The 54,729-nt window shown below is 66.3% G+C and carries 58 protein-coding genes and 1 tRNA gene (1 of these 59 running past the window's edge); 32 read left to right on the top strand and 27 right to left on the bottom strand.

Features of this window, described 5'->3' with window-relative positions; genetic code table 11:
* Positions 1 to 71 precede the first annotated feature (71 nt).
* The 3 genes from EJI00_RS03445 to EJI00_RS03435 all read right to left on the bottom strand — a co-directional run bounded on the left by EJI00_RS03445 (position 72) and on the right by EJI00_RS03435 (position 1,304).
* Complete coding sequence (locus EJI00_RS03445; RefSeq protein ID WP_126746060.1) at positions 72 to 530, bottom strand: DUF192 domain-containing protein; 459 nt, start codon at positions 528 to 530, stop codon at positions 72 to 74.
* Between the two features lie 94 nt (positions 531 to 624).
* Positions 625 to 828, bottom strand: coding sequence for a hypothetical protein (locus EJI00_RS03440; RefSeq protein ID WP_126746059.1), 204 nt, complete (start codon positions 826 to 828; stop codon positions 625 to 627).
* A 152-nt stretch (positions 829 to 980) separates the two neighbouring features.
* On the bottom strand, positions 981 to 1,304 hold the full coding sequence (locus tag EJI00_RS03435) for a cell envelope biogenesis protein TolA (RefSeq protein WP_126746058.1): 324 nt from the start codon (positions 1,302 to 1,304) through the stop codon (positions 981 to 983).
* 220 nt (positions 1,305 to 1,524) lie between these two features.
* On the opposite strand from EJI00_RS03435, the gene icd reads away from it, so the two are divergent.
* The 7 genes from icd (at position 1,525) to EJI00_RS03400 (ending at position 9,856) form a co-directional block, all read left to right on the top strand.
* Positions 1,525 to 2,784: an NADP-dependent isocitrate dehydrogenase gene (icd, locus tag EJI00_RS03430; RefSeq protein WP_126746057.1), complete on the top strand. Its 1,260-nt coding sequence runs from the start codon at positions 1,525 to 1,527 to the stop codon at positions 2,782 to 2,784.
* Between the two features lie 318 nt (positions 2,785 to 3,102).
* Positions 3,103 to 3,462 (top strand): ATP-dependent Clp protease adapter ClpS, encoded by a 360-nt coding sequence (gene clpS / locus EJI00_RS03425; RefSeq protein WP_126746056.1) that lies wholly within the window; start codon positions 3,103 to 3,105, stop codon positions 3,460 to 3,462.
* A 67-nt stretch (positions 3,463 to 3,529) separates the two neighbouring features.
* Complete coding sequence (gene clpA, locus EJI00_RS03420; protein WP_126746055.1) at positions 3,530 to 5,851, top strand: ATP-dependent Clp protease ATP-binding subunit ClpA; 2,322 nt, start codon at positions 3,530 to 3,532, stop codon at positions 5,849 to 5,851.
* 115 nt (positions 5,852 to 5,966) lie between these two features.
* Complete coding sequence (cls, locus tag EJI00_RS03415; protein ID WP_126746054.1) at positions 5,967 to 7,412, top strand: cardiolipin synthase; 1,446 nt, start codon at positions 5,967 to 5,969, stop codon at positions 7,410 to 7,412.
* Complete coding sequence (gene sbcB, locus EJI00_RS03410) at positions 7,413 to 8,852, top strand: exodeoxyribonuclease I (RefSeq protein WP_126746053.1); 1,440 nt, start codon at positions 7,413 to 7,415, stop codon at positions 8,850 to 8,852.
* 25 nt (positions 8,853 to 8,877) lie between these two features.
* Positions 8,878 to 9,318 carry a DUF3574 domain-containing protein gene (locus EJI00_RS03405; protein ID WP_126746052.1) on the top strand — a complete coding sequence of 147 codons (441 nt, stop codon included), beginning with the start codon at positions 8,878 to 8,880 and terminating at the stop codon, positions 9,316 to 9,318.
* Complete coding sequence (locus EJI00_RS03400) at positions 9,305 to 9,856, top strand: GNAT family N-acetyltransferase (RefSeq protein WP_260590438.1); 552 nt, start codon at positions 9,305 to 9,307, stop codon at positions 9,854 to 9,856. Before EJI00_RS03405 ends, EJI00_RS03400 begins: the two co-directional genes overlap by 14 nt.
* A 27-nt stretch (positions 9,857 to 9,883) precedes the next feature.
* On the opposite strand, the gene EJI00_RS03395 is transcribed toward EJI00_RS03400, so the two are convergent.
* The 12 genes from EJI00_RS03395 to EJI00_RS03340 all read right to left on the bottom strand — a co-directional run bounded on the left by EJI00_RS03395 (position 9,884) and on the right by EJI00_RS03340 (position 21,917).
* The gene (locus tag EJI00_RS03395) at positions 9,884 to 11,164 is read right to left on the bottom strand and encodes an amidohydrolase family protein (protein WP_126746050.1); all 1,281 of its coding nucleotides are present in this window, start codon (positions 11,162 to 11,164) and stop codon (positions 9,884 to 9,886) included.
* A 35-nt stretch (positions 11,165 to 11,199) separates the two neighbouring features.
* Entirely contained in the window at positions 11,200 to 11,658 is a 459-nt protein-coding gene (locus EJI00_RS03390) for a hypothetical protein (protein ID WP_126746049.1), read from the bottom strand.
* Positions 11,658 to 12,581 carry an ABC transporter permease gene (locus EJI00_RS03385; protein ID WP_126746048.1) on the bottom strand — a complete coding sequence of 308 codons (924 nt, stop codon included), beginning with the start codon at positions 12,579 to 12,581 and terminating at the stop codon, positions 11,658 to 11,660. The genes EJI00_RS03390 and EJI00_RS03385 overlap by 1 nt, the downstream gene beginning before the upstream one ends.
* A 130-nt stretch (positions 12,582 to 12,711) precedes the next feature.
* Positions 12,712 to 13,773 (bottom strand): ABC transporter permease, encoded by a 1,062-nt coding sequence (locus EJI00_RS03380; protein ID WP_185868055.1) that lies wholly within the window; start codon positions 13,771 to 13,773, stop codon positions 12,712 to 12,714.
* Positions 13,773 to 15,377 carry an ABC transporter ATP-binding protein gene (locus tag EJI00_RS03375; RefSeq protein ID WP_126746046.1) on the bottom strand — a complete coding sequence of 535 codons (1,605 nt, stop codon included), beginning with the start codon at positions 15,375 to 15,377 and terminating at the stop codon, positions 13,773 to 13,775. The genes EJI00_RS03380 and EJI00_RS03375 overlap by 1 nt, the downstream gene beginning before the upstream one ends.
* Positions 15,368 to 16,306 carry a 5'-methylthioadenosine/S-adenosylhomocysteine nucleosidase gene (locus tag EJI00_RS03370; protein WP_185868050.1) on the bottom strand — a complete coding sequence of 313 codons (939 nt, stop codon included), beginning with the start codon at positions 16,304 to 16,306 and terminating at the stop codon, positions 15,368 to 15,370. The genes EJI00_RS03375 and EJI00_RS03370 overlap by 10 nt, the downstream gene beginning before the upstream one ends.
* A 14-nt stretch (positions 16,307 to 16,320) precedes the next feature.
* The gene (locus EJI00_RS03365) at positions 16,321 to 17,337 is read right to left on the bottom strand and encodes a BMP family protein (protein ID WP_185868049.1); all 1,017 of its coding nucleotides are present in this window, start codon (positions 17,335 to 17,337) and stop codon (positions 16,321 to 16,323) included.
* A gap of 132 nt (positions 17,338 to 17,469) precedes the next feature.
* Entirely contained in the window at positions 17,470 to 18,099 is a 630-nt protein-coding gene (gene upp / locus EJI00_RS03360) for a uracil phosphoribosyltransferase (RefSeq protein WP_126746044.1), read from the bottom strand.
* Between the two features lie 32 nt (positions 18,100 to 18,131).
* Positions 18,132 to 19,544 carry a URC4/urg3 family protein gene (locus EJI00_RS03355; protein ID WP_126746043.1) on the bottom strand — a complete coding sequence of 471 codons (1,413 nt, stop codon included), beginning with the start codon at positions 19,542 to 19,544 and terminating at the stop codon, positions 18,132 to 18,134.
* Positions 19,541 to 20,893, bottom strand: a complete 1,353-nt coding sequence (locus EJI00_RS03350; protein ID WP_126746042.1) for a GTP cyclohydrolase II — start codon at positions 20,891 to 20,893, stop codon at positions 19,541 to 19,543. Before EJI00_RS03350 ends, EJI00_RS03355 begins: the two co-directional genes overlap by 4 nt.
* Before the next feature lie 117 nt (positions 20,894 to 21,010).
* Positions 21,011 to 21,478: a DUF6152 family protein gene (locus EJI00_RS03345; RefSeq protein WP_126746041.1), complete on the bottom strand. Its 468-nt coding sequence runs from the start codon at positions 21,476 to 21,478 to the stop codon at positions 21,011 to 21,013.
* A 19-nt stretch (positions 21,479 to 21,497) separates the two neighbouring features.
* Positions 21,498 to 21,917, bottom strand: coding sequence for a hypothetical protein (locus tag EJI00_RS03340; protein WP_126746040.1), 420 nt, complete (start codon positions 21,915 to 21,917; stop codon positions 21,498 to 21,500).
* A gap of 192 nt (positions 21,918 to 22,109) precedes the next feature.
* On the opposite strand from EJI00_RS03340, the gene EJI00_RS03335 reads away from it, so the two are divergent.
* A complete protein-coding gene (locus EJI00_RS03335; RefSeq protein ID WP_409514003.1) occupies positions 22,110 to 22,691 on the top strand; it encodes a sigma-70 family RNA polymerase sigma factor in 582 nt (193 codons plus the stop codon).
* Positions 22,688 to 23,329: an NrsF family protein gene (locus tag EJI00_RS03330; protein ID WP_126746039.1), complete on the top strand. Its 642-nt coding sequence runs from the start codon at positions 22,688 to 22,690 to the stop codon at positions 23,327 to 23,329. The genes EJI00_RS03335 and EJI00_RS03330 overlap by 4 nt, the downstream gene beginning before the upstream one ends.
* Before the next feature lie 54 nt (positions 23,330 to 23,383).
* Here EJI00_RS03330 and EJI00_RS03325 read toward each other — a convergent pair whose 3' ends face one another.
* Entirely contained in the window at positions 23,384 to 24,895 is a 1,512-nt protein-coding gene (locus tag EJI00_RS03325) for a helicase HerA-like domain-containing protein (protein ID WP_126746038.1), read from the bottom strand.
* A gap of 101 nt (positions 24,896 to 24,996) precedes the next feature.
* Here EJI00_RS03325 and EJI00_RS03320 point away from each other — a divergent pair, with 101 nt between their 5' ends.
* Genes EJI00_RS03320 through fabG form a run of 10 tightly spaced genes read left to right on the top strand, consistent with a single transcriptional unit; the run spans position 24,997 to position 34,499 of the window.
* Positions 24,997 to 25,308: a phosphopantetheine-binding protein gene (locus EJI00_RS03320; RefSeq protein ID WP_055796895.1), complete on the top strand. Its 312-nt coding sequence runs from the start codon at positions 24,997 to 24,999 to the stop codon at positions 25,306 to 25,308.
* A 3-nt stretch (positions 25,309 to 25,311) separates the two neighbouring features.
* Entirely contained in the window at positions 25,312 to 25,956 is a 645-nt protein-coding gene (locus EJI00_RS03315) for a hypothetical protein (protein WP_126746037.1), read from the top strand.
* Positions 25,957 to 25,969: 13 nt separating this feature from the next.
* Positions 25,970 to 27,679: an AMP-binding protein gene (locus tag EJI00_RS03310; protein ID WP_126746036.1), complete on the top strand. Its 1,710-nt coding sequence runs from the start codon at positions 25,970 to 25,972 to the stop codon at positions 27,677 to 27,679.
* A complete protein-coding gene (locus tag EJI00_RS03305; RefSeq protein WP_126746035.1) occupies positions 27,679 to 28,677 on the top strand; it encodes an acyl-CoA synthetase in 999 nt (332 codons plus the stop codon). Before EJI00_RS03310 ends, EJI00_RS03305 begins: the two co-directional genes overlap by 1 nt.
* A complete protein-coding gene (locus tag EJI00_RS03300; protein WP_126746034.1) occupies positions 28,649 to 29,296 on the top strand; it encodes a LolA-related protein in 648 nt (215 codons plus the stop codon). The genes EJI00_RS03305 and EJI00_RS03300 overlap by 29 nt, the downstream gene beginning before the upstream one ends.
* Positions 29,293 to 31,689, top strand: coding sequence for an MMPL family transporter (locus tag EJI00_RS03295; RefSeq protein WP_126746033.1), 2,397 nt, complete (start codon positions 29,293 to 29,295; stop codon positions 31,687 to 31,689). Before EJI00_RS03300 ends, EJI00_RS03295 begins: the two co-directional genes overlap by 4 nt.
* Positions 31,689 to 32,531 carry a polysaccharide deacetylase family protein gene (locus EJI00_RS03290; RefSeq protein ID WP_126746032.1) on the top strand — a complete coding sequence of 281 codons (843 nt, stop codon included), beginning with the start codon at positions 31,689 to 31,691 and terminating at the stop codon, positions 32,529 to 32,531. The genes EJI00_RS03295 and EJI00_RS03290 overlap by 1 nt, the downstream gene beginning before the upstream one ends.
* Positions 32,528 to 33,301, top strand: a complete 774-nt coding sequence (locus tag EJI00_RS03285; protein ID WP_126746031.1) for a class I SAM-dependent methyltransferase — start codon at positions 32,528 to 32,530, stop codon at positions 33,299 to 33,301. Before EJI00_RS03290 ends, EJI00_RS03285 begins: the two co-directional genes overlap by 4 nt.
* On the top strand, positions 33,298 to 33,771 hold the full coding sequence (locus tag EJI00_RS03280; RefSeq protein ID WP_126746030.1) for a hydroxymyristoyl-ACP dehydratase: 474 nt from the start codon (positions 33,298 to 33,300) through the stop codon (positions 33,769 to 33,771). The genes EJI00_RS03285 and EJI00_RS03280 overlap by 4 nt, the downstream gene beginning before the upstream one ends.
* Positions 33,768 to 34,499 (top strand): 3-oxoacyl-ACP reductase FabG, encoded by a 732-nt coding sequence (gene fabG, locus EJI00_RS03275; protein WP_126746029.1) that lies wholly within the window; start codon positions 33,768 to 33,770, stop codon positions 34,497 to 34,499. Before EJI00_RS03280 ends, fabG begins: the two co-directional genes overlap by 4 nt.
* A 13-nt stretch (positions 34,500 to 34,512) precedes the next feature.
* On the opposite strand, the gene EJI00_RS03270 is transcribed toward fabG, so the two are convergent.
* Genes EJI00_RS03270 through EJI00_RS03255 form a run of 4 tightly spaced genes read right to left on the bottom strand, consistent with a single transcriptional unit; the run spans position 34,513 to position 37,909 of the window.
* Positions 34,513 to 35,289, bottom strand: a complete 777-nt coding sequence (locus EJI00_RS03270) for a glycosyltransferase family 2 protein (RefSeq protein WP_126746028.1) — start codon at positions 35,287 to 35,289, stop codon at positions 34,513 to 34,515.
* Positions 35,256 to 36,059, bottom strand: coding sequence for a 1-acyl-sn-glycerol-3-phosphate acyltransferase (locus EJI00_RS03265; RefSeq protein ID WP_260590437.1), 804 nt, complete (start codon positions 36,057 to 36,059; stop codon positions 35,256 to 35,258). The genes EJI00_RS03270 and EJI00_RS03265 overlap by 34 nt, the downstream gene beginning before the upstream one ends.
* Before the next feature lie 31 nt (positions 36,060 to 36,090).
* The gene (locus EJI00_RS03260; RefSeq protein WP_126746027.1) at positions 36,091 to 37,119 is read right to left on the bottom strand and encodes a Rid family hydrolase; all 1,029 of its coding nucleotides are present in this window, start codon (positions 37,117 to 37,119) and stop codon (positions 36,091 to 36,093) included.
* Between the two features lies 1 nt (position 37,120).
* Entirely contained in the window at positions 37,121 to 37,909 is a 789-nt protein-coding gene (locus tag EJI00_RS03255) for a class I SAM-dependent methyltransferase (protein WP_126746026.1), read from the bottom strand.
* A 116-nt stretch (positions 37,910 to 38,025) separates the two neighbouring features.
* On the opposite strand from EJI00_RS03255, the gene EJI00_RS03250 reads away from it, so the two are divergent.
* From EJI00_RS03250 to rng, 8 genes are read left to right on the top strand one after another with little or no spacing between them, the layout of a single operon-like run.
* A complete protein-coding gene (locus EJI00_RS03250; RefSeq protein ID WP_126746025.1) occupies positions 38,026 to 38,751 on the top strand; it encodes a YebC/PmpR family DNA-binding transcriptional regulator in 726 nt (241 codons plus the stop codon).
* A gap of 28 nt (positions 38,752 to 38,779) precedes the next feature.
* Complete coding sequence (gene purD, locus EJI00_RS03245; RefSeq protein WP_126746024.1) at positions 38,780 to 40,078, top strand: phosphoribosylamine--glycine ligase; 1,299 nt, start codon at positions 38,780 to 38,782, stop codon at positions 40,076 to 40,078.
* On the top strand, positions 40,078 to 40,995 hold the full coding sequence (gene hemF / locus EJI00_RS03240) for an oxygen-dependent coproporphyrinogen oxidase (RefSeq protein ID WP_126746023.1): 918 nt from the start codon (positions 40,078 to 40,080) through the stop codon (positions 40,993 to 40,995). Before purD ends, hemF begins: the two co-directional genes overlap by 1 nt.
* Positions 40,992 to 41,618 carry a nicotinate (nicotinamide) nucleotide adenylyltransferase gene (gene nadD, locus EJI00_RS03235; RefSeq protein WP_126746022.1) on the top strand — a complete coding sequence of 209 codons (627 nt, stop codon included), beginning with the start codon at positions 40,992 to 40,994 and terminating at the stop codon, positions 41,616 to 41,618. Before hemF ends, nadD begins: the two co-directional genes overlap by 4 nt.
* Positions 41,618 to 42,283: a ribosome silencing factor gene (gene rsfS, locus EJI00_RS03230; protein WP_126746021.1), complete on the top strand. Its 666-nt coding sequence runs from the start codon at positions 41,618 to 41,620 to the stop codon at positions 42,281 to 42,283. Before nadD ends, rsfS begins: the two co-directional genes overlap by 1 nt.
* Complete coding sequence (gene rlmH, locus EJI00_RS03225) at positions 42,280 to 42,747, top strand: 23S rRNA (pseudouridine(1915)-N(3))-methyltransferase RlmH (protein WP_081270496.1); 468 nt, start codon at positions 42,280 to 42,282, stop codon at positions 42,745 to 42,747. The genes rsfS and rlmH overlap by 4 nt, the downstream gene beginning before the upstream one ends.
* On the top strand, positions 42,744 to 43,349 hold the full coding sequence (locus tag EJI00_RS03220; protein ID WP_126746020.1) for a Maf family protein: 606 nt from the start codon (positions 42,744 to 42,746) through the stop codon (positions 43,347 to 43,349). Before rlmH ends, EJI00_RS03220 begins: the two co-directional genes overlap by 4 nt.
* A 7-nt stretch (positions 43,350 to 43,356) precedes the next feature.
* Positions 43,357 to 44,883, top strand: coding sequence for a ribonuclease G (gene rng / locus EJI00_RS03215; RefSeq protein ID WP_126746019.1), 1,527 nt, complete (start codon positions 43,357 to 43,359; stop codon positions 44,881 to 44,883).
* 15 nt (positions 44,884 to 44,898) lie between these two features.
* Here the strand turns inward: rng and msbA are convergent, their stop codons facing one another.
* Positions 44,899 to 46,683 (bottom strand): lipid A export permease/ATP-binding protein MsbA, encoded by a 1,785-nt coding sequence (gene msbA, locus EJI00_RS03210; protein ID WP_126746018.1) that lies wholly within the window; start codon positions 46,681 to 46,683, stop codon positions 44,899 to 44,901.
* A gap of 251 nt (positions 46,684 to 46,934) precedes the next feature.
* Between msbA and tolB the strand changes: the two genes are divergently transcribed.
* The 5 genes from tolB (at position 46,935) to EJI00_RS03185 (ending at position 50,441) form a co-directional block, all read left to right on the top strand.
* Entirely contained in the window at positions 46,935 to 48,161 is a 1,227-nt protein-coding gene (gene tolB, locus EJI00_RS03205; RefSeq protein WP_221885022.1) for a Tol-Pal system beta propeller repeat protein TolB, read from the top strand.
* A gap of 25 nt (positions 48,162 to 48,186) precedes the next feature.
* Entirely contained in the window at positions 48,187 to 48,705 is a 519-nt protein-coding gene (gene pal, locus EJI00_RS03200; RefSeq protein ID WP_126746016.1) for a peptidoglycan-associated lipoprotein Pal, read from the top strand.
* Positions 48,705 to 49,454 (top strand): tol-pal system protein YbgF, encoded by a 750-nt coding sequence (gene ybgF / locus EJI00_RS03195; protein WP_126746015.1) that lies wholly within the window; start codon positions 48,705 to 48,707, stop codon positions 49,452 to 49,454. Before pal ends, ybgF begins: the two co-directional genes overlap by 1 nt.
* A gap of 19 nt (positions 49,455 to 49,473) precedes the next feature.
* Positions 49,474 to 50,310 carry a ThiF family adenylyltransferase gene (locus EJI00_RS03190; protein WP_126746014.1) on the top strand — a complete coding sequence of 279 codons (837 nt, stop codon included), beginning with the start codon at positions 49,474 to 49,476 and terminating at the stop codon, positions 50,308 to 50,310.
* A 55-nt stretch (positions 50,311 to 50,365) separates the two neighbouring features.
* Positions 50,366 to 50,441, top strand: a tRNA-Lys gene (locus EJI00_RS03185).
* 104 nt (positions 50,442 to 50,545) lie between these two features.
* On the opposite strand, the gene EJI00_RS03180 is transcribed toward EJI00_RS03185, so the two are convergent.
* From EJI00_RS03180 to EJI00_RS03155, 6 genes are all read right to left on the bottom strand, one after another.
* Positions 50,546 to 51,691: a tyrosine-type recombinase/integrase gene (locus EJI00_RS03180; RefSeq protein WP_126746013.1), complete on the bottom strand. Its 1,146-nt coding sequence runs from the start codon at positions 51,689 to 51,691 to the stop codon at positions 50,546 to 50,548.
* Between the two features lie 2 nt (positions 51,692 to 51,693).
* The gene (locus EJI00_RS03175) at positions 51,694 to 51,912 is read right to left on the bottom strand and encodes a DUF4224 domain-containing protein (protein ID WP_126746012.1); all 219 of its coding nucleotides are present in this window, start codon (positions 51,910 to 51,912) and stop codon (positions 51,694 to 51,696) included.
* A 226-nt stretch (positions 51,913 to 52,138) separates the two neighbouring features.
* Complete coding sequence (locus tag EJI00_RS03170; RefSeq protein ID WP_126746011.1) at positions 52,139 to 52,435, bottom strand: hypothetical protein; 297 nt, start codon at positions 52,433 to 52,435, stop codon at positions 52,139 to 52,141.
* Entirely contained in the window at positions 52,432 to 52,710 is a 279-nt protein-coding gene (locus tag EJI00_RS03165; protein WP_126746010.1) for a hypothetical protein, read from the bottom strand. Before EJI00_RS03165 ends, EJI00_RS03170 begins: the two co-directional genes overlap by 4 nt.
* The gene (locus tag EJI00_RS03160) at positions 52,707 to 53,126 is read right to left on the bottom strand and encodes a hypothetical protein (RefSeq protein ID WP_126746009.1); all 420 of its coding nucleotides are present in this window, start codon (positions 53,124 to 53,126) and stop codon (positions 52,707 to 52,709) included. The genes EJI00_RS03165 and EJI00_RS03160 overlap by 4 nt, the downstream gene beginning before the upstream one ends.
* A protein-coding gene (locus EJI00_RS03155) for a hypothetical protein (protein ID WP_126746008.1) crosses the window boundary here: on the bottom strand, positions 53,127 to 54,729 show its 3' portion. 98 nt of this gene lie beyond the right edge of the window; the window shows 1,603 of its 1,701 coding nt (coding positions 99-1,701); the start codon falls outside the window, past its right edge; the stop codon is at positions 53,127 to 53,129.

Genomic DNA, 54,729 nt, shown 5'->3' with positions numbered 1-54,729 from the left:
GCCGGGCTTCCCAATGAAAAAAGCCGACCCTCGGGTCGGCTTTTTTCATTGGCGGCGCAGGCGGCCCGGGGTCAGCGCCTGGAGGCGGCAAACAACTCGCCACCCAGCTTGGCGCCTTTCTTGATGTTCTTCTTGGCGAACCAGCCCTGGTTCATTTCGAGCACGTAGCGCACCGGCTCTTGGGAGCAGTGCGAGTTTTCGGTCATGGGCTGCATGTCGACCAGGTTGACGATGCGGCCATCGTCGGCCACGAAGGCGGCGGTCAAAGGCAGCAAGGTGTTTCTCATCCAGAAGCACTGGGTGGCCGGCTGTTCGAAGACGAAGATCATGCCTTCGGACTGCGGCATTTCCTTGCGGAACATCAGGCCGATTTCCCGCTGCCGGGGTGTTTGCGCCACTTGCGCATCGATCTTGTACAAGCCGACGGACAGCTTGGTGCGTGCAAGGTCGGTCTGGGGTTGCTGTTGTGCCTGCGCCGGGCCGATCAAGGAGGCGGCGAACAGGAGCAGGGCGGCGAAACGCTGGAACATCGGAGCTTCTTTCAAGGCGGATTCAAGGGCGTGGGGCCAAGAAAAATGCCCGCTGATGCGGGCATTGGCAGGCAGTGCCGGTGAGCTGGGCAGCTTACACCTTCTTGGCTGCAGCCGCGTGCGCCTTGGCCGCGTGGTGGCGCGCCTTGTGCTTCTTCACGGCGTGTTTGGCCGATTGCTTGGCCTTGTGCGCGGCAGCCGCCACAGGCGCGTCCACCTTGGGCGCTGGTTCGGCTTGTTGGGCGAAAGCACCGGCTGCGAAGAGACCGGCGACGAGGGCTGCGAGCAGCTTGTTCATGAAGACATCCTTTGAGATTGTTGATATGGATCACCTTCCTGCGAAGGCCAAGCTTCAACGCGTCAGCCGTTCGCCCCGGTTGACAGCGGCGGCGCCAGGGCAGGCGAAAAAAAAGCGCTCCGGAGAGCGCTTTTCTTGTGCGGCCGGCCGAATTACTTCGGGGTGCTGCCTTGGGTCGACTTGCGCTTGACGCTGCCGTCCTTGTTGCGACGACGCTGGTCGCGCGTTTCAGCGCGCTTTTCGCCGGATGCAGCGGCCTTGTCGGTGCCGATGGCGCCGCCTTCGGGCGTCTTGGCGATGTCGCCAGCGGGAGCGGCGACTTGGCCAGCGGGCTTGGCTTCCTTCTTCGCTTCAGCGCGGGCTTGCGGCTTGCTGTTGGTAGCGTTGCCTTGCTCGGGCGTGGTGCCGGTGGGGTTCTGGGCGTAGGCGCCAGCGGCAAACAAGCCAGCGATCATGACTGCGAGAATTTTGCTCATTGATGATTCCTCTATTCGAGAATTGGTTGGAAACGCCTCCCGGCGAGCAGAAGGTCAGCCACTAACGAGACCATTGGCCTCGAGGTTGACAAACGCTCGCTGATGGGTTGCGTCTAAAATGTACAGCGATTTGTTCGCGGGCTGTACAGCGATTCCCCGTCGCTGTCTGAATTCGCAGACAGTCGTCCGAATTACGTCACTCCCGGAGTCATCCCCCCTCATGTCCAGCTACCAGCACATCAAAGTCCCGGCCGAAGGCCAGAAGATCACGGTCAACGCCGACAACTCGCTCAATGTGCCTGATCAGCCGATCATTCCCTTCATCGAAGGCGACGGCACGGGTCTGGACATCACCCCCGTGATGCTGAAGGTGGTGGATGCTGCGGTTGCCAAGGCCTACGGCGGCAAGAAGAAGATCCACTGGATGGAAGTCTATGCCGGCGAAAAGTCGACCAAGGTCTACGGCCCCGACGTCTGGCTGCCCGAAGAAACGCTGCACGCCGTGCGAGACTACGTGGTTTCGATCAAGGGCCCGCTGACCACGCCCGTGGGCGGCGGCATCCGCTCGCTGAACGTTGCGCTGCGCCAGGAACTCGACCTGTACGTGTGCCTGCGCCCCATCCAGTACTTCGAAGGCGTGCCCAGTCCCGTGCGCGAGCCGCACAAGACCAACATGGTCATCTTCCGCGAGAACTCGGAAGACATCTATGCCGGCATCGAATTCGAAGCCGAGAGCGACAAGGCCAAGAAGCTCATCAAGTTCCTGCAGGACGAACTGGGCGTCAAGAAGATCCGCTTCCCCAACACCTCCGGCATCGGCGTGAAGCCTGTGTCGAAGGAAGGCACCGAGCGCCTCGTGCGCAAGGCGCTGCAGTACGCGGTCGACAACGACAAGCCCAGCGTGACCATCGTGCACAAGGGCAACATCATGAAGTTCACCGAAGGTGGCTTCCGCGACTGGGCCTACTCCCTGGCTGCCAAGGAATTCGGCGCCGAGCTGATCGACGGCGGCCCGTGGATGAAGTTCAAGAACCCCAAGACGGGCAAGGAAATCACCGTCAAGGACAGCATTGCCGACGCCTTCCTGCAGCAGATTCTCCTGCGCCCCGCCGAGTACAGCGTGATTGCCACGCTCAACCTCAACGGTGACTACGTGTCGGACGCGCTGGCCGCGCAAGTCGGCGGTATCGGCATTGCCCCTGGCGCCAACTTGAGCGACACCGTCGCCATGTTCGAAGCCACCCACGGCACCGCTCCCAAGTACGCCGGCAAGGACTACGTGAACCCCGGTTCCGAAATCCTCTCGGCCGAAATGATGCTGCGCCACATGGGCTGGGCCGAAGCCGCCGACCTGATCATCAGTTCGATGGAAAAGTCCATTGCCAGCAAGAAGGTCACCTATGACTTCGCCCGCCTGATGGACGGCGCCACGCAGGTGAGCTGCTCGGGCTTCGGCCAGGTCATGATCGACCACATGTAAATTGCGCGAGCAATAGCGCTTTGGCGCCCCGGGCGCCGTGAGCCAAGGCCCTCGAGATCTTTACGGTCTCGAGGGCTTTTCTTCTTTTGGCACGCCGCAGCCGCACCAGTTGGAGAAATGGCACACCCTGCTCCAAATACCCATTTTTTTCAAAGTGCGCGACGCGTAGTATTTACGCGTGCAGCATGCGCAAACGCCAGAGTTTTTTTACGTCGTTTGTGGTGTCGCACACGACGCAAGCCCCTTGATTTGTCGATTACGCGCCACCAAGTCTTCTTGCGCCGGCACGGTGCTTGCACGCTCTATAGAATCTTTTTTATGGCAACGAGAATTCCCAAGACTCCCAGCACTCCGCCGACCCAGAAACCGGCAGGGGATGACGGAGATTCGGTCGTTCTGGAGCGGCGGCCGCAAAAAACCGCGCCGCCCCAGATGTACCAAGTGGTCATGCTGAACGACGACTACACCCCCATGGAGTTCGTCATCGTCGTCCTGCAAGAATATTTCAACAAGGATCGCGAAACCGCGACCCAGATCATGCTAAAGATTCATCTCGATGGCCGCGGCGTTTGTGGGGTTTATTCCCGCGACCTGGCGGCCACCAAGGTCAACCAGGTGATGGAGGCGGCGCACCAGGCCGGACATCCGCTGCAGTGCGTGAGCGAGCCTGTTGCGTGAACCAGTTGAATTGCGCAAGCTCCAACCCATCTGAGAACTTATTTACAGCAAGGCAAAAGGAAATCACATGATTGCCCAGGAACTGGAAGTCAGCTTGCACATGGCCTTCGTCGAGGCCAGGCAGCAGCGCCACGAGTTCATCACCGTGGAGCATCTGTTGCTCGCTTTGCTGGACAACCCGAGCGCCGCAGAGGTTCTGCGCGCCTGCTCGGCCAACGTCGACGACCTGCGGGCGTCGCTCACCAACTTCATCAAGGACAACACGCCGCAAGTGGCGGGTACCGACGATGTCGACACCCAGCCCACGCTGGGTTTCCAGCGCGTGATCCAGCGCGCCATCATGCATGTGCAGTCCACCGGCAACGGCAAGAAGGAAGTCACCGGCGCCAACGTGCTCGTCGCGATCTTCGGCGAGAAGGATTCGCATGCGGTGTACTACCTCCACCAGCAGGGCGTAACCCGCCTCGACGTGGTGAACTTCATTGCCCACGGCATCAAGAAGAGCGATCCGCCTGAGGCCGTCAAAGGCAGCAGCGAATCGTCTTCTGGCGAGGGCGAAGAGGGCGGCGGCGAAAAGAACGAGAAGGCCTCGCCTCTCGAGCAGTTCACGCAAAACCTCAACCAGCTCGCCAAGGACGGCAAGATCGATCCGCTGATCGGCCGCGAATACGAGGTCGAGCGCGTCATCCAGATTCTCTGCCGCCGGCGCAAGAATAACCCGCTCCTGGTGGGTGAGGCCGGCGTGGGCAAGACCGCCATTGCAGAAGGCCTGGCATGGCGCATCACGCAGACCGACGTGCCTGAAATCCTGGCCGAGGCGCAGGTGTACTCGCTCGACATGGGCGCATTGCTTGCCGGCACCAAGTACCGCGGCGATTTCGAGCAGCGCCTCAAGGGCGTGCTCAAGTCGCTCAAGGACAAGCCGAACGCCATCCTGTTCATCGACGAGATCCACACGCTCATCGGTGCAGGCGCGGCCTCGGGCGGCACGCTCGATGCATCGAACCTGCTCAAGCCGGCGCTCTCGAGCGGCCAACTCAAGTGCATCGGCGCCACCACGTTCAGCGAATACCGCGGCATCTTCGAAAAGGATGCGGCCCTGTCGCGTCGATTCCAGAAGGTCGACGTGGTCGAGCCGACGGTGCAGGAAACCGTCGACATCCTGAAGGGCCTGAAGTCGCGTTTCGAAGAGCACCATGGCGTCAAGTACGCGGTGGCGGCCCTGCAGGCTGCGGCAGAGCTGAGCGCCAAGTACATCAACGACCGCCACCTGCCCGACAAGGCCATCGACGTGATCGACGAGGCCGGTGCCGCGCAGCGCATCCTGCCCGCGAGCAAGCGCAAGAAGACCATCAGCAAGTCCGAGGTCGAGGACATCGTCGCGAAGATCGCGCGCATTCCCCCGGCCAACGTCAGCAACGACGACCGCGGCAAGCTGCAGACGATCGAGCGCGACCTGAAGAGCGTAGTGTTCGGCCAGGACAAGGCGCTCGAGGTGCTCGCGTCCGCCGTGAAGATGGCGCGCTCGGGCCTCGGCCGCGAAGACAAGCCGATCGGTTCGTTCCTGTTCAGCGGCCCCACGGGCGTCGGCAAGACCGAAGCGGCCAAGCAGCTCGCCTACATCATGGGCATCGAGCTGATCCGCTTCGACATGTCGGAGTACATGGAACGCCATGCGGTGAGCCGGTTGATCGGCGCGCCTCCGGGATACGTCGGGTTCGACCAGGGTGGTCTCCTGACCGAAGCCATCACGAAGAAGCCGCACGCGGTGCTGCTGCTCGACGAAATCGAGAAGGCGCACCCGGACATCTTCAACGTGCTGCTGCAGGTCATGGACCACGGCACCCTGACGGACAACAACGGACGCAAGGCCGACTTCCGCAACGTGATCATCGTGATGACCACCAACGCGGGTGCCGAGACCATGAACAAGGCGACCATCGGCTTTACCAACCCGCGTCAGGCGGGCGACGAAATGGCCGACATCAAGCGCCTGTTCACGCCGGAGTTCCGCAACCGCCTGGACGCGACCGTGAGCTTCAAGGCGCTGGACGAGCAGATCATCCTGCGCGTGGTGGACAAGTTCCTGCTGCAGCTCGAAACGCAGTTGGCCGAGAAGAAGGTCGACGTCACGTTCAGCGACGGCTTGCGCAAGCACCTGGCGAAGAAGGGCTTCGATCCGCTCATGGGCGCGCGCCCGATGCAGCGCCTGATCCAGGACACGATCCGTCGTGCACTGGCCGACGAGCTGCTGTTCGGTCGACTCATCGATGGCGGCCGCCTGTCGGTCGACATCGACGACAAGGGCGAGGTGCAGTTGGACATCCAGCCGCTGCCCAAGAAGGAAGGCAAGTCCAAGCCTGAAGCCGAAGAGGCTGCCGCAGGATAAAGCGGGGCCGGCAAAGCCGGTTCCGCGGTATTCCTGGCAACACTGAAAAGGCCGGTAGCATTCGCTGCCGGCCTTTTCTTTTGGAGCCGGAACCTACCCCGTACGCAGTTTTACTTTGATCCTCCCCGAGCTCAGTCAGGAATGGAAAACCGGCCTCTCTTTGGCCTGGAGCGGCTATATCGCCGTGCTGTCGGTCTGGATCGTGATGCAGAAGCGCGCGCCGGTGTCCACCATGAGCTGGATCCTGTCGCTGGCGCTGTTGCCCTTCGCGGGCTTCGTCATCTATTACTTCCTTGGGCCGCAGCGCTTGCGCAAGCAGCGCGTCAAGCGCCTGCGCAGCCGTGCCAAGGCCCATACGCAGGGCGAGCTGGCCAGGCTGCGTGACGCGGCAGAGAATGCGCCGCCGGCGCTGCAGCAGATGGCGCGGCTCGGCACCGCCGCTTGCGGGCTGCCGGTTTCCAGCGCCACCGGCGTCGAGCTGCTCTCGGGCGGCGCGCGCACCTTCGATGCCATCTTCGATTCGGTGCGCGCCGCGCGCGACCACATCCACCTCGAGTACTACATCTTCGAGCCTGACAAGATCGGCACTGCGCTGCGCGACCTCTTGGTAGAACGCGCCCGGCAGGGCGTGGCGGTGCGCCTTCTGCTGGACGCGCTGGGTTCCAAGCGCATCGGCCGCAAATTCATGGCGCCGCTTGTTGCGGCGGGCGTGGAGGTTGCGCTTTTCCATGACACGCGCATCGGCCGGCGCCTTCGGCCGGTGACCAACTACCGCACCCACCGCAAGATCGTGGTGTGCGACGGCCGCGTGGGCTTTACCGGCGGCGTCAACATCACCGACGAGGAAGACAAGCGCACGCGGCCCGACGCCTATCACGACGTGCACCTGCGCATCGAGGGCAGCGTGGTGCGCTGGCTCCAGACCACCTTTCTCGAAGACTGGGCCTACGCCACTGGCGAAGACCTTCGCAACATGGACCACTTGATGGAGGCCATGCTGCCGCAGGTAGAGGCGGGCGACATTCCTGTGCAAATTGTGACCAGCGGCCCCGACAACATGCTCGAGCCCATCCACCGCATGCACGTGGAGGCCATTCACTCGGCCAGCGAACGCGCCTGGCTCACGACCCCTTACTTCGTGCCCGGCGAGCCCGCGATGATGGCACTCACCAGCGCGGCGCTGCGCGGCGTCGACGTGCGCCTGCTGGTGCCGCGCCGCAGCGATTCGGCCATTGTGAGCGCCGCTGCGCGCTCCTATTTCGACGAACTGATTGCGGCCGGCGTGAAGGTGTGGGAGTACAAGGCGCGCATGCTGCACTCCAAGACCTTGGTGGTCGACGACCATTGCGCGATGATCGGTACCGCAAATTTCGACAACCGCAGCTTCCGGCTCAATTTCGAGGTGAGCGCAGTGGTCTACGGGCCCGAGCTGGCGCGCCCCCTGGCGGCGCAGTTCGAGACCGATCTCCACAGCTCCGGCGCGGTGCGCGCCAACCGCCCGCAGAGTTTCTGGCGCCGCCTCGGCGACGCGATTGCACGATTGTTTTCTCCCTTGCTCTGAATGAACCACACCTTTCTCTGGCACGACTACGAAACCTTCGGCGCCGTGCCGCGCCGCGACCGGCCTTCGCAGTTTGCCGCCATCCGCACCGACGCAGAGCTGAACGAAGTCGGCGAGCCGCTGATGATCTATTGCAAGCCGGCGCCCGATTACCTGCCCAGCCCTGAGGCCTGCCTGATCACGGGCATCACGCCGCAGGTTTGCCTGGAGCGCGGCGTTCCCGAGCACGCCTTCGCCGCGCAGATCGAGAAGGCCTTCTCTCAGCCCGGCACCATCGGCGTGGGCTACAACACCATCCGCTTCGACGACGAGGTCACGCGCTTTTTGTTCTGGCGCAACCTCATCGACCCCTATGCGCGCGAATGGCAGAACGACTGCGGCCGGTGGGACCTGCTCGACGTGGTGCGCCTGACCTACGCGCTGCGGCCCGACGGCATCGAGTGGCCGAAGAAGGAAGACGGCAAGCCCAGCTTCAAGCTCGAAGACCTGGCGCGCGCCAACGGATTGCTGCACGAATCGGCGCACGACGCGCTTTCCGATGTGCGCGCCACCATCGCGCTGGCCCGGCTGATTCGCGACCGCCAGCCCAAGCTCTTCGAATTCGCCTTCGGCCTGCACAAGAAAGACCGCGTGGCCAGCGAGCTCGGCCTGCCAGCCATGCGGGAAACGGCCAAGCCTTTCCTGCACGTCTCGGGCATGTTCCCGGTCGAGCGCGGGTGCCTGAGCGTGATGTGGCCGCTTGCGAGCCATCCGACCAACAAGAACGAGCTGCTCGCGTGGGACCTGGCCCACGACCCGAGCGAGCTGCGCGACATCGATGTCGATACCCTGCGCCTGCGCCTCTTCACCCGCACCGCGGAGCTGCCCGAAGGCGTGGTCCGCCTGCCGGTGAAAGGCATTCACCTCAACAAGTCGCCGATGGTCGTCGGCAATCTGCGTACGCTGGCGCCCGCCATGGCCGAGCGCTGGAACGTCGATCTCGACGCGGCCATGCGGCACGCGGCCATCGCACGCGACCTGCCTGACATGAGCGCCATCTGGTCGCAGGTGTACGCCCGCCCCAAGGAGGCCACGCCCGACGTGGACGAAGACCTGTACGGCGGCTTCGTCGGCAATGCGGACAGGCGCCGCCTGAACCAGCTGCGCGCGCTCTCGCCCGAGGAACTCGCAAAGGACCGTACCGGTTTCGACGACGGACGCCTCGAGGAAATACTCTTCCGCTACCGGGCGCGCAATTGGCCGGAGCTTCTCAGCCCCGAGGAAACCGAGCGCTGGGAGGCGCTGCGCGTGGCCCGGCTCTTCAAAGGCGAGGGTGGGGCGCGCACCATCGAAATGCTGTTCAGCGAAGTCGATGCGCTGTCCGAAACCGCGGACGAGCGGGGCGAAGAAATTCTGGGCGCGCTCTACGAGTACGCCGAGGCCATCGCGCCGGAAGCCTGAGGCACCGACCCCGGCGAACCGCACCATGCGTCCGATCGGCACCCGCCTGCGCCTTGCAGCTTCGGCCGCAACGCTTGCCATGCTCGCCGGTTGCAGCACCCTGCCAACTGCGCCCGGTTCCTCCACGGCCTGCGCAGCCGGCTTCGATGCTTTCGAACGCGATACCCTGTACTTCGGCCGCGCCATTCCCGCCGGCGGGCAGGTGTCGAACGCGCAGTGGGCCGCTTTCCTCGATGCGGTCGTCACGCCGGCCTTTCCGAAAGGCCTCACCGTGATCGGTGCCGCGGGGCAATGGCGCGGCACATCGGGCAACGTTGTGCGCGAGCCCTCCAAGCTTGTGGTGCTGCTGCACCCGCGCAGCGCCGACGACGATGCCGCCATCGCCCGCATCATCGACATCTACAGGCAGCGCTTCGGCCAGGAGGCCGTGCTGCAGGAAAGGCAGGCCGTCTGTGTCCGCTTCTGAAGAAAACGACCACCACGCCGTTCGCCGCCTGGCGGCAGCCGATGCCGCGGCCTACCGCGCCTTGATGCTCGACGCCTATGCCACGCATCCCAGCGCCTTCACCACCACGGTGGAGGAACGCTCCGGCCTGCCGCTTCGCTGGTGGGAAGAGCGGCTGGGTTCGGATGCAAGCGGGGCCAGCGTGGTCTATGGCGCTTTCGACGAGGTGGGCGTGCTGGTGGGCGCGGCGGGCTTGAGCTTCGAAGCGCGGCAGCGTGCCCGCCACAAGGCCACGCTCTTCGGCATGGCCGTGGCGGCTTCCGCGCGCCGCGCCGGCTTCGGTCGGCGGCTGGTGCTTGCGGTGCTGGCGCATGCGCGCTCCATCGAACGGCTGCGGCTGGTGCAGCTCACCGTCACCGAAGGCAACAGCACCGCGCAAGCCCTCTACGAGCGCTGCGGGTTCCAGGTTTTCGGCGTGGAGCCGCTGGCCATTGCGGTCGATGGCGCCTTGCTGGCCAAGGTGCACATGTGGTGCGACCTCAGGGCCTCGCCTGCGTAGAGTGGCTGCGCGGCGGCAAGCGCAAAGCTAGGGCTTGCGAATCATCCAGCTGGTGGCCTGCTCGCGGCCCGGAAGGTGCAGCGCAGCGGTGGCGGCCGGCGTTTCCGCCAGCAGCCTTCCCTTGCGGAACACCTTGAGCCTGGAGGCCCGCAGCCGGATCGCTTCGACCGGGTCGCGCGCCTGCAGCAGCACAAAGCTCGCGTCGCAGCCCGCTTCGATGCCGTAGCCTTCGAGGTGCATCACGCGCGCGGCATTCGCGGTGACGGCCTCGAAGCATTGGCGTATGCCGGCCTGGCTCGTCATCTGTGCCACATGCAGCCCCATGTGCGCCACCTCGAGCATGTCGCCCGAGCCCATGCCGTACCACGGGTCCATCACGCAGTCGTGGCCGAAGGCGACGTTCACGCCCGCGGCCATCAGCTCGGGCACGCGCGTCATGCCGCGGCGCTTGGGGTAGGTGTCGTGGCGGCCTTGCAGCGTAATGTTGATCAGCGGGTTCGAAACGACGCTGACGCCGCTCTGCGCGATGAGCGGCAGCAGCTTGCTCACATAGTAGTTGTCCATCGAATGCATCGACGTGCAATGCGAGCCCGTCACGCGGCCCTGCATGCCCAGCCGCCAGGTTTCGGCGGACAGCGTTTCGATGTGGCGCGACAGCGGGTCGTCCGACTCGTCGCAATGCATGTCGACCAGCTTGCCGCGCTCGGCCGCGAGCTCCATCAGCAGTGTGACGCTGGCCGCGCCATCGGCCATGGTCCGCTCGAAATGCGGAATGCCGCCGACCACGTCCACGCCCTTGTCTAGCGCGCGCTTCAGGTTGTCGACACCGCCGGCCGAGCGCAGCACGCCGTCCTGCGGAAAGGCGACGAGCTGCAGATCGAGGTACGGCGCAACCTGGCGCTTGACCTCGAGCAGCGCGTCGACCGCGAGCAGGCTCGGGTCGCTCGTGTCCACATGCGATCGCACGGCCAGCAGGCCCTTGGCCACCGCCCAGTCGCAATACGCCAGCGCACGTTCGATCAGCGCATCGGCCTTGAGCAGCGGCTTGAGCTCGCCCCACAGCGCAATGCCTTCGAGCAGCGTGCCGCTTTCGTTGACGCGCGGCAGGCCGTAGCTCAGCGTGGCATCCATGTGGAAATGTGGATCGACGAAGTGGGGCGCAAGCAGAAGGCCTTGCGCATCCAGCTTTTCATGCGCCGGTGCATCGAGGCCCGCCGTGACTTCGGCGATGCGGCCGCCTTGCACGGCAATCGACATGCCGGTGCGGCCATCGGGGAGGGTGGCATTGGTGATGAGGAGGTCGAGCATCGTGGGAGGTCTTCTTGTGTGTCGGCTGCGTGCGTTCAGCGCGTGCGCTGAGCACGGTAGCGGTACTGCCCCGGCGCCGGGCCGACCTCGATGGTCACGCGACGCAGTTTGTCGTCGTGGCCGGATGCGGCCTTGGCCGTGACCACGATGCCGCGCGGCGTCGCGCGGCAGGCGAGGTCGGTGAGGGCAATCTCGGAATGGTCGTTGTCGAGCTCGGCAATGGCCAGTGTGTGGTCGGCATGCAGGCTGCCATTGGCATCGCGCGCCATCCGCTGGACGTAGAGGAAAGACTGGGCGTACTGGTCGGCGTGGACCACGCGGTAGGTGCCCTCGTGGTTCTTGCCCCAGGTGCCGCACAGCTGCACCCAGGTGACCGAATCGGGCGTCTTGAAAGTGCCGTAGCCCTGGTCGCTGCCCAACGCATGGGCGCCGGCGCCGCACAAGGCGGCCAGCGCGGCGGCCAGTGTCTTGCGCACTGCGGCTGCGCGCGGCATCAGCGCTCCCCCTTGCGATACGGCTTCATCAGCGCCTGCGGATAGCTGGCCTTGCGCGCCACCAGCACCAGCGCGAGGATCGACAGCAAGTAGGGCAGCATCAGGTAAATCTGGTAGGGCAGCACGGCATCGCCCGATTGTTGCAGCCGAAGCTGCAGCGCGTCGAAGAACGCGAACAGCAGCGCGCCCAGCAGGGCCTTGCCGGGCCGCCATGAGGCAAACACCACCAGTGCCACGCAGATCCAGCCGCGGCCGTTCACCATGTTGAAGAAAAAAGCGTTGAACGCGGAGAGCGTGAGAAACGAGCCGGCCATGCCCATCAGCGCCGACCCCGCGACGATGGCCCCGGTGCGCGTGCCCGCGACCGATACGCCCTGGCTCTCGGCCGCCTGCGGGTTCTCGCCGACCATGCGCAGCGCGAGGCCGAGCGGCGTGCGGTACAGCACCCAGGCAATCGCCGGCACGAGCAGCAGCGCGAACAGGGTGAGCGATGTCTGCGCATTCAGGATGGGCAGCGGCAGCCAGTCCATGGGCGCGAAGGGCGTGATGGTCGGCGGCGTGTTCACTTTTGGAAAGCTCACGCGGTAGCCGAAGTAGCTGAGCGCAGTCGCCAACAGCGTGATGCCCAAGCCCGAGACATGCTGCGACAGAGCGAGTCCGACGGTGAGAAAGGCATGCAACAGCCCGAACACCATGCCGGTGAGCGCAGCCACGGCCACGCCGGTCCACAGCGGAGCGCCGGCATACACCGCGAGCCATCCTGTGAAGGCGCCCGCCACCATGATTCCCTCGATGCCCAGGTTGAGCACGCCCGCGCGCTCGCACAACAGCACGCCCAGCGTGCCGAGGATGAGCGGCGTGGCAATGCGAAGTACCGCAACCCAGAAGGCGGGGTTGGCGAGGATGTCGAGCAGGTCGGTCATCGCGTATTTCTCCCTCCCCTTTCGGGGGAGGGGCGGGGTGGGGGCACGCGGCGCTCGCAGTGGGCGCTGATGCCCCCATCCCAGCCTTCCCCCGGCGGGGGAAGGAGCAAGACCGAAGAGGACAGCGCTGTCATTTCATCCGTACCCGGTACTGCGTCAGCAGCGTCGCCACCAGCACCGCGATCAACGAGGCCGCGACGATCACGTCGGCGATGTAAGTCGGCACGCCCACTGCGCGGCTCATGGTGTCGGCGCCGACCAGCACGCCCGCCACGAACACGCCCGCGGCGATTACGCCCAGCGAGTGCAGCCCAGCCAGCATTGCGATCACGATGCCGGTGTAGCCGTAGCCCGGCGACATGTCGAGCGTGACATAGCTGGTGCGGCCCGCCACCTCGATGGCGCCGGCCAGCCCGGCCAGCGCGCCGGAAAGCAGCGCCACCATGACCACGGTGCGCGTCACCGGCACGCCGGCGAATTCGGCTGCACGCGCATTGGCGCCGACTGCGCGAATGTCGAAGCCCAGCACCGTGTACTTGAAGATCGCCCAGACAATCACCGCAAGCGACACCGCCCAGAGCAGCCCGGTGTGCACACGCGTCTGCGCAACCAGCTTGCCGAGCTCCAGGTCAGGCTGCAGCGACACGCTCTGCGGCCAGCCCATGGCAGTCGGATCTTTCATCGGCCCGTCGAGCAGCGCTGAAACGCCGAGCAGCACGATGAAGTTGATCAGCAACGTGGTCACCACCTCGTCGACGCCGAGCTTGTTCTTCATCAGCGCCGGGCCGAGCAGCAGCAGGGCGCCCGCCACGGCGGCGGCCAGCATCATCAGCGGGAACAGCAGCCATGGCTGCAACTCGAGGCCCGTGCCGCCGTGCATGCCGCCCACGGCCACGGCGGCAAGCGCGCCGGCGAACAGCTGGCCCTCGGCGCCGATGTTGAAGAGCCGCGCCTTGAACGCGACCGTCGCGGCCAGGCCGGTGAGGATGAGCGGGATCGCGCGCGTGAGCGTCTCGCTCCAGGCGAACACCGAGCCGAAGCCGCCCTGCAGCAGCAGCGCATAGGTGCGGCCGACTGGTGCGCCGGCCCAAAGCACAAGCAGCGCGCTCACCAGCATGGTGAACAGCACCGCGCCGATGGGAGCCAGCACCAGTGCGGCACGCGATGTTTCGTGGCGTCTTTCGAGCCGCATCATGGCCGGGCCCTCCCACGCGACGCGTCGGTCCCGCCGGCCATTGCCAGGCCGATGGCTTCGCGTGTCCAGGCCGAAGCGGGGCGCGCCTCGCCCAGGTGGCCGCCGTGCATCACGGCCACGCGGTCGCCGAGCGCCAGCACTTCGTCGAGGTCGTCCGAAATCACCAGCACCGCCGCGCCGGCATTGCGCGCGGCAATGAGCTGCTGCTGCACATAGGCCACGGCGCCGAAGTCCAGGCCCCAGGTCGGCTGGTGCGCGACGATGAGGCGCGGTGCGCGGGTCGGATATTTCTTATTGTCGGCGTCTTCCACCTGCTCGGGTGCGAGCAATGCGCGCCCCAGGATCAACTTCTGCATATTCCCGCCGGAGAGCGAACGCGCCGGGGACATCAGGCCGGCGCCGCGCACGTCGAATGCCTGTTCGATACGCCGCGCATGCAGCCGCGCGGCCGCACGCCGAACGAACATGGACCAGCGCGAGAAAACCGGGCTGCGCAGCCGCTCGGACACCGCGTTCTCCCAAACCGGCAGGTCGCCGACCACGCCGACTGCATGCCGGTCTTCAGGAATGCGAGCGACGCCGCGCTGCACAAGCCGGGCGGGCGAGGGCGGCAGCGCGCGGCCCATCAGCAGGGCGGTGCCGGAAGTAGCGCGGCGTGTGCCGCACAGCAGTTCGGCCAGCGCGACCTGTCCGTTGCCCGAAACGCCCGCAATGGCGGTGATTTCCCCGCCGCGCAGCGTGAGCGACACCTCCTGAAGCGGGCTTGAATGGTCTTGCGCGCCGCTCTTGGCGGATGCGGTGCTCACACGGTCGAGCACGCAGACCGTATCGCCGACAGACCCGGCTGGCCGCCGCTGCGGCGCTTCGACCGCATGCCCAACCATCCACAGCGCGAGTTGCGCCTGCGTGGTGTCGGCCGTGCGCGCTTCGGCCACCAGCTTACCGCCGCGCAGCACGGCAATGCGCCGCGATACCCGCAGCACCTCGCCCAGCTTGTGGCTGATGAAGATCACCGAGAGCCCCTGCGCCACCATCTGCGCAAGCGTGGCAAACAAGGCTTCGCTTTCCTGCGGCGTCAGCACGGCGGTGGGTTCGTCCAGGATGAGGATGCGCGCGCCGCGGTACAGCGCCTTCAATATCTCGACGCGCTGCCGCTCGCCGACCGAGAGGCTGCCGATCTTCGCGTCAGGCTGAACCGGCAGGCCGAAGCGCTGCGCCACTTCGAGCAGCCGGGTGCGCGCCGCGGCGCGGCGCGAGAACACGCGCCACAGCGGCTCCGTGCCCATCATCACGTTGTCGAGCACGCTCAGGTTGTCGGCCAGCGTGAAGTGCTGGTGCACCATGCCCACGCCCGCCGCCAGTGCCGCCTTGGGGTTGCCCGGAGGCAAGGGCGCGCCGAAGGCCTCGATGCTGCCTTCGTCGGCAACGTAGTGCCCGAACAGGATGGACATCAGCGTTGACTTGCCCGCGCCGTTCTCGCCGAGCAGCGCGAGCACCTCGCCCGCTTGCAGGTCGAGAGAAATGTCGTCGTTGGCGACGAGGGAGCCGAAGCGCTTGGTGATGCCCTTGAGGCGCAGGACAGGAGCGCCGGTCACTTCCATGCAGCCAGGAACGCCAGCATGACCTTGGCCGAGTTGTCGGCCGCGATGCCCATGAAAGTACCCATCTCGTTCTCGCCGTCGCCGCCGCCCGCGAGGTCGCTGAGCGAGCGGAAGGCGATGTAGGGCACGCCGTTGCTGTAGGCCACCATGCCCACGGCCGCGGTTTCCATGTCGAGCACGTTGGCCTGGAAGGTCTTGAAGGTGTATTCGCGATACGCCTTGTTGTCCATGAAGGCCTGGCCCGAGACACCATTGCCGCCGACGACGAGCTGGGGCTTGCGCGCCAGGCACTTGCCGGCGCTGCAGTTCGCCAGGTCGACATTGCGGATGCTGCGCGCCACTTCGAGCATTTTCGGATCGGCCTCGAACCAGAACTTGCGTTCGATGCCCGGCTTTGCGGCAGAGCGCACCTCCACCGGGCGCGGATGCATCATGCCGAAGTTGGGCAGCGTGGCATCGGTGATGAACGGCGGCGCGGTGAACTTGCCCGGCGCGGTCTCGCGCGCCATCAGCACCTCGAGGTACTGGCCCCATTGGGCGGGCACCGCGACGTCGCCGACATGCAGCGATGGGTTCACCCCACCCGCGATGCCGCTGAACACGATGCTGGTCACGCGAAAGCGGTCGAGCACCAGCTGCGTGTTCATCGTCGCGTTGGTCATGCTGATGCCCGAGAGGAACAGCACCACGGGTTTGCCTTCGAGCGTGCCGGTGGTGAACTCGACGCCGTTGACGCTGTGCCTGGCCGGCGCCTGCAGGCGGCTCAACAACAGCTTGAGCTCGGGCTCGAAGGCTGAGATCACCGCAATGCGCGGCGTGTCGTCCAGCCGGATGCCGCTGGCGGTGGTGCCGGCAGGCTTGTAGACGCCGGCGCAGCCCGCGAGACCGAAGGCCAGCACGCCGGCCGCAAGAAGAGAACGCCAGCGCATCGTCAACAACTCCTTCACTTGGCGGTCGACTTGGGCTGGGAGTCGTCGACCTTTACGGTGAACTTGCCGGCCAGGATGTCCGCCTGCTTGGCCTTGACCTTGGCGACGATATCGGCCGGAACCTTCTTCTCGAAAGTGCCGAGCGGCGCGAGCTCGGAGCCCTTGTGCTTCATGGTCGAGTAAACGCCGTAGTCCTCGGCGGCAAACTTGCCTTCCTTCACGAGCTTGATCGCGCGGTCGGCCGAGGGCTCGAAGTTCCACAGCGCAGAAGCCACCACCGTATCGGGGTACTGCGCCTGCGTGTCGATGACGTTGCCGATGGCGAGCTTGCCCTTTTCCTTGGCCGCGTCCGAGACGCCGAAGCGCTCGGCGTACATCACGTCGGCACCCTTGTCGATCATCGCGAAAGCCGCTTCCTTGGCCTTCGGCGGATCGAACCAGCTGTTGATGAAGCTCACGCTGAACTCGACCTTGGGATTGGTTTCCTTCGCACCCGCCATGAACGCGTTCATGAGCCGGTTCACTTCGGGGATCGGAAAGCCGCCGACCATGCCGATGCGATTGGTCTTGGTCATGCCGCCGGCCACCATGCCGCTCAGGTACGCCGGCTCCTGGATGTAGTTGTCGAACACGCTGAAGTTGGGCGCCTGCGGCTTGAGCGACGAGCCCATCAAGAAGGCGACCTTGGGAAAGTCCTTGGCCACCTTGCGCGCCGCCGCTTCCACGCCGAACACTTCGCCCAGGATCAGTTGGTTGCCGCCCGTGGCGTACTCGCGCATCACGCGTTCGTAGTCGGCATTGCTGACGTTCTCGGTCGCCTTGTATTCGATCTCGCCGCGCGCCTCGGCGGCCTTCAGCGCCTTGTGGATGCGGCCCACCCATTGCTGCTCGAAGGGCACGGTGTACACCGCCGCCACCTTCAGCTTGGCCTGCGCCAGCGCCAGCCCGGGTGCGCCCGCCGCAAGGGCCGCGGCAATGGCAGCGGAACGAATGATCAACTGACGGCGTGCTGTCACGATGCTTCTCCTCATATAAAAAATTCTCGACTGCGCTCACCGTGCCCATTCCAGAAACACCGCGGAACCGGCTTTGCCGGGCCGCTGGTGTTGCCCCCTTGAGGGGGGAGTCGAGCTACACGAAGTGAGCGAGGGACGGGGGTGGGTTCATTTCGTGCCGAAGATGCGGTCGCCCGCGTCGCCCAGGCCCGGCAGGATGTAGCCGTGGCTGTTCAGCTCGCGGTCGATCGCGGCGGTGTAGATCGGCACGTCGGGGTGGGCCTTCTGCAGGGTCGCCACGCCTTCGGGGCAGGTCAGCAGGCAGACGAACTTGATCGACTTGGGGTTGAGTTCTTTCAGGCGCTCCACCGCCGCCACGGCCGAGTTGCCGGTAGCCAGCATCGGGTCGACCACGATCACGTCGCGGTTCTCCATTTCGCCCGGCATCTTGAAGTAGTACTCGACGGCGGTGAGCGTCTTGGGGTCACGGTACAGGCCGATGTGGCCGACGCGCGCGCCCGGCACCACCGTGAGCATGCCGTCCAGAATGCCCGTGCCCGCACGGAGGATGGACACCAGCACCAGCTTCTTGCCATCGATGACCTTGGCCTGCATGGTCTCGAGCGGCGTTTCCACTTCGATGTCCTGCATCGGCATATCGCGCGTGACCTCGTAGGCCATGAGCATGCTGATTTCGTTCAGGAGCCGGCGGAAGCTGTTGGTGGAGGCGTCCTTGCGGCGCATCAGCGTGAGCTTGTGCTGGACGAGGGGATGGTCGACGAGATGGACGTTGCTCATTTGATTTTTCTGCCGTTGCTGGACCCGCGAGTCTAAAAGACGGTGCCGTCGCTTTCGATCAGGAGCGGTGGCGCTCCGTCACGCAAGCGCTGTGCCAGCACACGGCCCGCTGCCCAGGTGCCGCCTTCGAGCACGCAGGCCAACGGCAATTCTTCTTCGGTGCGGTCGAGCATCTTGCGCACGCGCGGCGCCAGTTCGTCGAGCAGCGCCACGGTGAGCGCGCGCCATTCGACGATGAACTCGTCCCCTGCCTTCCACACGCGCGAAAGAGACGCCGGGTCTTTCGGCACGATCACGCCGCTGTCGATCAGGAGGCCGCCGTTGCGGTACTCGGGCAACGCGGTGAGTGCATCGAGCTGGCGCACCTTCACGCCCGCCCACTCGAAGGGTTCGAGCAGCGAATAGGTGAGCCATTGCGAGAGTTTGTGGAACGGCATCCATCCGTTGGTGAGGCCGGGCCCGCGCACCGCGCTGTGGCGCCAGCAGTCGCCAAGCGCAAGGGCAGGGTCGCTTGAACCGATGCCGCCCGTGGTGTCGCTGCCGTCGACGGCAATGCTGTCGATGGCGTTGGCCGAGGGCCAGATGCGCGAGAGCGTTTCGAGCAGCAGCGAAAGGATCTGGTGCGCGGTGATTTCGGCGGTGGGCGGTGCGGCAGCGCCGAAAGGAGCGACCAGCGCGTCGAACATGCCGGCCGGCCGTCCGTCGTCGCCGAAGGTTTCGGGCTGTTCGCTCATTGCTTCGCCCAGCCGGCGCAGCAGCACGGTGCGGCCGGCAAGGCCCACCAGCGGGTTGACGTCGCTCACCTGGAAGGCATCGCCGAGCCGGTCGGTGACCAGTCCGCGCAATCCCGCCGCATCGGCTTGCAGCGGATGGTCGGGGTCGGACGAAAAAAGCCCGCTCGTGAAGGCATGGAAGCTCGCCACGCCCAGCCCTTCGGAGCGCGTGAAGCGCTGGCCCGTGGCCGGCTCGGTGTAGTGCCAATCGGGGCCGGCGCCGGCATCGAGCAGCACGCTCACCAGCACCAGGTCGATGTGCGCGCGGGCACGCTGCCGGGCGTCGATGCGGTCGCCGAGCAGTGCGTCGAGCTGCTTCAGCCGGTCGACGCCGCCGGCCTCGAAGTGGCGCCAGCGGCTGTGATATGGGATGGTGTCCCATGGGTAGCGCTCGCGTGTGACCTCGGCCACGGCGCGGGCCGCGTCATCCACCGCATCGTCGCCGCCGATGCGAAACCATCGCGACTCGCCACTGCGTGCGCGAGCGAGCAGTGCGGCCGCGCGCTCGCGAATGGCGCCGGTGGTGCGCAAGAGGGTGGCGGCGCCCGCGGGGCGGCTGGTGTCGGGCGCGAATTCGGTCGCTGGATCGATGTCGCCCGCGCTGCCGGCCGGCAGGTTGCCCGATCCGTCCGCGGGCAGGTAGTTGTTGCTGTGTTCCTTGTTGTCGCTCATTCGCTCAATCCCCGGCCCTTGGCCTTCTTGAGTTCTTCGGCGGTCGGCACCGGGCCGGGCGTGAAATAGCCGGCGGCCATCTTCGCGTCCATCTCGACCCGGGCGTCGGCCGGAATCAGTTCGTCCGGAATGTTCACGCGCTCGCCGATCTCGATGCCCGAGCCGGTGATCGCATCGAACTTCATGTTGCTCATCGACACGAGCCGATGGATTTTCTTGATGCCGAGCCAGTGGAATACGTCGGGCATCAGTTCCTGGAAGCGCATGTCCTGCACCCCGGCCACGCATTCGGTGCGCGCGAAATACTGGTCGGCCGTGTCGCCGCCCACCTGGCGCTTGCGCGCGTTGTAGACCAGGAACTTGGTCACCTCGCCGAGCGCGCGGCCCTCTTTGCGCGAATAGGCGATCAGGCCGACGCCGCCGCGCTGCGCGCCCTGGATGCATTCTTCGATGGCGTGCGTGAGATACGGGCGGCATGTGCAGATGTCGGAGCCGAACACGTCGGAGCCGTTGCACTCGTCGTGGATGCGCGCGGTGAGCTCCACATCCGGGTTGGCCAGGTCGCGCGGGTTGCCGAAGATGTAGAGCGTCTGTCCGCCGATGGGCGGCAGGAATACCTCCAGGTCGGAGCGCGTGACGAGCTCCGGGTACATGCCGCCGGTTTCCTCGAACAGCGTGCGGCGCAGGTCGGTTTCGGAGCAGCCGAAGCGCCGCGCCACTTCGGGCAGGTACCACACGGGCTCGATGGCGGCCTTGGTCACCATCGCGGCGCCGCCGGTGGTGAGAAAGTGGCCGTCGGCCTTGAGCCGGCCGCTCTGCAGCGCCTCGATCACCTCGGGCAGGATCACGTGCGCCTTGGTGATGGCGATGGTCGGGCGAATGTCGTAGCCGGCCGCAAGCTCCGCGGAGAACACGTCGGCCACCAGCGCGCCCCAAGGGTCGAGCGAAACGATGCGCCCCGGCTCGCTCCACTGCGGATAGGGGCCGATCACGTCGGTGGGCGCGGTGTTGGTGAGGTCGGCCTTGTGTTCCCGTTTGAGCGCCCCTGCCGCGACGGCAAGCGCGCGATAGACGCTGTACGAACCGCTGTGCGTGCCGATGACGTTGCGGTGCGCCCGCTTGGTGGTGGTGCCCACCACCGGCCCGCGCTCGGCGGCGGTGGCAGCGCCCCATCGGATAGGCAGCGCACCGAAGCCGCCGGCATGGGAGGTCAGCCGGATATGGCCGGTCGACGAGGACGCGTGAAGCGGGGGAAGGGGAGAGACGGAGATCGCCGGATCCGCGGAAATGCCAGGGGTCGCGGGAGGCGCCGAGATGGAGGAACGGGTCGCTGTGCTATCTGCGGACATTGGAGGCCCTCAAAAAATGCAATGTACCGATGAGCCGCGCCGCTGGCAAGCAGCGGCGCGGCTCATGGCGATTGCATTCGCCGGCACTCGCGGCGCACGCCCGGGGAGGGGCCTGCTTCAGGCGGGCGAGGAGCGCAGTCCGTAGGCCTTGCCGCCGACGAAGAGGTATTCGGCGCGCAGCACCGGATCGCCTTTCTCGCCGGTGAAGGTGAAGCCCAGCACCGAGACGGGAGTGCCGGGCTTGATCTCCTCGACGCCCCAGGCCTGCAGGCGTGTGAGGGGTGCCAGTTCTACAAGCCACTTGCGGTCGCGGCGGGTGGGCAACTGGGCCTTGGCCAGCAACCCGGGGCCGTCGACGGCCGTGCTCTGCTTGGGCAGCGGGCGCTGCTTCAGCTCGGCGGGCAGGGTCGGGTTCTCGGGCAGTTCCAGCTCCAGCTCGCCATGCGGGTTGCGCCACATGACCTTGGTTGCGCGCCCCTCCAGGTAAAGCGGGCGGTCCTGGTCGAAACTGCTCCAACCGTGGTGAGCCCACGCCGGAAGGGCCAGGCCCAGCGAACCGGCAACGAACATGCGCCTTTGCATCATCTCGGACTCCTTGTTCAGTTCAGATGTAAGCGATCCAACGCCCGCAGATGATGACAGCGAGCCAAAACCCCAACGACAGCAGGCATTGCAGCTTGGGTATGGCGCCGCTGGCGGCAAGGCCGCCGCGCGCGTGGAACCAGGCGGCGTTGGCGCCGGCCAGGCAGATCATGAGCAGCTTGACGCGGAATGCGGAGTTGGCGAGCAGTTCGCCGGGCTGGCTGGCAAACATCGTGAGGCCCGTGGCGGCGCACAGGCCAAAACCCGCCAGCGCCGGCAGCAGCGTAAGCCGGGCCAGATGGCTTTGCGACAGTTCCTTGCCCACGCCGAGCACGCGCAACTCGAACACAAGCAGGCCGCCGAACAGCATCGCAATGCCCACGATATGCACCACCTCCAGCGCCGGATAGGCCCAGGGGTGCGAAGCGAGGCCGGCCAGCATCCGCGCGCCTCAGTTCCGGGCCGAAGCCGGTTCAGGGGCCGAGGGGCATGCGGCAGCAGGTGGCACGGGCGCTCCTTCAGTGGGTTCGGGCGAGCTTAGCCCAGGACGCGATGCGGCGGCGCCGGGGTCCGCCGCGTAACGGCACAATCCGGCGGAACCTTTTTCTTGAACGGGCTGTAACCAGCCGGTCCGATGGCACGAAACACTATGGACAGCAGGACGCGAATGAGCGACGCCGAGGCGGCGCTGCGGAGCCTGTTCCTGCGGGGCCTTGCCGGCGACGCAGCGGCTTACCGAGAATTCCTGCAAAAACTCAGCGCGCATTTGCGCGCTTTTCTGGGCAAGCGCCTTTTCGGCTGGCCCGACGAAGTGGAAGACCTTGTCCAGGAATGCCTGCTCGCCATGCACAACCAGCGCCATACCTACCAGAGCGACCAGCCGCTGACGGCCTGGGTGCATGCGATTGCGCGCTACAAGATGATCGACCTGCTGCGCGCCAAGTCGGCACGCGAAGCGCTGCATGACCCGCTGGACGATGACCTTGCCGTGTTCGCCGAATCGGCCATCGACGCCAGCGATGCGCGACGCGATATCGGCGGCCTGCTGCAGACCCTGCCGGAGCGCCAGCGCCTGCCCATCGTGCACGTGAAGCTCGAAGGCCTTTCGGTGGCCGAGACGGCGAGCCTGACCGGCATGTCGGAATCGGCCGTGAAGGTCGGCATTCACCGCGGCCTCAAGGCGCTCGCGGCCAGACTCAGGAGCAAGACGCCATGAAAACCGACGATCTCGTGGCCATGCTGGCCAACGGCGCCGTGCCCACGCCGCGCCGCGCCGCCGGGCGGCGCCTGGCGCTTGCCGTGCTGGCCGGCGTACCGCTGTCGTTCGCCATCCTGCTCACCGAGTACGGTGTTCGCCGCGATCTGGTGCAGGCCATGTTCTGGCCGATGTTCTGGGTCAAGGTGCTGTTTCCGCTGTGCATTGCGGCGGCGGCCTTCGTGGCGGTGCAGCGCCTCGCGCGCCCGGGCGTTCCGGTGCGGCGCGCCTGGATCGGCATTGCCGTGCCGGTGCTGGTGGTGTGGGTGCTGGCGGCCATGTCGTGGTTCAACGCCCCGCCCGAAGAACGCATGCCGCTGCTCATGGGCGAGTCGTGGCGCATCTGCGCGGTCAGCATCGGACTCATGGCGCTGCCCGTCTTTGCGGCGGCGCTGGTGGCGTTGAGGGGGCTGGCGCCCACGCGGCCGGCCTTGGCGGGCGCGGCGGCCGGCGGGCTGGCGGGCGGGGTGGGTGCCGCCGTGTACGCGCTGCACTGCATGGAACTGACGGCACCGTTCCTTGCGGTCTGGTACATCAGCGGCATTGCGGTGCCGGTGGTGCTGGGTGCAGTGCTGGGGCCGCGTCTGCTGCGCTGGTAGTTTGCTGCGCTGGTAGATCGCGCCGGCCGGACCAGGGCCCGGCCCGGCTCGGCTTCAGCGCTTCTTGGCCCCGAAGATGCCGCCCAGAACGCCGCGCAAGATTTCCTTGCCGACCGAAGTGCCCATGGTGCGCACCGCCGACTTGGCCATCGTCTGCACCAGGCCGTCGCGCTTGCCGCCGCGCGGGCCGGTGCTGCCAAAGAGCAGGTCGTTGAGCATGCTGCTGCTGCCCTCGGAAGATTCGGCCGCCCCCTTGGCGCCCGGCTTGGCCGCCGGTGCATCGGGCGCGGTTTCGGCGCGGCCCTTGAGCTTCTCGTAGGCCGATTCACGGTCCACCGTCTTCTCGTAGACGCCGGCGACAAGCGAATTGGCGATCACCGCCTGGCGCTGCGCGGCAGTGACAGGGCCGATCTGGCTGCCCGGCGGCACCACGAACACGCGTTCCGTCACGCTCGGCCGGCCCTTGGCGTCGAGAAAACTCACCAGCGCCTCGCCCACGGCAAGCTCGGTGATGGCGGTTTCGATGTCCAGGCCCGGCTTCTGGCGCATGGTGGTGGCCGTGGCCTTTACGGCCTTCTGGTCGCGCGGGGTAAACGCACGAAGCGCATGCTGGACGCGGTTGCCCAACTGGGCCAGCACCGAATCGGGAATGTCGAGCGGGTTCTGCGTGACGAAATAAACACCCACGCCCTTGGAGCGCACCAGCCGCACCACGAGCTCTATGCGTTCGACCAGCGCCTTGGGCGCTTCGTTGAAGAGCAGGTGGGCTTCGTCGAAGAAGAAGGCCAGCTTGGGCTGGTCGGGGTCGCCGATTTCGGGCAACTGCTCGAACAATTCAGACAGCATCCAGAGCAGGAACGTGGCGTAGAGCCGCGGCGAGTTCATGAGCTTGTCGGCGGCCAGGATGTTGACCACGCCCTTGCCGCCCACGGTCTGCATGAAGTCGGCAATATTGAGCATCGGCTCGCCGAAGAACTTGTCGCCGCCCTGGGTTTCGATCTGCAGCAGGCCGCGCTGGATGGCGCCCACGCTGGCCGCGCTGATGTTGCCGTATTCGGTGGTGAACTGGCCTCCGTTCTCGCCCACGTACTGCAGCATGGCGCGCAGGTCCTTCAGGTCGAGCAGCAGCAGGCCGTTGTCGTCCGCGATCTTGAATACCAGGTTCAGCACGCCGGCCTGGGTTTCGTTCACGTCGAGCATGCGGCCCAGGAGCAGCGGGCCCATGTCGGACACCGTGGCCCGCACCGGGTGGCCCTGTTCGCCGAACACGTCCCACAGGGTGACGGGGCAGGCGGCCGGTTCGGGCAGCTCGATGCCGCGTTCCTTCAAGGTGGCGGCCATCTTTTCGCCGATGCTGCCTTTCTGGCTCATGCCGGTGAGGTCGCCCTTGACGTCGGCCATGAACACCGGAACGCCGATGCTCGAGAGCTTTTCAGCCATGGTCTGCAGGGTGACCGTCTTGCCGGTGCCGGTGGCGCCGGTGATCAGGCCGTGGCGGTTGGCCAGGCTGGGGAGCAGGGCGCACTCGGTCGTGTCGTGGCGGGCTATCAGGAGGGGGTCGGCCATTGAGGGCTCCGGGTCGTATCGAAGCGGGCAGTCTAATCAAGCGGCGCTCCTATAATCCACGGCCCCCGAGGTAGTTACGGAAAAAGTTTCAGGAGGTTTTTTTGTCATCGACTGCTCAGCCCCCCATTCCCGCCGTTGGCGATTCACCTGAACAGTCGCCGATTGAAAAAGAGTTGGCCGTCTTGCTCGTGAACGCGCTCAATCTGGAAGTCGCCCCCGAAGACATCGTGCCGACCGACCCGCTTTACGGCGAAGGCCTGGGCCTCGATTCCATCGACATCCTCGAGGTTGCGCTCGAAGTGTCCCGGCGCTACGGCTTCCAGCTGCGCTCGGACGACGAACGCAACCAGCAGATCTTCCAGTCGCTGCGCACGCTCGCGACCCACGTCGCCCAGCACCGCAGCGCCTCCTGATCCATGTCTCGATGGCGACTGGCGCTCCTGCTGCTGGTGGGAGTGGCCTATGCCGGGCTCTCTCACTGGATGATGCTGTTCCACCCCACCGAACCGTGGGCGGTGGTGGTCTTGCTCGGCCCGCTCTGGCTGGCCGCCATGGGTTTTGCCGCCAGCAAGCTCGGCCGATGGGGCTTCATTGCCGCCATGCTGCTCGGCATTGCAGGCTTTGCGCTCGTGTTCCTGGGTGAGGCGGGCGATACCAACCGGCTTTATGTGTTCCAGCATGTGGCCATCAACGGCCTCTTGTGCGGCTGGTTCGGCGCTTCGCTGCGCGGGCCCGGCCTGCCGCTGATCACCCAGTTTGCCCAGCGCGTGCATCCGCTCAAGGGCCACATGCTGGCCTACACCACGCAGCTCACGCGCATCTGGACCGCGTATTTCGCGCTCGTGGTCGTGTCGTCGATCGTGGTGTACCTGAGCCTGCCTTTCTCGGCCTGGTCGCTGCTTGCCAATGTGCTGACACCGCTTTCGGTGACGCTTCTTTTCGTGGGCGAGCACCTGGTGCGCTACCGCCTGCACCCCGAATTCGAGCGCACGCGGCTCATCGATGCGGTGCGCGCCTTCCAGGGAACGTCGCCCATCGACAACGGCACGGGCAGCCGGTAAAGCAGGGCCCCGCGTGACCGCCGAAACCCGCCTGCTGCCGCTCATCACCAACCGGGACCTCGACGCGCCCCTGGCCTGGCGCGCCGGCGTGCCGGTGAGCACGCGCCAGTTCCTGGCCGACGTGGCCCGGTTCGCGCCGGTGCTCCCCGCAGAGGGCAAGGCCGTCAACCTGTGCGTCGACCGCTACGCCTTTGCCGTCAGCCTGGCGGCTGCGCTGGTGCGCGGCCATGCGAGCCTCTTGCCGCCCGACGCCCGGCCCGACACGCTCGCGCGGCTGCTCGACTCCGGTGGGTCGAATCTCTTCGCGCTGACCGACGATGTCGGCCTGGCCACCCCCGGCATGCCGCGCGTGCTGATCGAAGACCGGTCCAGCCCCGAAGGCGGCGCCGGCCTCGAGGTGCCGGCCGTGAGCAGCGGCATGCATGCCGTGAGCCTGCTGACCTCCGGCTCGACCGGCGTGCCCCAGCCGCACGCCAAGCGGTGGGAAACACTGGTCGGTGACGTCGCGGTGGCGGTGGAGCGGCTTGCCAGCCTGCTCGGGCGGCCATCGCTTGCGGGCCTGACGCTGGTCGCGACCGTGCCGGTTCAGCACAGCTACGGGCTGGAATCGTCGGTGCTACTGGCCATGTTGGGCGGTGCCGCGTTCGAAAGCGGAAGGCCGTTCTTTCCGGCCGACGTGGTGAAAACGCTGGCCTCGGTGCCGCGCCCCCGTGCGCTGGTCACCACGCCTTTCCACTTGAAGACGCTGCTGCTCTCGGGCATCGAGTTGCCGCCGGTCGACCTGATTCTTTCGGCCACCGCGCCGCTTTCGCCGCAACTGGCAGCCCAGGCCGAGCAGGCGCTCGGCGGCGTGCTGATCGAAATCTACGGCAGCACCGAATCCGGCCAGGTCGCCACCCGCCGCACCACGCAAAGCGAGGTCTGGGAGAACTTCGGCAACATTCGCGTGCATGCCGAGCCAGGCGAGGCCGACGGACCCGAGCGCTTTATCTTCAGCGGCGACTTCCTGCCCGAGCCCACGCCCATGGCCGACGTGCTCGAACTGCTCGATGCGCGCCGCTTCCGGCTGTTCGGCCGGGCCAACGACCTGATTCACGTGGCCGGGCGCCGCAGTTCGCTTGCGCATCTGAACTATCACCTCAACAGCATCGCCGGCGTTGAAGACGGCGCGTTCTGGCTCCCCGACGAAGTGGCCGACGGCGTGGTGCGCCCCGTGGCTTTTGTGGTGGCGCCCACGCTCTCGGGCGGCGAAATCATCGCGGCGCTGCGGCAGCGGCTGGAGCCGGTGTTTGTTCCGCGGCGGGTGGTGCAGGTCAAGGCTTTTCCGCGCGAAGGCACCGGCAAGCTCACCGTGCGCGCGCTGCGCGAATTCGCGCTTGCGCAGCTTGCGGGAGACGACACCCCGGTGGAGTTTGCCCATGCGGTGCCCGTTGACCACCCGGCCTTTGCGGGCCACTTTCCCGGTCAGCCGCTGCTCCCGGGCGCGCTGATACTGGCCGAGGTCATGGAGGCCGTGCAGCGGGTGCCGGCGCTGGTTGCTCGCCTGGGCGCCCATCCCACGCTCGCGGCTGCCAAATTTCTTGCGCCGGTGCGGCCGGGGGGCATGCTCTCCATCGAACTGCAACCCGAGGCGGGCGCCGCGCGCGGCGTGCGTTTCGACGTGCGCTGCGACGGCGTGGTGGCTGTCACCGGCCGCTGGACCGCGGCGCCAGGCTCCGCGTGATGAAGCACACCGAAGCCGAGACGCACGCCGTGAAAGAGGCGTCGCAGACGGGGCAGCGCGGCGACTGGGCGCGTGCCCCGGAGCGCAGCAACATGCTGGCCCTGCGCTTCATCTGCATGATGGCGCTGGTTTGCGGGCGCCACGTCACGCGGCTGCTGCTGCCGCCGATCAGCCTGTACTTTCTCTTGTTTGCGCCCGCGCCGCGCCGCCACATCAAGCGCTACCTGTTCAGGGCCATCGGGCCGCACGCCGGATGGACCGACGGCTATCGTCTGCTGCACGCCTTCGCGTCGACGGTGCTCGACCGCGTGTATTTCCTTCGCGGGCGCATGGATCTGTTCGACGTGAGGGTCAAGGGTAACCTTCCGCTCGAAGCCGAGGCGCTGAAAGGCCGCGGCGCCTTTCTGATGGGCGCGCACGTCGGCAGCTTCGAGGCGCTGGGCGCCTGCAAGCACAAGAGCGAGCACAAGCACGACCTGCGCCTGGCGATGCTGATGTACCCCGACAACGCGCAGCGCATCACCGCCATTCTCAACGCCATCAGCCTGCCCGGACTGCGGCCTCACGTGATCGCGCTGGGCCGGCCGCATTCGATGCTCGCGCTGCGCGACTGGCTCGACAACGGCGGACTCGGCGGCATGCTCGTCGACCGCACCTTGCCGGGCAGCGAGGACCAGCCTGCGCAGCAGCGCGGCAGCACCATCGTGCTGCCGTTCCTGGGCCAGCCGGCGAGCTTCGACGACGGCCCGTTTCGCCTCGCGGCGCTGCTGCGGCGCAAGGTGTTCTTCATGGCCGGCCTCTACGGCGGCGGTGCGCGCTACGATGTCCAGTTCGACCTGCTGGCCGACTTCAGCGAACGCGCATCCGACCCCGCCGAGCGGGAACGCCGCATCCGCGCGGCAGTCGAAGCCTACGTGGCGCACCTTGAAGCGCTGTGCCGCGCCTACCCCTACAACTGGTTCAATTTTCATGATTTCTGGCTCGAAGATTCGGTTTGACTGGCTTTGCAGGAGCCTGCTGCTGGCACTGGCCTGCTGCGCCGCGCCGGCGTGGGCTTTCGACCTGCCCGAGCTGATGGGCCTGCTCTCGAAGCAGAAAAGCGGGGAGGCCCGTTTCACCGAGCAGCGCTTCGTGCACGGCCTGGAAGGCCCGCTCGACGCGCGCGGCACGCTGAGCTTCGAGGCGCCCGACAAGCTGGTGCGGCGCACTCTCTCGCCGCGCGTCGAAACCATGGCGGTCGAAGGCAACACGCTCACGCTCTCGCGCGGTGGCCGCAACCGCACGCTCACTCTCGACAGCATGCCCGAGCTGCTCGGCTTGGTCGAAGCCATGCGCGGCACGCTGACGGGCGACGGCACCACGCTGCAGCGCTATTTCCGCAGCACCGTGGGCGGCTCGGCCAGCAACTGGACGCTCGACCTCACGCCCATCGACAGCCGCCTGGCGGCGCAGATGCGCAGCATCCGCATCTCGGGCCGCGCCAGCGAAGTGCTGGGCCTCGAAATGGAATTCGTCGGCGGCGACCGCTCGGTAATGAACATCACGCCCGAGCGCGCGGGCGCCGCTCCCGTGGCTCCCTCTGCGCCAGCGGGCGCTGCCGGGCGCACCACGCCGTGACCGGGCGCGAGACCGCGGCAGGCCCGCCGAGCTGGCAGCGCCGCGCGTTGGTGCTGCTGGTGTGGGCGCTGGTCCTGATCGGCGGCGGGCTGCAGATCGCGCGTACGCAATTCAGCGCCGACCTTTCGGCTTTCCTGCCCAAGAGCCCCGACGTGCGGCAGCAGGTGCTCATCGAGCAACTGCAAAGCGGTGTGGCCTCGCGCACGCTGCTGCTCGGCATCGAGGGCGGCGTCAGCGTGGAGCAGCGTGCCGCGGTGTCCCGCGCTGTGGCCAAGGCCATGCGCGAAAGCAAGCTGTTCGACCTGATCCAGAACGGCGACACCGGCGACTGGACCGAAGCCGGAACCTGGGTCTTCGAGCACCGCTACCAGCTCTCGCCGGGCGTCAGGCCCGAGCAGTTCACGGTCGATGGATTGCGCGACGCAATCAACGAAACGTTGTCGATGCTGGGCACGCCGGCCGGCAACGTGATCAAGCCCTTGCTCGATCGCGACCCCACCGGAGAAACGCAGCGCATTGCCGTGGACCTGGCGCCGGCCAGCGCGCCGCGTACCGAGGGCGGCGTGTGGATGTCGCGCACCGCGCCGCGCGCGCTCATGATCGCCACCACGCGCGCCGCGGGCAGCGACCTCGACGCACAGGCCGCGGCCATTGCGCGCGTGCATGCGACCTTCGATGCTGCAACGCGCGGCATGGGTGAGGCCGGGCCCAAGCTGCTGCTCAGCGGCCCGCCGGTGTTCTCGGTGCTGAGCCGAGACAAGATCAAGACCGAAGCGATTCACCTTGCGATCGTGGGCGGCATCGTGATGGGCGGGTTGCTGCTGCTGGCGTTCGCCTCGCCGCGCGCGCTGGTCATCGCGTTTTTGCCCGTGGCCACGGGCGTGGTCATCGGCACCGCCGCGGTGAGCGTGGTGTTCGGCTCCGTGCACGGCATGACGCTGGGCTTTGGCAGCACGCTGATCGGCGAGACGGTCGACTACGCGATCTACTACCTCATTCAGGCGCGCGGCGCGGCCGTGGCCGGCACCGGCTGGGCAAGGTGGCGCGACGTGCATTGGCCTACTGTGCGGCTCGGGCTGCTCACGTCGGTGTGCGGGTTTGCGGCGCTGGTGTTCTCTGGCTTTCCAGGCCTCGCGCAACTGGGCGTTTTCTCGATTGCGGGGCTTGTGGCCGCCGCACTCGCCACGCGCTATGCGTTGCCCATGCTCGCGCCGGACGGCGCCACCGGCATGGGCATGCGCAAGTACATGGCGCGCGGCGCCGGCCTGCTGGTTCGCGGCCTGCCGCGACTGCGCTGGGTGCTGGCGGGGCTCGGCGTCGCGGCGCTGGGGCTGGTCATCTGGCAGGGCGGCCATCTCTGGCGCGCCGACCTTGGCGCGATGAGCCCGGTGCCCAAGTCGGCCCAGCAGCTCGACGAAATGCTGCGCGCAGACATCGGTACCGGCGACGGCAGCACGCTGGTCGTGGTCTACGGTGCCGACGAAGAGGCTGCGCTGCGCAATACCGAGGCGGCCGCGGCACGGCTCGAGGCGCTGGTCGACAAGGGAGAGCTCGGCGGCTTCGAAACCGTGACGCGCGTGCTCCCGAGCGTGGCGACCCAGACGGCGCGCCTGGCCAGCCTGCCGGACGGCGAGACCCTGCGAACCCGGCTGGCCGAGGCCACGCAAGGGTCGCCGTTGCCCGCCACGCGCCTCGGCCCCTTCCTGGTCGAAGTCGAAGCCGCGCGCAAGCTGGCGCCCGTGCGGCGCGCCGACCTGAAGGACGGCCCGCTCGGTTCGGTCGTCAACACGCTCATGTACCAGCGCCCGGGCGGCGGCTGGTCGACGCTGCTGGTTCTGCATCCGGGCCCGAAGTTCGATGCAGGGCGGCTCGAAGCGGCGCTCGCCGGTGCGCCTGAAGTACAGGTGGTCGACGTGGGCCGCGAACTCGCCGGGCTCTATCAGCGCTACCTGCACGAGGCCTTCGTGCAGGTACTGCTCGGCGCATTGGCCGTGGTGGTGCTGCTCGGCATCTACCTGCGTTCGGGCAAGCGCCTGCTCGCGGTGTGCCAGCCGCTGGTGGTTGCGGTGGTGCTCACGCTCGGCGGCATGGCCGTGCTGCAGGTGCCGCTGGGCATCCTGCACCTGGTGGGGCTGCTGCTGATCGTCGCGGTCGGCTCCAACTACGCGCTGTTCTTCGACCAGTTGCGCGTGGCGGGCCGGGCCGACGAAGACACGCTGGCCTCGCTGATGCTGGCCAACGTGACCACCGTGGTGTCTTTCGGGCTGATCGCGATTTCGGACATTCCGGCGCTGTCGTCGATCGGCCGCGTGGTTGCGCCGGGTGCCCTGCTGGCGCTGCTGCTCTCGGCCGCCTTCGCGAGCCGGATGGCGCCGCCGCCCACGCGCGGCTGATGGGAAAATCCCACGCCATGTCATCCGCATCCACCGCACCGTCTGAATCGTGGCCCTGGCCGCCGGCCATTCGCGCGAGCGCGGCCGTGCACGTGGTCGCCATTGGCGCGGGCGCGCTGGTGCCGGGGGCGATGCCCTGGGCCATCGGCGCCGTCGTGCTGAACCATGCGCTCATCACCGGCGCGGGGCTCACGCCGCGCAGCAGTCTTCTGGGGCCCAACGTCACGCGCCTGCCCGAGGCGGCCGGCGCCCGGCGCGAAGTGGCCATCACCGTCGACGACGGCCCCGAGCCCGAGGTCACGCCCCGGGTGCTCGACCTGCTGGACGTGCATGGCCAGCGTGCCACCTTCTTCTGCATTGCCGAGCGCGTGCTTGCGCATCCGGCGCTCGCGCGCGAGATCGTGGCACGGGGCCACAGCATTCAGAACCACACCGCGCGGCATCGGCACAATTTTTCTTTTCTCGGGCCGCGCGGCTTTGCGAGCGAGATCGCACGGGCGCAAGAAATCCTGACGGAAATCACGGGCCAGCGCCCGACCTGTTTCCGTGCACCGGCCGGCCTGCGCAACCCGTTCCTCGAGCCGGTGCTGCACCGCCTCCGCCTTTCGCTCGTGAGCTGGACCCGCCGGGGCTTCGACACGCGCGAAGGCGATCCCGCCAAGGTCATGGCGCGCCTTGCCCGCAACCTGCAGGCGCGCGACATCCTGCTTCTGCACGACGGCAACGCCGCGCGCACCCCTGAAGGAAACCCAGTGTTGTTGGAGGTATTGCCCTTGTTGCTCGAACGCCTGCGCGCCGAAGGCCTCAGCGCCGTCACCTTGCCCGAGGGCCTGAAGCGATGAGCGCGGTGCTGCCTTCTTCGACCGGCACGACCGATAGCGCATGGCGCGAACTGCATGAGGCCGCCACCGTTCCCTACAAGAAGGGCGGCAGCTTTGCCTGGCACTTCGCGCGCGGCAAGCTGGGGCGCGACCCGGTGTTTCGCGGTCTGCTCGAGCGCGGCTTGATCGGCGCGGAGCATCGCCGCGTGGTCGACATCGGCTGCGGGCAGGGGCTCTTCGCGAGCCTGCTCGCATCGATGAGCCAGATGCAGGCACGGGGCCGCTGGCCGGCTTCGTGGAAGCCGACGCCGGCGGCGGCCGAATACACCGGCATCGAGCTGATGCCCAAGGACGTGGCACGTGCCGAGGCCTCCATCGGCCACCTGCAACCGGCACCGAAGCTGGTCTGCGCCGACATGTGCTCGGCGGCGCTGCCGGACTGCGACCTGGTCGTGATCCTCGACGTGCTGCACTACGTGAACATCGAGGCGCAGGACGGCGTTCTGCAGCGCGTGCGCGATGCATTGCAGCGCGGCGGCAACCCGAACGCACGGCTGCTGCTGCGCGTGGGCGATGCATCGAGCAAGCGCGGCTTTGCCATCAGCCAGTGGGTCGACCGCACGGTAACGCGCATCCGCGGCCACAAGGTGTCGCCTACCTGGGGCCGTCCGCTGGCCGATTGGATCGCGGGGCTGCAGCGGCTGGGTTTCAGCGTGCAGAGCATGCCCATGAGCGAAGGCACGCCCTTTGCCAACGTGCTGCTGGTGGCCGACCTGGAGCCTTCCGCGTGACAACGGCCCCCCAAACGCTCGACCGTGCGGGTATTGCGCAGCGCATTCCGCACAGCGGCAGCATGTGCCTGCTCGACCGCCTCGACCGCTGGGACGCCGAGTCCATCCACTGCAGCACCCGCACCCATGGGCAGCCGGACAATCCGCTGCGCACCGCGGGCGGCCTGCTCGCGCCCAGTGCCATCGAATACGCCGCGCAGGCGATGGCGCTGCACGGCGGTCTGCTGGCCGCCGAAGGAAGCACGCCGTCGGCCGGCTTTCTGGCGAGCGCGCGCAACGCGCGCTTCTCGGTCGCGCGGCTCGACGACGTTGCCGGCGCGCTGCAGGTGCAGGCACGGCGCCTCTCGGGCGACACGAACCAGATCCTCTATGAATTCGCGGTGAAGGACAGCGACGGCCTCATGCTGGCCGAAGGCCGCGCCGTGGTGGTGCTGAACACGCCGCTGGTAACCGGAGCGACCACCTCATGAGTCTTGAAGGAAAACGCGCACTGATCACCGGTGCCAGCGGCGCATTGGGCGCCGCCATGGCCGAGCGCCTGGCGCGCGACGGCGCAACGGTGCTGCTGCACGCCAACTCGCGTCCCGAAGCGGTGGAGCAGTTGGCGGCCACGATTGCGGCCGCGGGCGGCAAGGCCGAGTGCCATGTGTTCGATTTGCGGAGTGATGAAGCCTGCCGCGTGGCGTGCGAGCGCATGCTCGAAGACGGGGCGATCCAGATCGTCGTGAACAACGCCGGCGTGCACGACGACGCAGTGCTGCCCGGCATGCGCGCCGAGCAGTGGCACAAGGTCATCGACATTTCGCTCAACGGCTTCTTTCGCGTGACGCAGCCGCTGCTGCTGCCGATGATGCGCACGCGTTGGGGCCGCGTGCTCAATATCTCGTCCGTCTCGGCGCTGACCGGCAACCGCGGACAGGTCAACTATGCCGCCGCCAAGGGTGCGCTCAACAGTGCGACCAAGGCGTTGTCGCTCGAAGTGGCGTCGCGCGGTGTCACGGTCAACGCCATTGCGCCGGGCATCATCGCGTCGCCCATGGCCGACGCAACCTTCGACCCCGCCATGGTCAACCAGATGGTCCCGATGAAGCGCGCCGGAACGCCGCAGGAAGTGGCGGCGCTGGCTTCGTTCCTGGCCAGCGACGAGGCGGCCTACATCACAGGGCAGGTGATTTCGATCAACGGCGGAATGATTTAACCGCCCGTGTTCGTCAGGGCTGAAAGGGCGGCAAGCGCCGCGCCTTGCGCCACAGCAGCGCGGGCAGCCGCAAGACGAACTCGACCATCAGCCGCGTGTGCATCCACGTCAGCAGCACGTTGTCGCGCCCATAGCGGAAGTGCGAAACCCCGCCTTCCTCGGCGGTCAGGTATTTCACCGGCGCATCGATGTTCACGGGCTTGACGCCGCGCCAGGCCAGCCGCACGACCGCTTCGGTGTCGAAGTCGAAGCGGCGCATCCACGGCTGCCGCGCCATCACGGCGATCAGGTCGGCCACCGGGTACACGCGAAATCCGTAGAGCGAATCGCCGACGCCGGCGAACAGGGTTTCGAGCTGGGTCCAGCCGTTGGACACGCGCCTTCCGCGCACGCGCAGCAGCGGGGCGGAGGCATCGAACACCGGGCGCCCGAGCACCATGGTTTCAGGCCGCGCCTGCGATGCGGTCATGAAAGAGGGAATCAGGTCGGCCGGGTGCTGGCCGTCGGAATCCATGGTCAGCGCATGCGTGAAGCCGGCCTCGCGTGCCGCGCGCAGGCCATGCAGCACGGCCGCGCCCTTGCCCCGGTTGTGCGGCAGCAGCCAAACGCGCAGGCCCGGGTCGCTGGCGGCCATTTGCTGCAGGCGCTCGCCGGTGCCGTCCGTGCTGCCGTCCACCACCACCCACACGGGGTTCCATTGGGCGCGCGCCGCTTCGACGGTCGAAAACAGGCGTTCGCCCGTGTTGTAGCTGGGGATCAGGACAAGGTGTGTGCGCGAGGCGTCTGGCATGCGGGGAACGCGTCGGTGGCGCGCTGTTCCATGTTTTGGCGAAAATATTGTTCCAGCTCCGATTGCAGCACGTGGCTGTCCTGCAAGGGCGCAAACCGCTCGCCCAGCCGCAGCTTGAAGACAATGGGCAGCGGCGGCACGCGCCACAGCGGCCAGCCTTTGCTGAGGTACGGCGAATCGGTTTCGATGAACACGGTCTGGATGGGTGCCTGCGCGAGCTTGGCAATCAGTGTCACGCCGTGTCCGAAGGGATTGAGCGGCGGCGTTACCGTGCGCGTGCCTTCCGGAAAAATGACCAGCTGCCCGCCGTTGCGGAGGTCTGCCACGGCCAGGCGCACCATGGTGCGCGCCGATTCGTTGCTGATGTAGCGCGCAAGACGCGCACCCGCGCCAAGAAAGATGTTGCGCAGCAGGTCGGCCTTCATGATGCAGGCGCTGCGCGGCAGCCGCGCCACCAGCAACAGCGCATCGAGCATCGTGGGGTGGTTGGCAACGAAGATCACGCCGGGCTCGCTGCGCATCGGGTCGAGGCAGCTCGCATCGATGCGCATCATCCCGGTCACCGAGGCCAGGCCCCAGAACATGCGGTAGGCAAGGGCGATGGTCAGGCGGCCCAGCTTGCGTGCGGGTGCCTCCGGCATCACCGGATAAAGCAGCATGGCGACGAAGTTCCAGGCCAGCGAAATCAGGCCCAGAAACAGCAGCAGCGCGTAGAGCATCAACGCGAGCGGAATGGTCGTGAGAATGCGCAGCACGCGGGTCATCGACATCTCGTCGGTCCGGTCGAATCGCAACAACGGGTCAGGCCCGCAGGCAACCCGGCGCGACGGCATGGGCTTCGATCTCCACCAGCAGGTCGCTGCGGCAGATGTCCGCCTCCAGGTAGACCGCATGGCGAATCATCGGCGCGTCGGCGCCCAGCGCGTTCTCGAGCACGCTGCGCACCGCGTCGGTGTCGGCCGGACGGCGCACATAAACCACGCAGTCGAGCATGGCGAGCGAAAACGTGGCCGTGACCTGGCTGTTGGCCGCCGCGATCACCGCCTCGAGGTTGCGCAGCGTTTCGCGCGTTTGCTCCAGCACGTCTCCCTGGTGAACGGTTTCGTGGCCCACGATGCTCGCGGTGCCCGAGATGAAAAGCGCCACGTCGCCATTGCCGACATCCGCCAGCGCGGCGCGCGAAAAGGTGGGCGAGCGCGGGCCGTAGGTTTCGGGATAGCGGTAGGCCGAAACCTGGCGCGGATTCTCGACCGGCACGGGCGCCGTTTGCCCGGCCAGGAACCGAATGGACAACGCGCCCTGGTGAATGCCCAGCGCACACGCCGCAGGGGCGCCTTCGAAGGCAGCGCGGCCGGCCTCGAAAAACGCTTCTTGCCGACCGAGGTTGAACTGGCGGTATCGCTCCAGCCCGCCGCCGTCGGCATTGATCTGCGGCAGGTAGTTCCAGATGCGCAGCAGGTGCGGCGTGGCGGCGTGGTCGAGCGTCTTGAAGAGGTCGCGGTAGGCGCTGTGCGCGATTTCGGCGAGGTTCTGTTTTTCCGCGGATTCGTCGATGTCGATGGCGCCGAGCAGCCAGTGGCCGTTGCTGCGCCAGCGTGCGATGCCGGTGGTGCCCGATTGGACCTGCCCGCCGTTCACGTGCCACACGTCGGCCATGGCGCCCTGCGGGGAAAGCACACGCGCGTTGACGGTCGGCATCCATGCCAGCCCGTGCGGCGTGCCGTAGCCGAGCGCCGCAAAAGGCGCGGTGCCGTTGGCGGTCAGCGCAAGGCTGTCGGACAGTGAAAGGCGCTCGACGCGCAGATGAGAAATTTCGCCCTGTACTCGCACGTCAGCCGGCCTCGACGGTGTTTTCTGGCTTGCGGGCCATGTATTCGGAAAAAACGCCCAGGCTCGCATGCCGCCGCACTTCGGTGAACCCCGCGGCGCGCAATGCCTCCAGCACGCGCTCGGGCGGAATGCAGGCTTCGATGGTGTCCCAGTAGTAGCGCCACAGCTCCGAGGTGTTGCTGCGGCGGCCGACGACGCGGGCAATCAACGGCACCACAGCGCGCATGTAGCCCTTGAGCAGGGCGGTGGCGATGCGGCCCTGCGGCTTGGTGATTTCGAGCACCACCAGGCGTCCGCCGGGGCGCAGCACGCGGTGGAACTCGCTGAACGCGGCAGCCACGTCGCTGATGTGGCGCATGGCGTAGCCCATGCTCACGAAGTCGCAGCTGGCATCGGGCCGGGGCAGCGATTCCGCCACGCCCGGAACCAGTTCCACGCCCGGCAGATTGATCTGTTCCATCATTCCCACGCTGGGATCGACGCCCACCAGCTTGCCCGTCGGGCCGATGATCTTGAGCGCCTCGCGCGCGACCAGCCCGGTGCCGATGCCGACGTCGAGCACCTGCGCGCCCGCAACGAGGCCGGCCTGCGTCAGCGCGGCCCGCCGGTATGCCGGACCAGTGCCGAAGGCGAGCACGCTTTCGATGCGGTCGTAGTCGGCGGCGGTGCTGTCGAAGATGCGGCGCAGGAATGCCTGGTGCTCCGCCTCGTTCTTGTAATACAGGGGCAAGGGGGTGTGCGGCGGCAGGATGGCCGGATTCCCGGGAGCAACAGAAGGCGATGGCGTCATCGAAGGATTATCACCAAAAGACCTGGCCGCTTTGGCGCCGCCGCCCGGGCCGTTGTGTGCGCCGGACAGTAAACTCGGAGCCTGCTTTGAAAACACAGGATTGCGAGAAAGAAGTCATGGCCGGACATAGCAAATGGGCAAATATTCAGCACCGGAAGGGCCGCCAGGACGAGAAGCGCGGCAAGCTCTGGACGCGCGCCATTCGCGAAATCACGGTGGCCGCCCGCACTGGCGGTGGCGACCTCAGTGCTAACCCCCGGTTGCGGCTGGCGGTGGAAAAAGCCAAGGCCGTCAACCTGCCGATCGACACCGTCAAGCGCAACATCGACAAGGCCACCGGCAACCTCGAAGGCGTGAATTACGAAGAAATTCGTTACGAGGGGTACGGAATTGGCGGCGCGGCAATCATCGTCGACACCATGACCGACAACCGCGTGCGTACCGTGGCCGAAGTGCGCCACGCATTTTCCAAGCACGGCGGCAACATGGGCACCGAAGGCTCGGTGGCCTTTCAATTCAAGCACTGCGGCCAGATCATCTTTGCGCCCGGCACCGATGAAGACAAGGTGATGGAGCTCGCGCTCGAAGCCGGCGCCGAAGACGTGGTGACCGACGACGACGGCGCCATCGAGGTGCTCACCGCCGTCGGGGACTTTGAAGCCGTGAAGAACGCGCTGGAAGCCGCCGGGTTGAAGCCCGAGGTGGCCGAGGTCACCATGCGGCCTGAAAACACCGTCGAAATAACCGGCGAAGACGCGGCCAAGATGCAGAAGCTGCTCGATGTGCTCGAAGACCTGGACGATGTCCAGGAGGTCTATCACAACGCAGCGCTTTCCGAATGAACGACATACAGCGAATGAAGGCCTGCGAATGAAGGTACTGGTAATTGGAGGAGGGGGCCGCGAACACGCCTTGGCGTGGCGCCTGGCGCAGGCCAACCGGGTCAGCCGCGTGTATGTGGCGCCGGGCAACGGTGGCACCGTGAGCGACGAGCGCTACGACTGCATCGACATCACCGAGCCCGCCGCGCTGCGCGAGTGGGCCATGAAGGAAAAGATCGCTCTGACCGTGGTCGGCCCCGAGGCGCCATTGGCTGCCGGCGTGGTGGATGAATTCCGCGCGCACGGCCTGCGCATCTTCGGCCCCACGCAGGCCGCGGCGCAGCTCGAAAGCTCCAAGGCGTTTTCGAAGGCGTTCATGAAGCGCCACAAGATTCCCACGGCCGAGTACGAAGCCTTTACCGATGCGGCCGCGGCCCACGCGTACATCGATGCCAAGGGCGCGCCCATCGTCGTCAAGGCCGACGGCCTGGCCGCGGGCAAGGGCGTGGTGGTGGCCATGACGGCGCAGGAAGCCCACGAGGCGGTCGACTTCATGCTGGTCGACAACAAGTTCGGCGTGTCCCACAACGACGGCGGCGCGCGCGTCGTCATCGAAGAATTCCTGCAGGGCGAGGAAGCCAGCTTCATCGTGCTGTGCGACGGCAAGAACGTGACCGCGCTGGCCACCAGCCAGGACCACAAGCGCCTGCTCGACAACGACGAAGGGCCCAACACCGGCGGCATGGGCGCCTATTCGCCCGCGCCCGTGGTCACGGCCGAGGTGCACGCGCGTGCCATGCGCGAGATCATCCTGCCGACGATCCGCGGCATGGAAAAAGACGGCATTCCGTACACCGGCTTTCTCTACGCCGGCCTCATGATCGATCCGTCGGGCCACCCCAAGACGCTCGAGTTCAACTGCCGCATGGGCGACCCCGAGACGCAGCCGATCATGATGCGGCTCAAGTCCGACCTGTTCGAAGTGTTCTGGCACGCGACCGACGGCACGCTCGACCAGGTCGAGCTGCAATGGGATCGGCGCGTGGCGCTGGGTGTGGTGATGGCGGCGCACGGCTACCCGCTGTCGCCGCGCAAGGGCGACCGCATCACGGGCATTCCGGCCGAGGCGCCCGATGCCGTGGTGTTCCATGCCGGCACCACGCAGCAAGACGGCGAACTGAAGACCAGCGGTGGCCGCGTGCTTTGCGTCACCGTATTGGCGGACAGCGTGAAGCTCGCGCAGCAGCGGGCTTATGAAGTGGCGGCGCGCATCAACTTCGACGGCGCGCAGTACCGCAAGGACATCGGGTACCGCGCGGTTCACGCGCGCAACAACCCGCAGGCTTGATGCAGCAGACCAATCCGGCGGCGGTCGGCGACTACCTGCGCGGCCTCCAGCAGCAGATCGTCGAAGCGGTAGAAGCGGCGGACGGCGGCGCCTGCACGCGCGATGCCTGGCAAAAGGAACCCGGAGAAAGCCTGCAGGGCCACGGCCTTACCTGCATTCTCGAAGGCGGAGATCTGTTCGAGCGCGCGGGCTGCGGTTTCTCGCAGGTGCGCGGGCCCAGGCTGCCTCCATCGGCCACGCAGAACAGGCCTGAACTTGCTGGCGCTCCCTTCGAAGCCATGGGCGTTTCGCTGGTGTTCCATCCGCGCAACCCTTACGTACCCATCGTTCACATGAACGTGCGCATGCTGGCCGCATTGCCCGAAAGCAAGGACCCGGTGTGCTGGTTCGGCGGGGGCATGGACCTGACGCCTTGCTACGGCTTCGAGGAAGACGCGGTGCACTTTCACACCGCATGCCGCGATTCGCTCGCTGCATTCGGCGACGACAAATACCCGCGCTTCAAGACGTGGTGCGACGAGTATTTCTTTCTGAAGCACCGCAATGAGCAGCGCGGCATCGGCGGCATCTTTTTCGACGACTTTGCCGAAGACGGCTTCGAGAACGGTTTTGCCATGCTGCGTTCCGTGGGTGACGGTTTTCTGCCGGCCTACCTGCCGATCGTCGAGCGGCGCCGCGGCACCCCGTGGGGCGAGCGCGAGCGGGCGTTCCAACTCTATCGGCGCGGGCGGTACGTCGAGTTCAACCTGGTGTGGGACCGCGGCACGCATTTCGGGCTGCAATCGGGGGGACGCACCGAATCGATCCTGCTGTCGATGCCGCCGCTTGCGAGCTGGGCCTATCGCCAGCAACCCGAACCGGGCAGCCCCGAAGCCGCGCTGTACAGCGACTTCATCGTGCGGCGCGACTGGTTGTGAGTTTTTCCGGCGCTCCGCGCATCGGCGTGTTCGGCGGCGCATTCGATCCGCCTCACAACGCCCACGTGGCCTTGGCCGAAGCAGCGCTTTCGCAGCTTGGCCTGGCCGAACTGTACGTCATTCCCACCGGCCAGGCCTGGCACAAGAGCCGCACGCTCACGCCGGCGCAAGACCGTCTTGCGATGGCGCGGCTGGCATTTGCAGGGCTCGCGGGCACCGTGGTGGTCGACAGCCGCGAAGTGTTGCGCGACGGCCCCACCTACACGCTCGATACCCTGCATGAGTTGCGGAATGAACAACCCGGTGCGCAACTGGTCTTGATCATGGGCGCCGACCAGGCCACCGCCTTGCCCACATGGCATGGCTGGCAGGCTATACTCGGCATTGCTATTGTTTCTGTAGCGTATCGCGCACTATCGACGGGCGGCATTGCTCGTTTTGATCCGAAAATGCTGCCCGGCCTTCCCGCTGGCGCACGTTTCGAAGCGCTCGAATTGCCGGCCATGGACACCAGCGCCACCGAAATCCGGCGGCGCGCGGCGCTTGGCGAGGACATTTCCTCGCTGGTTCCGCCCGCCGTTGCACGCTATATTGACCAACACCACCTTTACCGCCCTGCCTGATGACCACTGAAGCCGCCGCCAAGAAAGACACCCAGAAACTCCAGCGAGCCATCATCGATGGACTCGAAGACGTCAAGGCGCAGGACATTCAGGTTTTCGACACAGAGCATCTTTCGCCGCTGTTCGAGCGCGTGATCGTTGCCTCGGGCACCTCCAACCGCCAGACCAAGGCGCTGGCCGCGAGTGTTCGCGACGCGGTGCGCGAGGCCGGCTTCGGCAAGCCGCGCATCGAGGGCGAGGACAACGGCGAGTGGATCATCGTGGACTGCGGCGCGGCCGTGGCGCACATCATGCAGCCCGCCATCCGCCAGTACTACCACCTCGAAGAGATCTGGGGCGACAAGCCCGTGCGCGCCAAGCTCGGCGGCACCAAGCCGGCCCTTGCAACCGCCGCCAAGGTGACCGAGGAGAAGAAGCCCGTCGCCGCCAAGATGCCGAACCTGCGCCGCACCAGCGCGGCCAAGACCGCCATCCGCGCGGCCGAGCAGGAAGCCAAGGCCGAGAAGGCCAGCCGGAGCCCGGCGAAGAAAACCGCCGCCAAGAAGGCGCCCGCCAAGAAGACCACGACCGCGCGCGTGCCGGTCAAGGTCGTCGGCAAGCCCGCCGCGAAGAAGCCCGCGGCAAAGAAGGCGCCTGCCAAGAAGGCGCCAGCGCGCCGCGCATGAAGCTCCTGGTGGTCGCCGTCGGGCAGCGCATGCCCGACTGGGCGCAGACTGCCTGGGACGACTACGCCAAGCGCTTCCCGCCGGAACTCAAGCTTGAGCTGCGCGCGGTCAAGACCGAACCCCGCGGCTCCAAGTCGCTCGAAACGCTTTACGCCGCCGAACGCGAGCGCATCGAAGGCGCCATTGCCAGGGGCATGCGCATCGTGGTGCTCGACGAGCGCGGCACCGCGCTCACCACCAAGGCACTGGCCGCGCGCCTGCAAAGCTGGCAAGGCGAGGGCGACGATGTGGCGCTCGTCATCGGCGGGCCCGACGGGCTCGACCCGGCTTTCAAGGCCGCGGCGCATGAACGCATTCGCTTGTCCGACCTGACCCTGCCGCACGCCATGGCGCGCGTGCTGCTGGTCGAGCAGCTGTACCGGGCCTGGTCCGTCAACGCGGGCCATCCGTACCACCGGGAATGACACCAGACTTCATCTATCTCGCGTCGCAGAGCCCGCGCCGTGCCCAACTGCTCGGCCAACTTGGCGTTCGCCACGAACTGCTGCTTGCCGGCCCTGACGAAAACGCCGAATCGCTCGAAGCGGCGTTGCCCAACGAATCGCCCACTGCCTATGTGCAGCGCGTCACGGCGCTCAAGCTCGATGCCGCCGTTGCGCGGCGCAAGCGCCTCGGCCTGGCCGATGCGCCGGTGCTCTGCGCAGACACCACGGTCGCGCTCGGCCGCACCATCCTCGGCAAGCCCGACGACGCACGCGATGCCGAGCGCATGCTCGCGCTCCTGTCCGGCAGCACCCACCGCGTGCTGACGGCCGTAGCGCTGCAGCACGGCCGCCGCCGCCATGCGGCGCTCAGCGTTTCGCGCGTGCGCTTCGCGGCCATCGGCAAGAAGCAGATCGCGCGCTATGCCGCAAGCGGCGAGCCGCTCGGCAAGGCAGGCGCCTATGCAATTCAAGGGGCGGCGGCTGCGTTCATCGAACACATCAGCGGGTCCTATTCGGGCATCATGGGACTCCCGATGTTCGAGACCGCGCAGCTTCTTCGCAGCGCCGGTTTCAATACCTGAGAACTCCATGCAAGACATCCTGATCAACTGGTCCCCGCAAGAGACCCGTGTGGCGCTGGTCGAGCACGGCGCCGTGCAAGAGCTGCACATCGAGCGCACGCTGGAGCGCGGGCTGGTCGGCAACATCTACCTGGGCAAGGTTTCGCGCGTGCTGCCGGGCATGCAGTCGGCCTTCATCGACATCGGCCTGGAGCGCACGGCCTTCCTGCATGTGGCCGACATCGTGGCGCCGTTCACGCCGGGCTCGCGGCCGAGCGCGCCGGCGCCTGACCGCGACCATCGCAACGGCGGGCCGATGGTGCCCATCGAGAAGCAGGTGTTCGAAGGCCAGTCGCTGCTGGTGCAGGTGATCAAGGACCCGATCGGCACCAAGGGCGCGCGGTTGTCGACGCAGATCAGCATTGCGGGCCGGCTGCTGGTGTTTCTGCCGCAGGACAACCACATCGGCGTTTCGCAAAAAATTCCTTCGGACCAGCGCGAATCGTTGCGCGCCCGCATGCTGGCGCTGATAGAGGCTGCCGCGGCGGCCGACAGCGGCGGCGTGGTGCCGGCCAACACGGGCGGCTTCATCCTGCGCACCAATGGCGAAGATTCGTCCGATGCCGAACTGGCCGAAGACATTGCCTACCTGCGCAAGACCTGGTCGCGCATTCGCGAGGCATCGGGCAAGGTGCCGCCCATGTCGCTGCTGCACCAGGACTTGAGCCTGCTGCAGCGCGTACTGCGCGACATGACGAGCGAAGACACGCAGACCATCCGCATCGACTCGCGCGAGCAGTTCGAGGTGCTGCTCAAGTTCGGGCTCGAATACATGCCGCAGGCGGCCGGCAAGCTGCAGCATTACAAGGGCGAGCGGCCGATCTTCGATCTCTATTCGGTCGACGAGGAAATTGCGAAAGCACTGGGTCGGCGGGTCGATCTCAAGTCGGGCGGCTACCTCGTGGTGGACCAGACCGAGGCGCTCACGACGGTGGACGTGAACACCGGCGGCTTCGTCGGCGCGCGCAACTTCGACGACACCATTTTCAAGACCAACCTCGAAGCGGCGCAGGCGATTGCGCGGCAACTGCGGCTGCGCAACCTGGGCGGAATCATCATTGTCGACTTCATCGACATGGGGCGCGACGACCACCGCGAGCAGGTGCTGGCCGAGTTTCGCAAGCAGCTTGCGCGCGACCGCGTCAAGACCACCGCCGGCGGCTTCTCGCAGCTCGGGCTGGTCGAGATGACGCGAAAGCGCACGCGCGAATCGCTGGCGCATATGCTGTGCGAGCCATGCGCGGCGTGCGGCGGGCAAGGCATCGTGAAGACGGCGCGCAGCGTGGCCTACGACGTGATGCGAGAGATATTGCGCGAGGCGCGGCAGTTCACGCCACGCGAATTCCGCATCGTCTCGTCGCCGCAGGTGATCGAACTCTTTCTCGATGAAGAAAGCCAGCATCTGGCGGGCTTGAGCGACTTCATCGGCAAGCCGATTTCATTGCAGGCCGAGCCCGCCATCGGACAAGGGCAATACGACATCGTATTGCTCTGACCCGAAGGCCTCGGTTCAGAGCGTCGGGTCTTGCCCCGGCGTTGCACTGCGCACGGCCAGCGTCTGCAGGCGCGCATAGAGCCCGTCGAGCGCCATCAGCTGTTCATGGCTGCCTTGCTCGGCAATGCGGCCTTTTTCCATCACGATGATGCGGTCGGCATGCTGGATGGTCGAGAGCCGGTGCGCCACGATCAGCGTGGTGCGGTTTTGCATCAGCCGCTGCAGAGCGTCCTGCACCAGCCGCTCCGATTCGGTGTCGAGCGCGGAGGTGGCTTCGTCGAGCAACAGGATGGGCGCGTTCTTGTAGAGCGCGCGCGCAATGGCCAGGCGCTGCCGCTGGCCGCCCGAAAGCTGCGTGGCGTTGTGGCCGAGCACGGTGTCGATGCCCTGTGGCAGGCTCTCCACATGGCTGGACAGGTTCGCCGCCTCTATGCACTGCTGCACCCGGTCGCGATCGATTTCGGAGCCCAGCGCCACGTTGGCGGCCAGCGTGTCGTTGAGCATCACCACGTCCTGGCTCACCATGGCGAACTGCGCGCGCAGGCTCTTGAGCTCCCATTCGGCGGTGTCGTGCCCGTCGAGCAGCACCTGCCCGCCGCTCGGCAGCACGAAGCGCGGCAACAGGTTGACCAGCGTGGTCTTGCCCGAGCCTGAGGGGCCGACGAAAGCCACCACTTGCCCGGGCTCGATGGCAAGGCTCACGCCGTCGAGCGCACGGGCTTCGTCTTCACCGCGGTAGCTGACCACCGCATCGCGCAACTCGATGCGGCCTTGCGCCCGTTCGATGCGGAAGCTGCCTTGCGGCTCGGGGGACACGTCGTCGATCAGCACCAGGCCGCGCTCGAGGGCGGCCAGGCCGCGAGTGATCGGCGCGGCCATGTCCGCGAGGCGGCGGATGGGCGCAATCAGCATCAGCATGGCGGTGATGTAGGCCACGAAACCGCCCACCGTGAGGCCTTGCTCGCCGCTTTGCCAGAGCGCAATCATCACCACCACCGACAGCGCAAGCGAGGCCATCATCTGCGTGAGCGGCGTGGTGGCAGCCTGCGCAATGGTCGACTTCACGGCCAGCCGATTCAGGCGCTGGCTCAACTGCTCGAAGCGTTCGCCTTGCGCTTCTTCGGCGCCGTGCAGCCGCACCATGCGGTGCGCGAGCACGTTTTCTTCCACCACATAAGCCAGCTCGTCGGTTGCTTGCTGGCCTTGCTGCGTCAGGCGATAGAGGCGCTTGGAGAACACCTTCATGATCCACGAGATGCTCGGCACCAGGAAGGCGACGATGAGCGTGAGCTTCCAGTTCAAGTAGACCAGGTAGGCGAGCAGCGCAACCAGCGTGAAACCGTCGCGCGAAAGCCCGAGCAGCGCCTGCACCAGCAGCATGGAGCCGGTCTGGACCTCGTACACCACGGTGTTGGAAAGCGCACTGGCCGATTGCCGCGAGAACAAGGCCAGTTCGGCCCCGAGCAGCCGCTGGAACAACACGCGCCTCAGCCGCTGCATGCCTTCGTTGGCGATGCGCGAGAGCGCATATTGGGAAATGAACTGCGCAATGCCGCGCACCGCAAACAGCAGCAGCACGGCAGCGGGCACCATCCAAAGCGCCAACTGGCCGCGGTTGAATCCGCGGTCGAGCAGCGGCTTGAGAAGGGCCGCCATCAAGGGCTCGGTAATGGCGGCCATCAGGGCGCCGACGATCCCGACGGCCCACCAATGGCGTGAGCCGCCGAACCAGGTCATGAGGCGCGCCAGCCGGCGAGTCAGGGGAAGGCGGGCGGTCTCACTGCCGGGGGATGCTTGCATGGCGGCGGATTCTACGGGGCGCCCAAACAGGCCTTCAGCAAGGTGCCATGTAGGACCGCGCCGCCCAATACACGTTTTGTGACGGCACGATCAAACCAGTGTGTAACATGTGGCCCGTCGCATCGGGTAGAACTTTTTTCCCCGAAACATCTCCGAACCGCATGAACAAGCCGTTGCCAGTTTCCATTCCAACTCCTTCTTCATCGTTTTTTGCACGCCGCGGTCTTGTCGCGGCTCTTGCTGCAACTCCCATGCTGCCCGCGCTCGCCCAGTTCCGGGTCGAGGTGTCGGGCGTCGGGCTGACGCAGCTGCCCATCGCGCTGGTCCCGTTCAAGGGACAGGACGCTTCGCCCCAGAAAATTTCCGAGATCGTGAAGGCCGACCTCGAGCGCAGCGGCCAGTTCCGCGGCGTCGATGCTTCCGGCCAGGCGCTCGACGAAGGCTCGCGGCCCGACCTCGCGCTGTGGCGCCAGCGCACCGCGGATTCGCTGGTGGTCGGCAGCGTCACGCGGCTGGGTGACGGCCGCTTCGACGTGCGCTTTCGCCTGTGGGACGTGGTGCGCGGACAAGATCTCGGCGGCCAGAGCTACACCGTTCCGCAGGGCGACCTGCGGCTCGCGTCGCACCGCATTGCAGACTACGTCTACGAAAAGCTGACCGGCGACAAGGGCATCTTCTCGACCCGCATTGCCTACGTGACCAAGGGCGGCAGCCGCTATTCGCTATGGGTGGCAGACGCCGACGGCGAGAACGCGCAGGCCGCGCTCGCGAGCCCGGAACCGATCATTTCGCCCGTGTGGTCGTCCAACGGCCAGCAACTCGCGTATGTGTCGTTCGAGTCGCGCAAGCCCGTGGTGTACGTGCACAACGTGGCCAGTGGCCAACGCCGCTTGCTCGCGAACTTTCGCGGCTCCAACAGCGCCCCGGCATGGGCGCCCGACGGCAACTCGCTGGCCGTCACGCTCAGCCGTGACGGCGGCTCGCAGCTCTACACCATTGCGGCCACCGGCGGCGAGCCGCGACGCCTGACCCAGAGCGCCAGCATCGACACCGAGCCTGTCTACTCGGCCGACGGCAGCACGATCTACTTCGTGAGCGACCGCGGCGGTGCGCCCCAGATCTACAAGATGAGCGCCGGAGGCGGCGCGCCGACCCGGGTCACCTTCAGCGGCACCTACAACATTTCTCCTTCTGTCAGCGGTGATGGTCGGTGGTTGGCCTACATCTCCCGCGTTGGCGGTGCGTTCAAACTCCACGTGATGGAGTTGGCAACCGGCAATGTCTCGGCCATCACCGACACCTCGGCAGACGAGAGCCCAAGCTTTGCCCCCAATAGCAAGTTGATCGTCTACGCAACGCACCTGCAAGGTCGCGAAGCGCTCATGACGACCACGCTGGACGGAAAAATCAAGGCACGGCTGGCGGGGCAGGCGGGAGACATTAGAGAACCGGACTGGGGTCCGTTTCAAAAGCAATGACCAAGGTTTATTTGAGGAGTACCCAATGTTGAAACGTACGATTTATTCGCTGGCCATCGTGGCTCTGATTGCCGGTTGCTCGTCGGGCACCAAGCTCAACGACACACCGGTGACCGACCGTTCCGGAACCGCCGGCAGCCAGCAAGGTGGCGCGAGTTCAGTCGCCCCCGTCTCCATCGATTCCACCGCCGGTACCGCGCAGGGCCCGGTCGGTATCGAGCGGATCGTGTATTTCGACTATGACAGCTACACGGTGAAGCCGGAGTTCCAGTCGATCATCGACGGCCACGCACGCTTCCTCAAGGCCAACCCGCAGCGCCGTGTTTCCATCGAAGGCCACACCGACGAGCGCGGCGGCCGCGAGTACAACCTTGCACTGGGCCAGAAGCGTTCCGAAGCCGTTCGCCGCTCGCTGACGCTGCTGGGCGTGAACGATGCCCAGATCGAAGCCGTGAGCTTCGGCAAGGAAAAGCCGGCGGTGCAGGGCTCGGGCGAAGACGTCTGGGCCCAGAACCGCCGCGCCGAAATCCGCTACACCCGGTGATGCAACACGCTCTATTGCGAGGCGCGGCACTGGCTGCCGCCTTGCTCTGCGTTTCGGCAGGCTCGCAAGCCGCGTTGTTCGAGGATGACGAGGCGCGCCGCGCCATCCTCGACCTGCGGCAGCGTGTCGAGGCCATGCGCCAGCAGACCGACCAGCGGCTGACCGATGAAAACGGCCAGTTGCGCCGCAGCCTGCTCGACCTGCAGAACCAGATCGAGCAGATGCGGGGCGATCTTGCGCGCATGACCGGCCAGAACGAGCAGCTGCAGCGCACGCTGAGCGAAATGCAGTCCCGCCAGAGCACCATCGACGACCGGCTGAAGCAGACCGAGCCGACGAAGGTTTCCGTGGACGGCCGCGAGTTCACCGCGGACCCCAAGGAAAAGGCCGACTTCGATGCCGCGCTCGGCATCTTCCGTGCGGGGCAGTTCGCGCAGGCGCAAACCGCCTTCGCCGAGTTCGTCAAGCGCTACCCGCAAAGCGGCTACAACGCCTCCGCGTTGTTCTGGCTCGGCAATGCGCAGTACGCCACGCGCAACTACAACGAGGCCATTGCGAACTTCCGCTCCATGCTGTCGCTCGCGCCCGACCACGCCAAGGCTCCCGAGGCCGTGCTGTCGATCGCCAATTGCCAGATCGAGCTGAAGGACACGCGCGCCGCGCGCCGCACGCTGGAAGACCTGACCAAGGCCTATCCGCAATCCGAAGCGGCCCAGGCGGGCCGCGAGCGCCTCTCGCGCCTGCGTTGAAGCCGGCGGAGCACTCCGCTTGAATGCAACCCTTCCAGAAGCATTGAACGCCGCCGCGGCTGTCGTCACCGACACCGCGGCGCCTGACTTTGCGCGCCGCTTCGGCGGCCTCGAACGCCTTTATGGCGTGGCGGGTGCCGCGCGCATCCGCAACGCCCATGTGCTTGTTGTCGGCATCGGCGGAGTCGGCTCCTGGACGGTCGAAGCCCTGGCGCGCAGCGGAGTGGGGCGGCTGACGCTGATCGACCTCGACCACGTCTCGGAGTCGAACATCAACCGCCAGATCCACGCGCTCGATTCGACGGTGGGACAAGCCAAGGTCGAGGCCATGCGCGATCGCATTGCGCAGATCAACCCCGAGTGCAAGGTGTTCGCCATCGACGAATTCGTCGAGCCCGGCAACTGGACTGCGCTGCTGGATGCGTCGCAGGCCGAGAACGGGCCCGCAACCGCCGTCATCGATGCATGCGACCAGGTGAAGGCCAAGCTCGCGATGGCGGCATGGGCACGCGCATCGCGCGCCGCCTTCGTCACCGTGGGTGCGGCCGGCGGCAAGCGGCAGGCGCACAAGGTCGACATCGACGACCTTTCGCTCGTCACGCACGACCCGCTCCTGGCTCAGCTGCGCCAGCGCCTGCGCAAGGAACACGGCGCACCGCGCGAAGGCCGAAAGATCGGCGTGGCGTGCGTCTTCAGCCGCGAAAGCGTGGCACCGCCCGATGCCTCCTGCGCCATCGAAGGCGACGGCTCGCTCAATTGCCATGGTTACGGTTCCGTGGTGAGCGTGACGGCCACATTCGGCCAATGCGCGGCAGGTTGGGTTCTCGACAAAATCGCGAGCAACGTCGCGCTATAATCTTTGGCTTTGCCGGATTCAACTCTGGCAAGGAAGCAAGAAAGAAAATGGTTCCGGGACGTTAGCTCAGTTGGTAGAGCAGCGGACTTTTAATCCGTTGGTCACTGGTTCGAATCCAGTACGTCCTACCAGAACCTCAGAGCACGCCGAATAAGGGTTTGGTGCTCTAACTTTCGTAGCGCTATTTGCCTGTGGATTGAGCGTTTTGCGGAACACACTTCCGCAAACCTGCAATTCATCGAAGCGGGCGCACCTTCTTTCCGACCTTGTGGCGGATGTAGTTGGCGGTCATGCTTTCGGTCGTGTGGCCGAGCAGTGACTGTGCATCACGTGTGCCGCGCTCGTCATCAATATCCGTCGCCGCCTTTGCGCGCAGATCGCGGAATTGAAACTCAGCCTTGGGCACATTGGCCGCGGCCCGCGCATCGTCGAAGCGGTCGCGCAGCATGGCCTTCGTCAGCGCCTTGCCTTCTTCGTTGACCAGCAGCGCCATGGCGTAGACCTTGGTCTCCTTTTCGATTTCCCGCTTGTACGCGCGGATTTCGAGGATCAGGTCGGCCAGCAGCCCCTCGACCACGATGCGCAGTTTCTCCTTTGTCTTGCCCTGGCGCAGGCTCAGGATGCCGCCTGGCACGTCACCCTCGATGCTCTTCTCGCTCACGCGCAGCACGTCGGCAGGGCGCTGCCCGATGATGTCGGCCAGGCGCAGCGCGAACTCGAGCGGCTTGCCGGAATGGGCAACAACTCGCTGCACCATGGCTGCGTCCGGCGCGACATCGCGGCCCTCCTCGTGGAAGCCATCGACGCCCGCGCAAGGGTTCGGCAGTTTCGTCAGGCCGTTCTCGCGGCAGTAGTTCCAGATGTGCGAGAACAGCGCCTTTTCGCGGTTGGCGCGCACGTGGCCCACGTTGGCGGCGATGGGTTGCGCCGGCCGGCCGGCCTTGCGCCGCTCTTCATTCTTGGCCTCGGCGAGCTCGCGCGCGGCCTTCAGGCGCCATTTCTTGTACTGGCCGATGTGCAGTGGCTCGATGCTGTCGAGCGGGGCAGGCGGGTCGCCGAAGAACTTGAGCAGCCAGCCCAGTTCCTTCTCGTTGTCCTGCTGGGTGCGCGCGGCTTTCTTGGGGAGCACGTCCTTGCGGTAGCCGTCGACGTTGCCGTAGCCGTCGAGCGCATCAACGAAGGTAGGGGGCGCCTTGACCACGGGGGCCGGCTTGCTGGTGAGCTCGGCCCATTTGCCGACGGCGGCCACGTAGTCGCTGCCCAACGGGATCTCGCGCCGCGGCTTCTCGCCGGTGTCCAGGTAGTAAAAGATCAGCTTGCCGCGCGGGCGCGCGCGCATGCCCTTTGGCAGGTTCACCCACCGGCTCGGCTTTCTTCCCATGGTCAGGCTCCAACGACGCGGGGCACCCAGCCGCGCACCGGCTGCGCTTCTTGCGCCGGCACCGGCCGCCCCTCGATGGCCGAGCGCGTCACCACCGGATGACCGGTAGCACTTTTGCGGAATGGTATCCCCTCGGACTGCAACCATCTGATCTGCTTGGACTTCCAGGTAAAGCCCGTGAGCACAATGAGTTCCTCGTCGGAGAGAAATAGCGCGCTCATGATTCCTTGCCCTCTCCATCGGGCACGGGGGTGGCAGGCCGTTTTGTGTGAGCTGGCATGTAGGTGTGGTCGAAAGGTTGGCCGGCCCGTGGTCCAGTGAGAATCGGCTGGTGGATGGCCATGTGTTCGGCCCAGCCGCAGATTCGGCACGGGTTGACCACGTCGCGCTTCGGTGCGGTCGGTGACGCTTTCCGGTAAGTCCGCCCGGCATTTCCGCGTGTTGGCTTCATGCCCCGCCCCCAGTGCCCCTAATGGCAGCGGCACAGGCTGCGCGCGTTGCAGCCGCGTCGCCGAGTTGGCAGTAGTAGCTGTTCGGCCCGCTGACATCGACCACATCGGTGTCTTCGCACAAGACGGCGGCTCGTTCCGTGGCTGCGCGCCATGCGTCCCGCAAGAGGGCCTCAACCCATGGGCGGTGCACTTCAAATTCAGGCAGCCATTCAGGCATCGCGTTCAAATGCGCCTGAAAAGCATCGTTGGGCTCCGGCATCAGCGCCTCAAGATCAGCGTGCAGTTTGGTCATGATGGATCTCCTGAGCCGCGGCGCAGTGCCTCGCGGATAGAGTAAGCGGCAGGCTTTGGCCAGACCGTGCTACGGCGCTCCAACTCTTCCAGAGCTTGCACAAGCTGCTCCTGCATCGCATAGCGCTTCTCGCGCTCCTGCTGGGCCTCTTTCTGCAGTCGCTTGACCTCGAGCCGCAGCTCTTTGATCTTCTCGGTGACAGCGTTGTTGACGGTCTGCATGTGCTGCCACATCGCATCCGTGAATTCGTCGCCCGATGGTTGTGATGAAGTCATGCTCCCCCCTGATTAGCCGCTGCTCGTGCCGCGTCGATTGCGGCGCGCAGGTCGGTGATTTCTTTCTCTTCACCGTACATCGGACAGATTTCGACTACCCGAATGTGGCGCCTGTAGACTGGGCCCGGGAGGCCGTGGCCTTGTATCCGCTCGAATGTTCGCCAGCGAGCCGCATCTACCTTCAGTCTTACAATCTCCGCATCCTTCTCCGCCTCCTTGGAAAGGAGAGAGGCTTGGGCGTCGGTGAGGCGGACCATGGGCATGCTGATGCAGCCGGCATCGCTGCCGTCCGGATCGCTCGGGTATACCGGGTCTTGGCAAACGCAGTCGTCGCCATCCCAGACTGGCTGACCGTCCTTGGTGGCACGAAGGTACGCAACGACCTCCAGGGCATCGGGCTTTTGGGCGGTGGTCATTTATGCGGCCTCCTTGTCGCCAGGCAGAGCGGTGGTTCGCGCGGTCTTGAGGGCGGCGAACCCACAGACTCGCTCGATGCTCACGCCGCCGATTTCGAACGTGATGGAGAACGCGCCTCCGTTGGCGCCCATGTTTTCCTCGTGCTGGGCGAAGTCATCCCTGATCGTCAGGAGCAACTCATCGTCCTCTTTGCCGAGCCATTCCCGAATCAGGAAGCGACGGACACCCTCCCAGTCCGGGACTAACTCGGCGCTGGGCAGTTCCGTTTCTCCCCATGCACGGCACAGGAAGGCGTCAAAGGCTTCTCCCGCCGCTTCCGAAGCTGGCGCAGGTGCAACCGCAGGAGCCGCGGCGAGCATTGCGTCGAGCATGCGTTGCGGAAGACCGTCTAGTCCTGATGCGCGTTGGAGTACCTTGATGGCTGCGACGTGCATGTCTTCGGTGACGGCCATGGCCACGGTGGTGGGCTGGGTGAGGGCGGCGCGATCCGCCAACGCTTTCTTGAAACCCCAGAACCAGCCCTGCGCAAATATCGATCCCTTGTTCGGCGCCATCGCGTGAATTTCCGCATCGCTCGGGGCGGCCGGTATCGCGGCGGGAGGGGTGGCTGGTGCAAGGTCAGCAGCGATCAATCGCAGCACGTACTCGGCATCTTCGGCTTCAATGACACTGCAATTCTTGTAGGTGAGGATCGGGCGCCCTGCGGAGTGATCGATTGCCCAGTCGCCCGCAGTGGTGACCGTCTGCGCCTTGGCCTTCCAGGCTTCGCACTCCAAAACAAGATGGGCGATTCGGTCACTCAGCCAGCGCTTCTCGCCTTCGAGCTTGCTCAGCGGCGATTCCGGGCCGTCCGCGTCCTTGGTTCCCGACAGCCCCGCCTGCGGGGTGGCTGGTGCTTCCTCGCGCGATGCGGGGATAGTTCGCACATCCAATTCATGCGCCTCAGCGTAGTGGCCCAAAAACTCTGAACCGTCCTGCTCGCCCGCAGCGATAGCGGCACCGGGTGCGGCGAGGGCGTCAAGGTGCCGTAATGCGTTGGTGATCTTGTGCGTGTAGCCGCGCGCATGTGAGCCCACGGGGCCGACGCGCCGCTCCAAGCTGCTAACGGTTTCCATGATGCGATGCGCACCTTGAAGCGTTGCCTTCACTTCGTCGTAATGCTCAGAACGCGCCACCACCCCGGCCTGCGGCTGCATGGTCTGAGAGAGGGCGTTAGCTGCAGCGTCTAGGCGCCGCAGCAACGGGCCGTAAACGGGATTGTCCAAGGGTGCGAGCCATTCCCCGGCAACTTTTTGGGGCGCATCATTGCAGATGCGGTGCCGCGCATCGCGGAGCAGCGCCAACAGTTCTGCATCGCTCGGCGCTGCTGGCATCACAGCGGGAGGGGTGGCGTAGAGGCCGTGTTCGCCGGGCGGGAGGACGAATAGCCCTTCTTCCCAGTCGATCAGCTCAGCGTGACGTTCTCCGTTCTGCATCCAAATTCGCACACGGGCTGCCACCGGCTCTGCCCCTGCCTGCTTACTGGTGGAGAGTGATGCGCGGTCAGCCTCGTAGGCGAGCGCTTCCTTGGCGATCCGGACAATGGCCTTCAATGCCTTGCCG

It is taken from the genome of Variovorax sp. DXTD-1 (genome assembly GCF_003984625.1).
In the GTDB taxonomy this organism is placed as follows: Bacteria; Pseudomonadota; Gammaproteobacteria; order Burkholderiales; family Burkholderiaceae_C; genus Variovorax.
This window is presented reverse-complemented; position numbering and strand designations above follow the sequence as displayed.

Excerpts from the sequence above, each read along its gene's own strand:
- EJI00_RS03255 (WP_126746026.1), bottom strand. The coding sequence starts at position 37,909 with ATGACGCCATCGCCTTCTGTTGCTCCCGGGAATCCGGCCATCCTGCCG.
- EJI00_RS03350 (WP_126746042.1), bottom strand. The coding sequence starts at position 20,893 with ATGTCCGCAGATAGCACAGCGACCCGTTCCTCCATCTCGGCGCCTCCC.
- rlmH (WP_081270496.1), top strand. The coding sequence starts at position 42,280 with ATGAAGCTCCTGGTGGTCGCCGTCGGGCAGCGCATGCCCGACTGGGCG.
- EJI00_RS03405 (WP_126746052.1), top strand. The coding sequence starts at position 8,878 with ATGCGTCCGATCGGCACCCGCCTGCGCCTTGCAGCTTCGGCCGCAACG.
- EJI00_RS03435 (WP_126746058.1), bottom strand. The coding sequence starts at position 1,304 with ATGAGCAAAATTCTCGCAGTCATGATCGCTGGCTTGTTTGCCGCTGGC.
- EJI00_RS03345 (WP_126746041.1), bottom strand. The coding sequence starts at position 21,478 with ATGATGCAAAGGCGCATGTTCGTTGCCGGTTCGCTGGGCCTGGCCCTT.
- EJI00_RS03395 (WP_126746050.1), bottom strand. The coding sequence starts at position 11,164 with ATGCTCGACCTCCTCATCACCAATGCCACCCTCCCCGATGGCCGCACC.
- clpS (WP_126746056.1), top strand. The coding sequence starts at position 3,103 with ATGGCAACGAGAATTCCCAAGACTCCCAGCACTCCGCCGACCCAGAAA.
- rng (WP_126746019.1), top strand. The coding sequence starts at position 43,357 with ATGCAAGACATCCTGATCAACTGGTCCCCGCAAGAGACCCGTGTGGCG.
- pal (WP_126746016.1), top strand. The coding sequence starts at position 48,187 with ATGTTGAAACGTACGATTTATTCGCTGGCCATCGTGGCTCTGATTGCC.
- msbA (WP_126746018.1), bottom strand. The coding sequence starts at position 46,683 with ATGCAAGCATCCCCCGGCAGTGAGACCGCCCGCCTTCCCCTGACTCGC.
- EJI00_RS03165 (WP_126746010.1), bottom strand. The coding sequence starts at position 52,710 with ATGACTTCATCACAACCATCGGGCGACGAATTCACGGATGCGATGTGG.
- tolB (WP_221885022.1), top strand. The coding sequence starts at position 46,935 with ATGCTGCCCGCGCTCGCCCAGTTCCGGGTCGAGGTGTCGGGCGTCGGG.
- EJI00_RS03385 (WP_126746048.1), bottom strand. The coding sequence starts at position 12,581 with ATGACCGACCTGCTCGACATCCTCGCCAACCCCGCCTTCTGGGTTGCG.
- EJI00_RS03300 (WP_126746034.1), top strand. The coding sequence starts at position 28,649 with ATGATTTCTGGCTCGAAGATTCGGTTTGACTGGCTTTGCAGGAGCCTG.
- icd (WP_126746057.1), top strand. The coding sequence starts at position 1,525 with ATGTCCAGCTACCAGCACATCAAAGTCCCGGCCGAAGGCCAGAAGATC.
- EJI00_RS03285 (WP_126746031.1), top strand. The coding sequence starts at position 32,528 with ATGAGCGCGGTGCTGCCTTCTTCGACCGGCACGACCGATAGCGCATGG.
- EJI00_RS03380 (WP_185868055.1), bottom strand. The coding sequence starts at position 13,773 with ATGCGGCTCGAAAGACGCCACGAAACATCGCGTGCCGCACTGGTGCTG.
- EJI00_RS03375 (WP_126746046.1), bottom strand. The coding sequence starts at position 15,377 with ATGGAAGTGACCGGCGCTCCTGTCCTGCGCCTCAAGGGCATCACCAAG.
- EJI00_RS03330 (WP_126746039.1), top strand. The coding sequence starts at position 22,688 with ATGAAAACCGACGATCTCGTGGCCATGCTGGCCAACGGCGCCGTGCCC.
- EJI00_RS03325 (WP_126746038.1), bottom strand. The coding sequence starts at position 24,895 with ATGGCCGACCCCCTCCTGATAGCCCGCCACGACACGACCGAGTGCGCC.
- EJI00_RS03170 (WP_126746011.1), bottom strand. The coding sequence starts at position 52,435 with ATGACCAAACTGCACGCTGATCTTGAGGCGCTGATGCCGGAGCCCAAC.
- EJI00_RS03270 (WP_126746028.1), bottom strand. The coding sequence starts at position 35,289 with ATGCCAGACGCCTCGCGCACACACCTTGTCCTGATCCCCAGCTACAAC.
- rsfS (WP_126746021.1), top strand. The coding sequence starts at position 41,618 with ATGACCACTGAAGCCGCCGCCAAGAAAGACACCCAGAAACTCCAGCGA.
- sbcB (WP_126746053.1), top strand. The coding sequence starts at position 7,413 with ATGAACCACACCTTTCTCTGGCACGACTACGAAACCTTCGGCGCCGTG.
- EJI00_RS03370 (WP_185868050.1), bottom strand. The coding sequence starts at position 16,306 with ATGCGCTGGCGTTCTCTTCTTGCGGCCGGCGTGCTGGCCTTCGGTCTC.
- EJI00_RS03390 (WP_126746049.1), bottom strand. The coding sequence starts at position 11,658 with ATGCCGCGCGCAGCCGCAGTGCGCAAGACACTGGCCGCCGCGCTGGCC.
- EJI00_RS03440 (WP_126746059.1), bottom strand. The coding sequence starts at position 828 with ATGAACAAGCTGCTCGCAGCCCTCGTCGCCGGTCTCTTCGCAGCCGGT.
- purD (WP_126746024.1), top strand. The coding sequence starts at position 38,780 with ATGAAGGTACTGGTAATTGGAGGAGGGGGCCGCGAACACGCCTTGGCG.
- EJI00_RS03265 (WP_260590437.1), bottom strand. The coding sequence starts at position 36,059 with ATGTCGATGACCCGCGTGCTGCGCATTCTCACGACCATTCCGCTCGCG.
- fabG (WP_126746029.1), top strand. The coding sequence starts at position 33,768 with ATGAGTCTTGAAGGAAAACGCGCACTGATCACCGGTGCCAGCGGCGCA.
- hemF (WP_126746023.1), top strand. The coding sequence starts at position 40,078 with ATGCAGCAGACCAATCCGGCGGCGGTCGGCGACTACCTGCGCGGCCTC.
- EJI00_RS03365 (WP_185868049.1), bottom strand. The coding sequence starts at position 17,337 with ATGAGGAGAAGCATCGTGACAGCACGCCGTCAGTTGATCATTCGTTCC.
- EJI00_RS03180 (WP_126746013.1), bottom strand. The coding sequence starts at position 51,691 with ATGGGAAGAAAGCCGAGCCGGTGGGTGAACCTGCCAAAGGGCATGCGC.
- upp (WP_126746044.1), bottom strand. The coding sequence starts at position 18,099 with ATGAGCAACGTCCATCTCGTCGACCATCCCCTCGTCCAGCACAAGCTC.
- EJI00_RS03175 (WP_126746012.1), bottom strand. The coding sequence starts at position 51,912 with ATGAGCGCGCTATTTCTCTCCGACGAGGAACTCATTGTGCTCACGGGC.
- EJI00_RS03305 (WP_126746035.1), top strand. The coding sequence starts at position 27,679 with ATGAAGCACACCGAAGCCGAGACGCACGCCGTGAAAGAGGCGTCGCAG.
- EJI00_RS03335 (WP_409514003.1), top strand. The coding sequence starts at position 22,110 with ATGGCACGAAACACTATGGACAGCAGGACGCGAATGAGCGACGCCGAG.
- EJI00_RS03250 (WP_126746025.1), top strand. The coding sequence starts at position 38,026 with ATGGCCGGACATAGCAAATGGGCAAATATTCAGCACCGGAAGGGCCGC.
- EJI00_RS03290 (WP_126746032.1), top strand. The coding sequence starts at position 31,689 with ATGGGAAAATCCCACGCCATGTCATCCGCATCCACCGCACCGTCTGAA.
- EJI00_RS03160 (WP_126746009.1), bottom strand. The coding sequence starts at position 53,126 with ATGACCACCGCCCAAAAGCCCGATGCCCTGGAGGTCGTTGCGTACCTT.
- EJI00_RS03220 (WP_126746020.1), top strand. The coding sequence starts at position 42,744 with ATGACACCAGACTTCATCTATCTCGCGTCGCAGAGCCCGCGCCGTGCC.
- ybgF (WP_126746015.1), top strand. The coding sequence starts at position 48,705 with ATGCAACACGCTCTATTGCGAGGCGCGGCACTGGCTGCCGCCTTGCTC.
- EJI00_RS03315 (WP_126746037.1), top strand. The coding sequence starts at position 25,312 with ATGTCTCGATGGCGACTGGCGCTCCTGCTGCTGGTGGGAGTGGCCTAT.
- clpA (WP_126746055.1), top strand. The coding sequence starts at position 3,530 with ATGATTGCCCAGGAACTGGAAGTCAGCTTGCACATGGCCTTCGTCGAG.
- EJI00_RS03340 (WP_126746040.1), bottom strand. The coding sequence starts at position 21,917 with ATGCTGGCCGGCCTCGCTTCGCACCCCTGGGCCTATCCGGCGCTGGAG.
- EJI00_RS03355 (WP_126746043.1), bottom strand. The coding sequence starts at position 19,544 with ATGAGCGACAACAAGGAACACAGCAACAACTACCTGCCCGCGGACGGA.
- EJI00_RS03445 (WP_126746060.1), bottom strand. The coding sequence starts at position 530 with ATGTTCCAGCGTTTCGCCGCCCTGCTCCTGTTCGCCGCCTCCTTGATC.